The 57,671-nt window shown below is 70.2% G+C and carries 52 protein-coding genes (2 of these 52 cut by a window edge); 21 read left to right on the top strand and 31 right to left on the bottom strand.

Annotation, left to right across the window (positions count from 1 at the left end; translation table 11 throughout):
• A protein-coding gene (locus ACQPWU_RS07400; protein ID WP_433437898.1) for a phosphomannomutase/phosphoglucomutase crosses the window boundary here: on the bottom strand, positions 1–546 show its start. 804 nt of this gene lie to the left of the window's left edge; 546 of the gene's 1,350 nt are visible here — the first part of the coding sequence; it begins with the start codon at positions 544–546; its stop codon lies beyond the left edge, outside the window.
• Positions 547–750: 204 nt separating this feature from the next.
• Positions 751–1,119, bottom strand: coding sequence for a DUF3499 domain-containing protein (locus ACQPWU_RS07395; RefSeq protein ID WP_106236645.1), 369 nt, complete (start codon positions 1,117–1,119; stop codon positions 751–753).
• Between the two features lie 327 nt (positions 1,120–1,446).
• Here ACQPWU_RS07395 and ACQPWU_RS07390 point away from each other — a divergent pair, with 327 nt between their 5' ends.
• A complete protein-coding gene (locus ACQPWU_RS07390; RefSeq protein WP_360690203.1) occupies positions 1,447–1,887 on the top strand; it encodes a metallopeptidase family protein in 441 nt (146 codons plus the stop codon).
• 586 nt (positions 1,888–2,473) lie between these two features.
• Here the strand turns inward: ACQPWU_RS07390 and ACQPWU_RS07385 are convergent.
• Positions 2,474–3,046 carry a TetR/AcrR family transcriptional regulator gene (locus ACQPWU_RS07385; protein ID WP_433437895.1) on the bottom strand — a complete coding sequence of 191 codons (573 nt, stop codon included), beginning with the start codon at positions 3,044–3,046 and terminating at the stop codon, positions 2,474–2,476.
• Positions 3,047–3,161: 115 nt separating this feature from the next.
• Between ACQPWU_RS07385 and ACQPWU_RS07380 the strand changes: the two genes are divergently transcribed.
• A complete protein-coding gene (locus ACQPWU_RS07380) occupies positions 3,162–4,049 on the top strand; it encodes an SDR family oxidoreductase (RefSeq protein WP_433437893.1) in 888 nt (295 codons plus the stop codon).
• Here the strand turns inward: ACQPWU_RS07380 and ACQPWU_RS07375 are convergent.
• Positions 4,046–5,191 carry an FAD-dependent monooxygenase gene (locus tag ACQPWU_RS07375; protein WP_433437891.1) on the bottom strand — a complete coding sequence of 382 codons (1,146 nt, stop codon included), beginning with the start codon at positions 5,189–5,191 and terminating at the stop codon, positions 4,046–4,048. The two genes, ACQPWU_RS07380 and ACQPWU_RS07375, sit on opposite strands and share 4 nt — an antisense overlap.
• Positions 5,192–5,249: 58 nt before the next feature.
• Here ACQPWU_RS07375 and ACQPWU_RS07370 point away from each other — a divergent pair, with 58 nt between their 5' ends.
• Entirely contained in the window at positions 5,250–5,828 is a 579-nt protein-coding gene (locus ACQPWU_RS07370) for a TetR/AcrR family transcriptional regulator (protein WP_433437889.1), read from the top strand.
• A gap of 65 nt (positions 5,829–5,893) precedes the next feature.
• Here the strand turns inward: ACQPWU_RS07370 and ACQPWU_RS07365 are convergent, their stop codons facing one another.
• The 7 genes from ACQPWU_RS07365 to ACQPWU_RS07335 all read right to left on the bottom strand — a co-directional run bounded on the left by ACQPWU_RS07365 (position 5,894) and on the right by ACQPWU_RS07335 (position 13,781).
• Positions 5,894–6,199, bottom strand: a complete 306-nt coding sequence (locus ACQPWU_RS07365) for a DUF1905 domain-containing protein (protein WP_433437888.1) — start codon at positions 6,197–6,199, stop codon at positions 5,894–5,896.
• Positions 6,199–6,597 carry a VOC family protein gene (locus ACQPWU_RS07360; protein WP_433437886.1) on the bottom strand — a complete coding sequence of 133 codons (399 nt, stop codon included), beginning with the start codon at positions 6,595–6,597 and terminating at the stop codon, positions 6,199–6,201. Before ACQPWU_RS07360 ends, ACQPWU_RS07365 begins: the two co-directional genes overlap by 1 nt.
• A 155-nt stretch (positions 6,598–6,752) precedes the next feature.
• Entirely contained in the window at positions 6,753–6,977 is a 225-nt protein-coding gene (locus tag ACQPWU_RS07355) for a hypothetical protein (RefSeq protein ID WP_433437884.1), read from the bottom strand.
• A gap of 195 nt (positions 6,978–7,172) precedes the next feature.
• Positions 7,173–8,483, bottom strand: coding sequence for a DUF5719 family protein (locus ACQPWU_RS07350; protein WP_433437882.1), 1,311 nt, complete (start codon positions 8,481–8,483; stop codon positions 7,173–7,175).
• Positions 8,484–8,517: 34 nt separating this feature from the next.
• Entirely contained in the window at positions 8,518–11,313 is a 2,796-nt protein-coding gene (locus ACQPWU_RS07345) for a glycosyltransferase (RefSeq protein WP_433437881.1), read from the bottom strand.
• Positions 11,314–11,427: 114 nt separating this feature from the next.
• Positions 11,428–11,688: a WhiB family transcriptional regulator gene (locus ACQPWU_RS07340; RefSeq protein ID WP_020546325.1), complete on the bottom strand. Its 261-nt coding sequence runs from the start codon at positions 11,686–11,688 to the stop codon at positions 11,428–11,430.
• Between the two features lie 317 nt (positions 11,689–12,005).
• Positions 12,006–13,781: a hypothetical protein gene (locus tag ACQPWU_RS07335; protein ID WP_433437878.1), complete on the bottom strand. Its 1,776-nt coding sequence runs from the start codon at positions 13,779–13,781 to the stop codon at positions 12,006–12,008.
• A gap of 182 nt (positions 13,782–13,963) precedes the next feature.
• On the opposite strand from ACQPWU_RS07335, the gene cofD reads away from it, so the two are divergent.
• The 3 genes from cofD (at position 13,964) to ACQPWU_RS07320 (ending at position 17,011) form a co-directional block, all read left to right on the top strand.
• Complete coding sequence (gene cofD, locus ACQPWU_RS07330) at positions 13,964–14,902, top strand: 2-phospho-L-lactate transferase (RefSeq protein ID WP_433437877.1); 939 nt, start codon at positions 13,964–13,966, stop codon at positions 14,900–14,902.
• The gene (locus ACQPWU_RS07325) at positions 14,899–16,182 is read left to right on the top strand and encodes a coenzyme F420-0:L-glutamate ligase (protein WP_433437875.1); all 1,284 of its coding nucleotides are present in this window, start codon (positions 14,899–14,901) and stop codon (positions 16,180–16,182) included. The genes cofD and ACQPWU_RS07325 overlap by 4 nt, the downstream gene beginning before the upstream one ends.
• Positions 16,183–16,273: 91 nt before the next feature.
• Positions 16,274–17,011, top strand: a complete 738-nt coding sequence (locus tag ACQPWU_RS07320) for a lytic polysaccharide monooxygenase (protein ID WP_433437873.1) — start codon at positions 16,274–16,276, stop codon at positions 17,009–17,011.
• Between the two features lie 31 nt (positions 17,012–17,042).
• On the opposite strand, the gene ACQPWU_RS07315 is transcribed toward ACQPWU_RS07320, so the two are convergent.
• From ACQPWU_RS07315 to ACQPWU_RS07285, 7 genes are all read right to left on the bottom strand, one after another.
• Complete coding sequence (locus ACQPWU_RS07315) at positions 17,043–18,791, bottom strand: substrate-binding and VWA domain-containing protein (protein WP_433437871.1); 1,749 nt, start codon at positions 18,789–18,791, stop codon at positions 17,043–17,045.
• Between the two features lie 80 nt (positions 18,792–18,871).
• Entirely contained in the window at positions 18,872–21,490 is a 2,619-nt protein-coding gene (locus tag ACQPWU_RS07310) for a bifunctional FO biosynthesis protein CofGH (RefSeq protein ID WP_433437869.1), read from the bottom strand.
• A 51-nt stretch (positions 21,491–21,541) separates the two neighbouring features.
• Positions 21,542–22,438 (bottom strand): DNA-3-methyladenine glycosylase family protein, encoded by an 897-nt coding sequence (locus ACQPWU_RS07305; RefSeq protein ID WP_433437867.1) that lies wholly within the window; start codon positions 22,436–22,438, stop codon positions 21,542–21,544.
• Positions 22,439–22,620: 182 nt separating this feature from the next.
• Positions 22,621–23,700 carry a sugar phosphate nucleotidyltransferase gene (locus ACQPWU_RS07300; protein ID WP_433437865.1) on the bottom strand — a complete coding sequence of 360 codons (1,080 nt, stop codon included), beginning with the start codon at positions 23,698–23,700 and terminating at the stop codon, positions 22,621–22,623.
• Positions 23,701–23,733: 33 nt separating this feature from the next.
• Positions 23,734–24,849 carry a glycosyltransferase family 4 protein gene (locus ACQPWU_RS07295; protein WP_433437863.1) on the bottom strand — a complete coding sequence of 372 codons (1,116 nt, stop codon included), beginning with the start codon at positions 24,847–24,849 and terminating at the stop codon, positions 23,734–23,736.
• A 94-nt stretch (positions 24,850–24,943) separates the two neighbouring features.
• Entirely contained in the window at positions 24,944–25,846 is a 903-nt protein-coding gene (locus ACQPWU_RS07290; protein WP_433437862.1) for a lysylphosphatidylglycerol synthase domain-containing protein, read from the bottom strand.
• Positions 25,847–25,857: 11 nt separating this feature from the next.
• Positions 25,858–26,685, bottom strand: a complete 828-nt coding sequence (locus ACQPWU_RS07285; protein ID WP_433437860.1) for a methyltransferase domain-containing protein — start codon at positions 26,683–26,685, stop codon at positions 25,858–25,860.
• A gap of 72 nt (positions 26,686–26,757) precedes the next feature.
• Between ACQPWU_RS07285 and ACQPWU_RS07280 the strand changes: the two genes are divergently transcribed.
• The 3 genes from ACQPWU_RS07280 to ACQPWU_RS07270 are packed head-to-tail and all read left to right on the top strand — an operon-like array spanning position 26,758 to position 29,869.
• A complete protein-coding gene (locus tag ACQPWU_RS07280) occupies positions 26,758–27,819 on the top strand; it encodes an SPFH domain-containing protein (RefSeq protein ID WP_433437859.1) in 1,062 nt (353 codons plus the stop codon).
• 10 nt (positions 27,820–27,829) lie between these two features.
• Complete coding sequence (locus ACQPWU_RS07275) at positions 27,830–28,900, top strand: hypothetical protein (protein ID WP_433437858.1); 1,071 nt, start codon at positions 27,830–27,832, stop codon at positions 28,898–28,900.
• A gap of 9 nt (positions 28,901–28,909) precedes the next feature.
• On the top strand, positions 28,910–29,869 hold the full coding sequence (locus tag ACQPWU_RS07270; protein WP_433437856.1) for a lysylphosphatidylglycerol synthase transmembrane domain-containing protein: 960 nt from the start codon (positions 28,910–28,912) through the stop codon (positions 29,867–29,869).
• On the opposite strand, the gene ACQPWU_RS07265 is transcribed toward ACQPWU_RS07270, so the two are convergent.
• The 3 genes from ACQPWU_RS07265 to ACQPWU_RS07255 all read right to left on the bottom strand — a co-directional run bounded on the left by ACQPWU_RS07265 (position 29,770) and on the right by ACQPWU_RS07255 (position 34,059).
• Positions 29,770–30,831, bottom strand: a complete 1,062-nt coding sequence (locus ACQPWU_RS07265; protein ID WP_433437854.1) for a glycosyltransferase family 4 protein — start codon at positions 30,829–30,831, stop codon at positions 29,770–29,772. The genes ACQPWU_RS07270 and ACQPWU_RS07265 overlap by 100 nt on opposite strands.
• A 4-nt stretch (positions 30,832–30,835) precedes the next feature.
• Positions 30,836–31,771: a glycosyltransferase family 2 protein gene (locus ACQPWU_RS07260; RefSeq protein ID WP_433437852.1), complete on the bottom strand. Its 936-nt coding sequence runs from the start codon at positions 31,769–31,771 to the stop codon at positions 30,836–30,838.
• A gap of 212 nt (positions 31,772–31,983) precedes the next feature.
• The gene (locus ACQPWU_RS07255; protein ID WP_433437850.1) at positions 31,984–34,059 is read right to left on the bottom strand and encodes a hypothetical protein; all 2,076 of its coding nucleotides are present in this window, start codon (positions 34,057–34,059) and stop codon (positions 31,984–31,986) included.
• A gap of 156 nt (positions 34,060–34,215) precedes the next feature.
• Here ACQPWU_RS07255 and ACQPWU_RS07250 point away from each other — a divergent pair, with 156 nt between their 5' ends.
• The 5 genes from ACQPWU_RS07250 (at position 34,216) to ACQPWU_RS07230 (ending at position 40,901) form a co-directional block, all read left to right on the top strand.
• Positions 34,216–35,643, top strand: a complete 1,428-nt coding sequence (locus ACQPWU_RS07250) for a hypothetical protein (RefSeq protein ID WP_433437849.1) — start codon at positions 34,216–34,218, stop codon at positions 35,641–35,643.
• 144 nt (positions 35,644–35,787) lie between these two features.
• The gene (locus tag ACQPWU_RS07245) at positions 35,788–37,434 is read left to right on the top strand and encodes an LCP family protein (protein WP_433437847.1); all 1,647 of its coding nucleotides are present in this window, start codon (positions 35,788–35,790) and stop codon (positions 37,432–37,434) included.
• A 176-nt stretch (positions 37,435–37,610) separates the two neighbouring features.
• Positions 37,611–38,930 carry an acyltransferase family protein gene (locus tag ACQPWU_RS07240; RefSeq protein ID WP_433437845.1) on the top strand — a complete coding sequence of 440 codons (1,320 nt, stop codon included), beginning with the start codon at positions 37,611–37,613 and terminating at the stop codon, positions 38,928–38,930.
• 56 nt (positions 38,931–38,986) lie between these two features.
• Positions 38,987–39,949, top strand: a complete 963-nt coding sequence (locus ACQPWU_RS07235) for a glycosyltransferase (RefSeq protein ID WP_433437844.1) — start codon at positions 38,987–38,989, stop codon at positions 39,947–39,949.
• Positions 39,950–40,187: 238 nt separating this feature from the next.
• Positions 40,188–40,901, top strand: coding sequence for an acetoacetate decarboxylase family protein (locus ACQPWU_RS07230; RefSeq protein ID WP_433437843.1), 714 nt, complete (start codon positions 40,188–40,190; stop codon positions 40,899–40,901).
• Position 40,902: 1 nt separating this feature from the next.
• Here the strand turns inward: ACQPWU_RS07230 and ACQPWU_RS07225 are convergent, their stop codons facing one another.
• From ACQPWU_RS07225 to ACQPWU_RS07195, 7 genes are all read right to left on the bottom strand, one after another.
• Positions 40,903–41,787 carry a glycosyltransferase family 2 protein gene (locus ACQPWU_RS07225; RefSeq protein WP_433437841.1) on the bottom strand — a complete coding sequence of 295 codons (885 nt, stop codon included), beginning with the start codon at positions 41,785–41,787 and terminating at the stop codon, positions 40,903–40,905.
• A 185-nt stretch (positions 41,788–41,972) separates the two neighbouring features.
• On the bottom strand, positions 41,973–42,740 hold the full coding sequence (locus ACQPWU_RS07220) for a CDP-alcohol phosphatidyltransferase family protein (RefSeq protein ID WP_433437839.1): 768 nt from the start codon (positions 42,738–42,740) through the stop codon (positions 41,973–41,975).
• A complete protein-coding gene (locus ACQPWU_RS07215) occupies positions 42,718–43,758 on the bottom strand; it encodes an iron-containing alcohol dehydrogenase family protein (RefSeq protein ID WP_433445171.1) in 1,041 nt (346 codons plus the stop codon). The genes ACQPWU_RS07220 and ACQPWU_RS07215 overlap by 23 nt, the downstream gene beginning before the upstream one ends.
• Before the next feature lie 28 nt (positions 43,759–43,786).
• Positions 43,787–44,521, bottom strand: coding sequence for a phosphocholine cytidylyltransferase family protein (locus ACQPWU_RS07210; RefSeq protein WP_360699717.1), 735 nt, complete (start codon positions 44,519–44,521; stop codon positions 43,787–43,789).
• A 77-nt stretch (positions 44,522–44,598) separates the two neighbouring features.
• Positions 44,599–45,222, bottom strand: coding sequence for a DUF5941 domain-containing protein (locus tag ACQPWU_RS07205; RefSeq protein ID WP_433437838.1), 624 nt, complete (start codon positions 45,220–45,222; stop codon positions 44,599–44,601).
• Positions 45,219–46,634 carry a CDP-alcohol phosphatidyltransferase family protein gene (locus tag ACQPWU_RS07200; protein ID WP_433437836.1) on the bottom strand — a complete coding sequence of 472 codons (1,416 nt, stop codon included), beginning with the start codon at positions 46,632–46,634 and terminating at the stop codon, positions 45,219–45,221. The genes ACQPWU_RS07205 and ACQPWU_RS07200 overlap by 4 nt, the downstream gene beginning before the upstream one ends.
• Positions 46,635–46,845: 211 nt before the next feature.
• Positions 46,846–47,649, bottom strand: a complete 804-nt coding sequence (locus tag ACQPWU_RS07195; RefSeq protein WP_433437834.1) for an SAM-dependent methyltransferase — start codon at positions 47,647–47,649, stop codon at positions 46,846–46,848.
• Between the two features lie 99 nt (positions 47,650–47,748).
• On the opposite strand from ACQPWU_RS07195, the gene ACQPWU_RS07190 reads away from it, so the two are divergent.
• Positions 47,749–48,498 carry an IspD/TarI family cytidylyltransferase gene (locus ACQPWU_RS07190; protein ID WP_433437832.1) on the top strand — a complete coding sequence of 250 codons (750 nt, stop codon included), beginning with the start codon at positions 47,749–47,751 and terminating at the stop codon, positions 48,496–48,498.
• 59 nt (positions 48,499–48,557) lie between these two features.
• Complete coding sequence (locus ACQPWU_RS07185) at positions 48,558–50,294, top strand: CDP-glycerol glycerophosphotransferase family protein (protein WP_433437831.1); 1,737 nt, start codon at positions 48,558–48,560, stop codon at positions 50,292–50,294.
• 7 nt (positions 50,295–50,301) lie between these two features.
• Here ACQPWU_RS07185 and ACQPWU_RS07180 read toward each other — a convergent pair whose 3' ends face one another.
• Entirely contained in the window at positions 50,302–51,321 is a 1,020-nt protein-coding gene (locus tag ACQPWU_RS07180) for a glycosyltransferase family 2 protein (RefSeq protein WP_433437829.1), read from the bottom strand.
• Between the two features lie 82 nt (positions 51,322–51,403).
• Between ACQPWU_RS07180 and ACQPWU_RS07175 the strand changes: the two genes are divergently transcribed.
• The 5 genes from ACQPWU_RS07175 (at position 51,404) to ACQPWU_RS07155 (ending at position 55,870) form a co-directional block, all read left to right on the top strand.
• Positions 51,404–52,855, top strand: coding sequence for an LCP family protein (locus ACQPWU_RS07175; protein ID WP_433437827.1), 1,452 nt, complete (start codon positions 51,404–51,406; stop codon positions 52,853–52,855).
• A 34-nt stretch (positions 52,856–52,889) separates the two neighbouring features.
• Entirely contained in the window at positions 52,890–53,237 is a 348-nt protein-coding gene (locus ACQPWU_RS07170; RefSeq protein ID WP_433437826.1) for an STAS domain-containing protein, read from the top strand.
• A 122-nt stretch (positions 53,238–53,359) separates the two neighbouring features.
• Positions 53,360–54,190 (top strand): GNAT family N-acetyltransferase, encoded by an 831-nt coding sequence (locus tag ACQPWU_RS07165; RefSeq protein ID WP_433437824.1) that lies wholly within the window; start codon positions 53,360–53,362, stop codon positions 54,188–54,190.
• Entirely contained in the window at positions 54,187–55,026 is an 840-nt protein-coding gene (locus tag ACQPWU_RS07160; protein ID WP_433437823.1) for an LLM class flavin-dependent oxidoreductase, read from the top strand. Before ACQPWU_RS07165 ends, ACQPWU_RS07160 begins: the two co-directional genes overlap by 4 nt.
• Positions 55,027–55,147: 121 nt before the next feature.
• Positions 55,148–55,870 carry a hypothetical protein gene (locus tag ACQPWU_RS07155; protein ID WP_433437821.1) on the top strand — a complete coding sequence of 241 codons (723 nt, stop codon included), beginning with the start codon at positions 55,148–55,150 and terminating at the stop codon, positions 55,868–55,870.
• 11 nt (positions 55,871–55,881) lie between these two features.
• Here ACQPWU_RS07155 and ACQPWU_RS07150 read toward each other — a convergent pair whose 3' ends face one another.
• Entirely contained in the window at positions 55,882–56,697 is an 816-nt protein-coding gene (locus ACQPWU_RS07150) for a hypothetical protein (RefSeq protein WP_433437820.1), read from the bottom strand.
• Between the two features lie 184 nt (positions 56,698–56,881).
• A protein-coding gene (locus ACQPWU_RS07145) for a hypothetical protein (protein ID WP_433437818.1) crosses the window boundary here: on the bottom strand, positions 56,882–57,671 show its 3' portion. 344 nt of this gene lie beyond the right edge of the window; the window shows 790 of its 1,134 coding nt (coding positions 345–1,134); its start codon lies beyond the right edge, outside the window; it ends in the stop codon at positions 56,882–56,884.

The following is a 57,671-nucleotide window of genomic DNA, read 5'->3' as shown; positions in this document are numbered from 1 at the left end:
GTGCCCGCCCATGCCGTTGCCCGCGTCCACGACGACCTTGAGCGGCCTGATGCGCGTGAGGTCGACGAGCGTGCGCAGGTGGTCGGCGTAGCCCTGCAGCAGGTCCTTCTCGATCAACGACCCGCTGGGCGTGGCGGTGACCCCCACCAGCTCGGCGGCCCTGTCGCGGATCTCGCGCAACCCCGTGTCGCCGCCGATCGGCACCGCGCCGGACCGGCACATCTTCATGCCGTTGTAGCGCGCGGGGTTGTGGCTGGCGGTGAACATCACGCCGGGCAGCCCAAGGCTCCCGCTGGCGTAGTAGAGGAGATCGGTGGAGCCGAGCCCCGCGTGCACCACATCGGCGTCGCGCGAACGGGCGCCCCGGATGAACGCGTCGGCCAGCGGCACGGACGACTCGCGCATGTCGTGCGCGACGACGACGGACTCGGCCCCCGTGACTTCGACGAAGGCCGCCCCTACGGCCTCGGCGGTCGGCTCGTCGAGCTCATCGGGCACCACCCCGCGAACGTCGTACGCTTTGAAGATCTTGGCGAGGTCGCCCACTCTCCAGCTCCGCCCCTAGGTCGTTTCTCCGTGCTCATCGAGCGTCTTTCGTCAGCTTAGCGATCCTGGGCAGGACATAGGGTCCCCGAACGTTTCCCATCGTCGCGGGAGGGCATGGGCGCGCGGCCGGGATCGCTCTCTGATCAGCGGCACGTGTTCGGCCTCAGTCGCGTGACGACCGAGGCACGCCTGGAGTCGCGCGGCCTACCGGTCGCGGTGCTGCTGGGCCGACCGCAGAACGCGCAGATGGCCCCTGCGGCCGACTTCGACGCCCTGGCCGACCGGCTCACCGCCACCGGACGGCGTGGGCCGCGCGGCCTCTCTGACCGCGTTGGCCAGCGCCTCGAGATCGTCGGAACTCGGGGAGGCACCGTCCGTGGGCAGCCGTACCACCTCCCAGCCGCGGGGAGCGGTCAACCGCTCGGCGTGTTCGGCGCACAGGTCGTAACAGTGTGGCTCCGCGTACGTCGCCAGAGGGCCCAGAACAGCGGTCGAGTCGGCGTATACGTACGTGAGCGTGAAGACGGCAGGCTGACTGCAGGCGGTGCGGGAACAGCGGCGGACGGGGCTCACGGAGGGACCGTATCTGGTAAGAGTGCGAGGCGCCACTATCTGAGCGCTCTTAACGAGCGTGTCGCCACAATTCGGACACCTGTCGCAGCCTTTCCACCCACATGCCCCGAAGACTCCAGACCCGGAAACCCCGAAATCAACGGGCGATCACGTCTCCTCGGCACCGCGCGCGAGCCCTATTCCGGGCATGCGTTCCACATCATCTCCACTGCCCGCAATCCACCTCCTTGCGACCCCGTCACAGACGACCGCTGACACACGGAAACATGCATTTCGGGATGACACCACTCCCCAGAGCCACCGGCCGAGACCCTTAGACTTGCTGTCGTGACTCAGAAGCGCGGTCCCAGACGGCGCGATCGCCACGGTCGCGGCCTCCGCGGCCCGCTCGCCCCCTCCCACGTGCCCATGGCCAAGTCCCGCAGCGAACGCTTCGACGATCTCGTGCTCGACGCGGTGGACCGGCTCCGCCCCCGCTGGGAGCGCCAGTTGTCGGCCGTGGAGTTCGCGGTGGAGGAGGTCCCACCGCTCAGCGAGCTGGGCGACGGGCCCAGTCTGAGCTCGGACCCGATCCCGTTCGGCCGCGCGGACGCGGCAAGCGGCCAGAAACCGGCGTCGATCGTGGTGTACAGGCGACCACTGGAGGCCAGGGCGAGAGACCGGGACACCCTGGGCGCCATGGTCCACGACACGGTGGTGGAGCAGGTGGCCACCCTCCTGGGCCTCTCCCCAGAAACCGTCGACCCCGGCTACGACGACCGCGGCTGACCCCAGCCCCAGAGACATCATCCTCCGCCAGGCGAGGTCCTCGCCCGCGCTTCGCGCGACGGCAGCTCGGGCTGCGTCCTGCGGGGGCGAGCCCCCGCACCCCTCGGACGCAACCCCGATCACCACACGGCAAAGATGCCCGACCATGCAGCTCATGAGTTGAACATGCTCTGGAAGCTGAATGGCGCTCCTGCGTCCGGTAGTCAGGCAGAGCGGGAACGTGCTACCGGGTACGAAGCGTAGATTGCCAGTGATCAAGAACCATTGGTGGCGTCCGTCCGCACGTGCAGGTGCCCCTCGGTTGGTAAGGCGGGGAGCTGGGCTGGAAGTACGGAGCACAGGACGTATCGGCATTTCTCTGCCACGCGGCAGGAGCCATGGTTGGCCGAGGCATGAAGCAGGTCGAGGCGGCCACCGCTTTGATCAGGCCGATCGCGGCGATGTGGGACGGCTCGAGAGGGTCGTTGAGATACAGGCCGCAGGCCGGTCCGGTGCCTCTGCCGGGCTTCCGGCGTGGAATCCGGAGAACTGGTAGACGTCCCGGCCGGCCGGCCAGATGGCGAAACCCCAGGTGTGCAGGGCGTCCTTAGTCGAGCGTGGCTATCGCGGCCCGTAGTTCGTCGAGCGTCTGGCGCGTGAGGTCAGCGAGCGTCTGCTGATTGGTGCGATCGGACCAGAGGTCGAAGGCATCGTCGAAGGCGCGGGTGCCGAGTTCGGCAGCAAGGCTCGCGGTCGGATCCGGCACGCCGCGCTTGCGGAGTGCGTCGGTCATGGCTCCAGCGAGGCGCGTGCGCTTCAACGCGGCGCGCTCCCGCAGTTCGCTGTTGTCGGCGATGACTGTGAGGAGCCGGGCGGCGAACTCGCGGCGGTCGTCGGTGAAGGTGGCCGTGAGGGCGTCGAGGGCCGCGGCGACCGCCTGCAGCGGCGTGGCTGAGCCAGGCGACGCCGCGATCGCCTCGGCCAGGAGCCGGCTGTGCGTCTCCTGGCCTGCGAACAGCACCTCCCGCTTGTCGGGGAAGTGCCGGAAGAAGGTGGTCTTGGTCAGCCCGGCTCGCTCGGCGATCCCGTTGACGGTGGTGGTGTCGTAGCCCTGCTCGGTGAACAGGTCGATGGCGGCGCGCACCAACCGCTCCCGCGCATTCGGTTCCCATCGAGCCATGGGGGACAGCATAGGCGATGTGACTTGGTGCCGTCACGCCTGCTACCGTGACGGTACCAAGTCACATCACCTCGTCTTGTCCGGACGGGGCGAGTCATCCCCAAGGGAGCTCTTCATGCGCGTCTTCGTCACCGGTGCCAGCGGCCACATCGGATCGGCCGTGGTGCCCGAACTGCTCCAGGCCGGACACCAGGTCGTCGGCCTGGCCCGATCCGATGCCTCGGCCGCCGCCGTCCAGGCCATGGGCGCCCAGGTCCGCCGCGGCGACCTCGGTGACCTGAACGGGCTGCGCGAAGCCGCGGCCGACGCAGACGGCGTCGTCCACCTCGCGTTCGACCACGACACCATGACCGCAGGGGGCTTCGCCGGCGCGGCCGCCGCCGACCACGCCGTGGTCCAGGCACTCGGCGACGCACTGGCCGGCACGGGCAAGACCCTCATCGGCGTCGGCTTGACGCGCACAGGCGACGCCAAGCGCGACGCGGCGATCGACGCCAACCCCCGCTCCGCCACCGCACGCACGATCGCCGGACTCGCCGACCGCGGCGTCCGATCCATACTCGTCGCGATTCCGCCAGTCACACACAGCGCAAGGGACCGGCACGGCTTCATCCCCACGCTGATCAAGATCGCCCGTGACACGGGCGTGTCCGGCTACATCGGAGACGGCGCCAACCGCTGGCCGGCCGCTCACACCCTCGACGTCGCACCCCTCTACCGGCTGGCGCTGGAAAAGGCGCCGGCCGGAGCGCAACTGTACGCCGCGACCGAACAGGGCATCACGGTGCGCGAGATCGCCGAGACCATCGGACGCCACCTGGACATCCCGGCCGTGAGCATCCCCGCCGAGCAGGCCGCCGACCACTTCAAGAACTTCCCGTTCGTCACGCTCGACATCACGATGTCGAATGCGGAAACCCGGCGACTACTGGGCTGGGAGCCGGTCCACCCCGGCCTGATCGCCGACGTTGAGCAAGGCCACTACTTCACACCGCTGCACTAGGCATGCCAGAGGGCGGCAAGCTGCCGGGTGGCCAGCCGGGACGGTATGGCGCGTAGCAACGTGTCGCGTAGCCACGCGGCGATGCCGGTCTGGGAGGTCAGCCGCGATTGCCGGGACGCCGCCAGCATGATGCGGTTGGCGCTGGGCCTGCGCTCGGCGTCGTAGCGCAGGAGCCGCTGGGCGACGTCCGCCGGCTCGGCGCCGGTCAGGTGGCGGGTCAGTACGGCCGCGTCTTCGAAGGCCTGGCTGGCGCCCTGGCCGAGGTCTGGTGGCATCGCGTGCGCGGCGTCACCGAGGAGCGCGATCCTGCCGGCCGCGAACGAGGGCAGGGGTTCGGCCAGGCGGGTGATCGGGTCGACGTAGATGTCGGCGGGCGGGGTGGCCTCGATCAGTGCTGTGACGAGGGGGTGCCAGTCGGCCATCAGGGACAACATCTGCCGGCGTGCCTCGTCCGCGCCGGGCGGCGTGCCGTGCAGGACGGAGTCGGTGAACCAGTACAGGCGGTCCTCACCGACGGGGAAGAGGCCGAACATCGCCCCGCTGCGGCGGTCGACCAACTGGCTGGCGAGCAGGTCCGGTGCCAGGCCGGGAGGACGGGACAGCATGCCGCGCAGGTCCATCCGGCCGGTCCGCCGCAGCCCGGGGTGGCCGGGAAAGAGCTGTGCGCGCAGCTTGCCGGCGATGCCGTCGGCCGCGATCACGGCGTCCGCTCTCGCGACGGGATTTCCACCGCTGATCACGGTCACCCCGGTGGGGTCAGGCTCCAGACGCTCGACCGGGGTCGCGGTTCGCACCAGGTCGGGGGGCAGCGGGGCGCGTAGTGCCCGGTGCAGTTCCGCTCGGTCGATGATGGCGGGCGTCCCGACCTCCTGCTGCGCCTGGACCGGATCGGTGATCAGCAGCGGCCGTCCGCGCCAGTCCCGCAACCCCGCGCGGGTCGCATGCATGACGTGCCCGCGAACGTCTCCGGCCAGCCCCAGCGCGTCCAGCGCGCGGAGCCCGTTGGGCATGACCACGATCCCGGTGCCCGCTTCCCGGAGCTCGGCGCCCCGTTCGAAGAGTGTCACCTCGTGGCCCAGGCGATGCAGCCCCACCGCGGCCGCCACTCCTCCGAGTCCGGCGCCGACCACCACGATCCTCATGAGACCTCCTCGCCGTTTACTACGATCGTACTAGTACGGCTATTGGTAGCGTGGTCGTATGCCGCCCACCAATCCGGCCCGTCGCCGAGCCCTCGCCGATGCCGCCATCGAACTGCTGGCGTCCTCAGGCGTGCACGGACTGACCCATCGCGCGGTGGAGAAGGCAGCGGACCTCCCGACGGGAACGGCCTCGAACTACTTCCGCAGCCGGGAAGCGCTGCTGGTGGCCGCCGCCGAGCGCATCGCCGAGCTGCATCACGCCGGCACCGACCGGGCCACCGAGCAGCCCGCGACGCTGGTCGACCTGCTGACGGAATCGCTGCTCACAGCGGCGACCACCCTGCGCAACCGCTATCTGGCGATCTTCGAGCTGCGACTGGAGGCCGCGCGCCGTCCGGCGCTCGCCTCGGCGCTCGCGGGCCTGCAGGACACGGCGCTGCAAGTCACCGCCGGGCACCACGACAAACTCGGCCTCACCATCCCACGCGAGAAGATCCCCGCCCTGATCGCGCTCTACGGGGGCGCGCTGTTCACCCTGGTCAGCGCGCCGCCGGGGAGCGTCAGCAGGGACGTCGTCCAGAACGTGGTTCAGGTCATCGTGTACGGCTGTGCGGACGCGTCCAGAGATGCGTCGTGAGGTGTCGGCACGCAGGCGCTGAGGCCAGTGGCAGCGCTACCAGTCGAGTCCGTCGGCTTCCAGGGCTACTTGATCCGTTCGAGCAGCTGAACGGTCACGCTGTCCCCCGCCTCCTTACCGATCAGCTTCCGGATGTCCTCCTTCACCGGCAGCTTGTGCGTGCCGTCACCAAGTGCCATGAAGGAGCTCCGGAACGGTCGGCCGTCAATGGTCCCGCGGACCTTCACCAGTCCCCGAGTCCCGAAGAACTCGGCTGAACCGGGCATCACCACGTATGTCCATCCGCCCTTGTCCGGGCTCTTCAGCAACGTCGCCGTGAACTGCTTGTCGAGCTCCTGAACCACGTCGTTCTGACGCGCTGTAACAGCCATCACAGTTCTCCCTTCCGCTCTTCGACGATCTCGAGGCCGTTGCCGTCCGGGTCGCGCAGGGCGAACATCGGCGGGACGCCCTCCCACTGCAGCAGCTCGCCCACGTCGACCCCGCGTGCCACGAGCTCCTTGTGGAGGGAGGTCGCGTCCGCCGTGGTGAGCCGGATGCCCGTCTCGACGCCGGCGGTCTTCCCCGGGGCTGCCGGGAGGAGCGCGATCGAGGTCGCTCCCGGCGGCGCGACCTCGATCCACCGCCCACCCAGCTGCTCGACGGGCGCGTCCAGCCGCTTCTCCAGCCCCAGCGTGCCCACGTAGAACTCGACCGCGCGATCCTGGTCGGTGACGGGGACACCGATGGTCCTGACGCCGGTGATCGCGGTGCTCACTTGCTCGCCCACTTCGGGCCTCCTGTCGTTCGGCTCACTTTGTTGGACTCGCGAACCTCCCGAAACTCATCGCGGGGCCGAGGTGCTATCTCGGCCCCGCGGATCGTCCTCAAAGAAAGCCCATCACGATGGCCGCCGGTTCGTGGGTAGCCGGGCCTTACCGGCGGTCATGACGCGTCCCTCTCCGCGTGCTGGTGGCGGATGGTGAGCGTGTTCCATAGCTGTACGGCTTTGGCGTAGACGCCTCTGCCGGTCTCCTCGTAGCCGTCGCCCGCTCGTCGCAGGATGAAGTACTGGCCGGCTTCGGAACACAGCTGATACTTGTCGCAGCAGGACACTGCGACCACCCGCAGGCGCGGGCCATGTGGGATGTGCGGTTCCCAACGGTGCATTCAGCTCACTCTCGGGGCGCGGCGGCGGGACCGATCGGTATGGGGCGCCGCCGCGCCTGCTCAGGAAGCGGTCGTTTTAAGCCTCTGGTGGATGGGATTCGGTCCTCCGGGATGAGACGGGATATGGGATGTTCCCAGGCACGACGTTGCATCCGTGTGCGTTGAGCCAGTCCGCTGGGCGCACGACTCGCGCTGTTAGGGCGCGACGACGCGGGCGGTATCGGTCAAGGGTGGGAGGAGTGTCCACATTCGGGCTGGGGCCAGGGGTTGGGCCGTGATCAGGAGGCCGGTCTTCAGGCGGTCCTCCACCACCCTCGCCCCGTACACCTCCCCGGACACCGGAGTGACCGCCAGCGCGAAATCACCCTTCGCCTTGAGCTTGACGTTCTTGGTCCGGCCATCCCGCAGCTCCACCTCGAACGGCTTGTCCGGCGTCCCCTTCCCCGGCATCACCTGGACCCGTACCTTGCCCGGTCCTCCGAGCGCGGTGAGCACCAGGCAGGTGCCCGCGCCGTTGCGGGCCACCGTGCTGCCCAGGTCCAGGGGTGGGGTGCCGGCGGTGAAGGCGACGTCGGAGCGCTCGCCCGTGCCGGTGATAATCAGACCGGCCACGATCGGGGTCGAGGACGTCAGCACCAGGGCCGCCGAGGAGCCGCCCACGCCCGTGGTGACGTCCAGGGAGACCACGCTTCCCGCGGGCACGTCCAGCGACTCGCGGCCCTTCATGGCGTACTGGGCGTCCTCGCTCACCGCTTTGATCCGCACCAGAGCGTCGGCCTCGCCGGGCGCCGCGACCAGGAGCTCGCGGCGGCCGCCGCCTCCGGGGATTCCGGGTACGACGACGCGGGTGGCGGGCGGGGCGGCAGCGGGGAGCCAGTCGACGCCTCCGGTCTCCAGGGTGGTCCTGGCGGCCACCGCGAGCCGGCCGAAGACGGTGGTGACGCTCACCGCCATGATGTCCGCTGACGGGGCGAGGGTCTTGAGGTCGATCTCCCGGTGTTCACCTGGCGCGATCTCCAGCCCCGTGCCCTTGTCGCCCGAGATCGGCCCCTCGGCCGCGTAGACCTGCACGTCCGCGAGAGCCGGCGCCTTGTCGGCGTTCGTGAGGTGCAGGCGCACGTCGGCGTCGGCGGGCCCGGGGCCCACCAGCCAGGTCGCGGGAGCGGGCTCCGTGCAGCGGACTCCCGAGAGGCCGCGCTCCGCGCCTTCGGTGACGCGGGTGAGGTAGCCGGCCTCGAGCCCGGCGGGACCGTTGGTCACGTACGGCTTGGTGTTCGTCACCTTCTCCTGGGTCAGCGTGCCGGGCAGGTAGAGGCTGACCTGCTCGCCCTTAAGGCCTGGGCATACGGCGGTGACCGACTCGACGGGCACCTTCCGAGGTCCCTGCTGCGACGGCGCGTGCGCCGGAGGGGCCGGTCTGGTGACGAACGCGACGCCGTACAGGGCCGCCAGAGCGACGACGACCAGCGCCAGCAGTCCGAACCGGTTCTCCACGAATGCCTTCATGATCCATCACCGGCCCGAACCACGCCGAACACCTTCACGACGCACCCACCGGCACAGCGACTGGTGACTCGACGCCCTCGGGGGCGTTCTCGCGCCGCCCGGGCGCCGCCAGCACCGCCACAGCCAGCACCAGGGCTCCCTGCGCCCACAGCCAGGGCGTGTGCAGGGCGCTCGCCGGCTGGGAGGGCACGCGGGTGACAGGCTCGACCAGGCGCCACAGCCCGCCTGCCGCCGACAGGCTCATGCGTTCCAGCGACGGCTGCGAGTCGAGTGTCCTGGTCACCTCGGGTGAGACGGGCGGCGCCACGGCCACCATCAACACGCCGAGCCGGGCCAGCGTGGCCGCGTCCCCGCCGCGCCCGCCGATCAGGCCCTCCGCCGCCGTCGCCAGGCGGGTGCGGGCCTCGGACGCGGTAGGAAGCTCGGATTCGCCGATCAGCGGCGTGCGGCCGTGCAGCACGGTGAACGAGGACCCCTTGATCACCAGCGTCCGTTCCCCATGAGCGGTAAGGGTCGTCGCCAGCACGGGCAGCGTGTCCGGCGCGTCGCCCACGAGCGGCCCCCGCACACCGTTCACGACCCAGTAGCCGGCGGCCAGCAGCGGCGTGCTGAACGCCACCGCCGTCACCACGACGGCCCCCAGCCGCCGCAGCCCGCCCCCGGCACGTAGTTCGGCGAGCCGGTGGGCGGTCAGGCCCACGAGAACCACGAGCCCGGTGCCCGCGAACGCCAGCGGCACCCCCGGCCAGGCCGGGGAGCCCTCGACGGTGACGCGGCTGACCAGGATCGCGGCCAGCACCCCGTACAGGGTGACGCCCCAGCCGATGGCGACGATCATGCGCTGGCGGCGCATGAGGAGCGCGGCCAGGGCCGTGACCACCAGGCCCCCGCTCACCCAGAACGGCGGCAGCCCCGGCCCTCCGGGGTTGAGCGCCAGCAGCGACTCGGGCGCCGCCCCCGCGTCCACCAGCGCGGGATCGTGCAGGCCCGCTTCCAGCAGGATCCTGCCAGGGGAGGCCACCAGATCCGCCAGCCACGGGAACAGCAGCGCCACAGGCACCACGAGTGCGATGGCCATCGAGGTCACCACGCCGCGGAACGCCACGGCCGCCAGCACCCCCAGCACGGCGAGGAGCGGGTAGACCAGCGGCACGAACGCCGTCCCCACGGCCAGCAGCAGCCCGAGCCCCCATGCGGCGCGGCGGGCGCGGCGCCGGTCGCGGGACAACATCACCGTCCCGAGCCAGGCGTAGACCGGCACCAGCACGAACACCACGGCCGTGCCCAGCCGTCCCGCCGCGATCGCTCCCGTCGCGACCGGGAGCAGCGCGTACGTCCCAGCCGCCCACGCCCGCGCGGGCACCGCCGGGATGATGTGCCTGGTGGCCAGGTAGGCGGTCGCACCCGCCAGCGGCACCGAGCCGAGCAGCAGCACGGACACGGCCAGCCAGGTCTTGCCGAACGCGAGCGTGGACAGGGCCGCCAGCACGGCGACGTACGGGGGCGCCCAGGCGGTCGAGCCGAGCCCGATGTCGTGGAAGCCCTCGGTGTAGAAGGCCCACAGGTCGCCGGCGCCGCCCGTCACGGGGACGAGTGCGCCGCCGCCGAGCCGTTCGCCGCCGAGCAGGGACCGTTCGGCGACCAGCGCGACCACGGTCAGGGCCAGCATGAGGACGACGCCGGGGCGGCTGAGGAAGCGCTTGACCGCGCCGGTGTCCGACGGCACGACCTCGTACTCCTCCTCCGTGGTGGAGGAGGCGTGGTGGTGACGGCCGGCCGACTCCACGGGCGCCTCGCCGGCGAGGAAGCTCTGCACCATGTCGGTGAGCCGCCGCCAGGCCGCACCGCGAGGGGTCATAAACCGCTTGATGCGGTTATATCCCTTCTTGCGGCCGTGCCGGCGGGCCCGGCGCGCCCTCAGCAGCCGGAACGGGTGCAGCAGGACCGACCCCATGGCGACCATCTCGTCCAGCGCGTTCGCGGGCTGCTTGCTCACCACGAACAGCACCGTGCGGAAGGCCGAGCCGAGCACGTTCCGCAGCAGCGCCCAGAGCATGGCGCCGAACGGCATGTTCGCCATCACCACGAAGATCGCGTTGCGCCTGTCCAGCCTGCGCGGATGGTCGCCGCTGACCGTGATCCTGCGCCGCCTGCGGGCGGCCGCCTCGGCGTGCCAGGCGACGGCGGAGGTCACGTTCAGGACCTTGTGCCCGGCGTTGCGCACCCGCCAGCACAGGTCGAGGTCGTCGCGGAACAGCGGGAAGAACGGGTCCAGCCCGCCGACCTTCTCCCACACGTCGCGCCGGATCAGCATCCCGGCCGTGGACACCGACAGCACGTCCCACGTCCCGTCGTGCTGCCCCTGGTCGAACTCGCGCGGCTCCAGCCCCGTGTCCCTGCGCCCGGTGCGGCCCACGGTCACGCCCACCTCGAGCAACCGCCGGCGGTCGAGCCAGTCACGTAGCTTCGGGCCGAGCACGGCGGCCTTCGGATCCAGCGACGCCGCCGTGAGCAGCGCCTCCAGCGCGTGTCTGTCAGGGGCGCAGTCGTCGTGCAGCAGCCAGATCCACTCGTCGGACCCCGCGGGCGGCAGCTTGGTGAGCACCTCGGCGACGGACTCGCCGAAACCGGTGGAGCGTGGCAGGGAGATCAGGTTGCCGCGGCCGAACGCCTGGGCGAGCAGGTCGGCCGAGCCGTCCCTGCTGCCGTTGTCGACGCCGGCCACGCGGTCGGGCCTGCGACTCTGGCCGACCAGAGCGCGCAGCGTCTCCCCCAGCCAGCGCGCGCCGTCATGGGCGACGACGATCGCGGTGACATAGGGACGTGACATGGGTGGTGCTCCTGAGGGGGGTTGATCAGGCGCGCCCACCATATCGGTGAAAGAGGGGCAGGAGATGTGAAGGGGGTCACACGGTCGCCCGCCTGACCCCCTTCAGCCATATACCTAAACGGCCTGGCGCTTGATCCGTCTGCGCTCTCGTTCGGAAAGCCCTCCCCAGATGCCGAACCGCTCATCGTGCTCGAGTGCGTATTCGAGACACTCGGCACGGACCTCGCACGATCGGCAGACCTTCTTGGCCTCTCTGGTGGAGCCGCCCTTCTCCGGGAAGAACGCCTCCGGATCCGTCTGCGCGCACAACGCGCGCTCCTGCCAGCCGAGTTCTTCAGCGTCAAGCTGATCCTGTGCGATGACCGGATCGGTCACTGCACACCTCCCTGCCGCCCGCCCGCAATGGAGCCCCCCATGGACGCCTTCCTTATTACCCACCCACTGGAAGGCGTAACAACATGGTTGTAATTACACGCGTGCGCCGTAGCTGACGTCAAGCGGCATGCAGCTATCCGGGGAAAGACCAGACCTCGCCCCGGTGTGCTTGGCATGTGATGTTCACACCTGGCCGACACCCTTTGCGCTCGGCGTCGGCAAGGCTCGTTCAACGTGTCAGCGGTCCGAACCGTACCAGGGCGGTATAGACACCCGCCCGTGGCCCACCTTCTCTCTAGCCGTTCATTGCCGGTCCGTTACCTGCGGGGCTCGTTGGGGGTGTATATGGCTGTCGGGTCGATCGGGTCGTCTCCCGGGCGGGTGCCGTAAGCCGAGGAGTCGAGCCGCATCGTCGACTCTCCGACGCCCTCCGTCTGGGGCCAGCCCGGCTGCGGCGCCTGGTGAGTGGGCTGGTACTGGCCCTGCTGGGGCTCGTATCCGCCGTGCGGGGGCTGCTGCGGGTGGCCGAACGGGTCGTCGTAGGGCCTGGGCGCCTGGTTGGAGTAGTCGGGCACGCGCAGCTCGGGCTGGGTGCCGACCGTGGAGTGCTGGTACGTCTCGGCCTGCTGGTAGGCGTCCATGAGCTGCTGCGACCGCGGGTCCACGGGCGGGTCCGGCTCCTGGTACGGCGCGGCGTACTCGTGGCCGGAGTACCCGGTGAACGGCTGGCCGCCCTGCGAGTCGAAGGCGGTCTGTCCGAAGTGCTGCTGCTCGGCGGCCGGGGGGTACGGGACGTTCGGAGCAGTGTCGGCCGGCGGCGTCTGGAACGCCTGGCCGGCGAAGGCGTTGGGCGTGGTGTCCGGCGGGGCGTACGGGTTCTGGTGGTCCGCGGGCGGGGCATAGGGGTTGGGCTGATCCGCGGGCGGGGCGTACGGATTGGGCTGGTCGGCCACGGGGGGCGCGTAGGGGTTCGGGCTCGGCTGGCCGTAGACGTTCGGCGAACTGTCGGCGGGCAGGTACGGGGCGGGCTGGTAGTCGGCCGGCGGCGTGGCGTAGTCCTGGACCGAGGGAGCCGTGTCGGCGGGGGCATAGGCCGACTGGCCGAAGCTCTGCGGCGAGTAGGCCTGGTCCGGCTGGCCCTGGTCCGAGGGGGCGGCGGGCAGGGCGCCTCTGATCTGCTGCGGCTGGTACGGCGCGGGCTGCTGCGCTGGTGGGGCGACCTGCGGCTCGGGCTGCTGGTGCTGGGCCGCCTGGGGCTCGGGCTGGCCGCCGAAGCTCGGGGGCTGCTGGCCGTACTGACCCGACTGGGGCTGCGAACCGTACTGGCCGGACTCGGGCTGCGAACCGTACTGGCCGGACTCGGGCTGCTGACCGTACTGGCCGGACTCGGGCTGCTGGCCGTAACCGGGCTGCGGGGCCGGCTGAGGCTGGCCGTACGCGCCGGTGGGCGGCTGCGCGCCAGGCTGCTGGCCCGACTGGGGCTGCTGGGCGTAGGGGGGCTGGCCGTAGGCGGAGCCAGGCTGGGGCTGCTCGGGCTGGCCGTAGGCGGGACCCGTCTGGGGCTGCTCCGGCTGGCCGAACTGCTGCTCCGGCTGGCCGAACTGCTGCTGCTGCCCGAAATATGGGGGCTGCTGGCCGAACTGCGGCTGCTGGTAGACCTGCGCGGGCCGTTCAGGAAGGATCTGCGGGAGCAGATAGACGAGCGCGACGGCGGCCAATGCGATGTAGGGCACACCCAGGAGCACCATCTGCACCGTCACCCAGCCGCCGATCCCGGCGAAAAGGCCGAGCAGCAGCGAGAGCACGCCGAACACCGCGGCCAGCACCAGCCCGGCCGCCGACCCGTACATAATGGGCTTGGCCTTGGGCGACGGCTCGCCGACCTTGGTGACCAGCACCACGGCGCCCAGCAGCAGGGCCGTCACGACGGGGTTCGTCAGGTTCAGGACGTTCCTGGCTGCGCGCACGGTCAGGGCCAACCCGGACGAACCGATGAAGACGTCACCGATCGTCAGCACCACGGTCAGCAATCCGGCGACGAGCATGATCCAGGCGGCCGGCTCTCTCAGCCGCGCAACGTCAAATTTGCTCACAACTACCCCCAACCGGGCCTTTTGGTCCGAAGGGAGTTTGCCACATCACTGACACATGCGGCGGGAGTCCCAGGAACCTCCCACATCCCAATTCGGTCTACACCTGGCATTTCTCTCATAACAGGTTGGGTAAAACGACTCCCGGGAAGGGCCTGTCAGGGGCCGATGGAAGACTGGGCGGCATGCACATCGTGTCACTCGCGGGCGGTATCGGCGGCGCCCGCTTCCTGCGTGGCCTGCGCGCGGCCGCACCAGACGCCTCGATCACGGTCATCGGCAACACGGGCGACGACATCACCCTGTTCGGTCTGCGGGTCTGCCCAGATCTCGACACCGTGATGTACACCCTGGGCAACGGCATCGACGAGCAGCAGGGCTGGGGACGGGCCAAGGAGTCCCACGTCGTCAAGGAGGAGCTGGCCGCGTACGGCGTCGAACCGCAGTGGTTCGGGCTCGGCGACCGCGACTTCGCCACCCACATCGTGCGCTCGCAGATGCTGGAGGCCGGCTACCCGCTTTCGCAGATCACGCAGGCGCTGTGCGCCCGCTGGCAGCCGGGCGTGCGGCTGCTGCCGATGACCGACGACCGCTGCGAGACCCACGTGGTGGTCGAGGACGAGCACGGCAAGCGCGCCGTCCACTTCCAGGAGTGGTGGGTACGCCTGCGCGCCTCGATCCCGGCGCAGTCGTTCGCGCTGGTGGGAGTCGACACGGCCAAGCCCGCGCCGGGCGTGCTCGAGGCGATCGAGCAGGCCGACGTGGTGATCCTGCCGCCGTCCAACCCGGTCGTGAGCATCGGCACGATCCTGCAGATCCCGGGCATCCGCGACGCCCTGCTCCCCAAGACCGTGGTCGGCGTCTCGCCGATCATCGGCGGCGCGCCGGTCAGGGGCATGGCCGACGCCTGCCTGACGGCCATCGGGGTGGAGACGACAGCGCAGGCCGTCCTCGAGCTGTACGGCTCGGAGCTGATCGACGGGTGGCTCGTGGCGGAGGAGGACGAAGGGGTCGCGCTCGACGGTGTCCGGGTGGTCGCCCGGCCGATCCTCATGCACGACGCCGACGCCGCGGCCGACATCGCCCTCACCGCCCTCGACCTCGCCCAGGAGCTCCACCGATGACCGGCTCCACCCAGGCGCCGCGGCTTGAAGTGATCGCCGTGGCGGGCATCGGCGAGGTGCGGCCGGGGGATGACGTGGCGGCCCTGCTGCGGCACGCCGACGTGCGCGACGGTGACATCGTGGTCGTCACCTCCAAGATCGTGAGCAAGGCCGAGGGCCGGATCCGTCAGGCGCCCGACCGCGTCCAGGCGATCGAGGACGAGACCGAGCGCGTGGTGGCCAGGCGTGGCGACACTGTGATCTCGCAGACCCGCCACGGGTTCGTCATGGCCGCCGCCGGGGTCGACGCCTCCAACACCGAGCCGGGCACCGTGCTGCTGCTGCCCGAGGACCCCGACGCCTCGGCCAGGCGCATCAGGAAGGGCCTGCCCGTGCGCGCGGGCGTGATCGTCTCCGACACGTTCGGCCGCCCGTGGCGCAACGGGCTCACCGACGTGGCCATCGGGGTGGCGGGCGTGCGCCCGCTCGATGACTTCCGCGGCACGTCCGACGGCTACGGCAACGAGCTCAACGCCACCGTCACAGCGCTGGCCGACGAGATCGCGGCCGCGGCCGAGCTGGTCAAGGGGAAGCTCGGCGGGGTGCCGGTGGCGATCGTACGCGGGCTGTCCCACCTGGTCACCGATGACGACGGGCCCGGCGTGCGGCCGCTGGTGCGGGCGGCCGACGACGACATGTTCCGCTACGGGTCGCGGGATGTCGTGTTCGCCCGCCGTACCATCAGGGAGTTCTCCGACCGGCCCGTCGATCCCGACAAGGTGCGCAGGGCGGTGGCGGCGGGCATCGCGGCGCCCGCGCCGCACCACACGACGCCGTGGCGGTTCGTGCTGGTCGAGTCGCCGGAGACCCGGACCAAGCTGCTCGACGCCATGCGTGAGGCCTGGATCGAGGACCTGCGCGGCGACGGGTTCAGCGAGCAGTCGATCGCCAAGCGGATCAAGCGGGGCGACGTGCTGCGTAACGCGCCTTACCTGATCGTGCCCTGCCTGGTGATGGAGGGCTCCCACACGTACCGGGACGATCGGCGCAACGCGTCCGAGCGGGAGATGTTCGTGGTGGCGACCGGCGCGGGGGTCGAGAACCTCCTCATCCAGCTCGCCGTGGAGGGGCTCGGCTCGGCGTGGGTGTCATCCACGATGTTCTGCCGCCCGGTCGTCCGCGAGGTGCTCGATCTGCCTGGCTCGTGGGATCCGATGGGCTGCGTGGCCGTCGGTCACGCGGCCGCACCGCCACGTGACCGCGCGCCCCGCGACCCGGACGACTTCATCGTCACGCGCTGACCACATCGGAAAGCCCCAGTAAGCCGCCCGTTTACTCTTAGGAAAGTTTCCTTTACATTCGAGGCATCCCCCCATGTAAAGGAGCTCTTCAATGAGAAGGACTCTCACGTTAGCCGCCGTGGTGGTGATCGCCGTCGCCACCACGGTGTTCAACACCGCGCCCGCGTTCGCGCACGGCTATGTGAACTCCCCACCCAGCCGGCAGGCCAACTGCGCCCAGGGCAAGGTGCCCGACTGCGGCAACATCATCTACGAGCCGCAGAGCGTGGAGGGCCCGAAGGGGCTGCGGAGCTGCAACGCCAACCTGCCGCAGTTCGCGCAGCTCAGCGACGAGAGCAAGCCGTGGCCCGTCACCCAGGTGGGCACCACGGTGACCTTCACCTGGACGTTCACCGCCAGGCACGCCACGCTCAACTACGAGTACTACATCGGCAACACGCGGGTGGCCGTCTTCAACGGCAACGGCCAGCAACCGCCCGCCACGGTCTCGCACCCGGTCAACCTGTCCGGCTACTCGGGCCGGCAGAAGGTGCTGGCGATCTGGAACATCTCCGACACCGCCAACGCCTTCTACTCCTGCATCGACCTGCAGATCGGCGGAGGTGGCGGCAACCCGACGCCCACCCCCACCCCGACCGTCACTCCGACGCCCACCCCGACGCCCACTCCCACGCCCACGACGCCCTCGGGCACGTGGAAGGCCGGCACCGCGTACGCGGTCGGCAACATCGTGACCTACAACGGCGTCACGTACCGCTGCATCCAGGCCCACACCGCGCTGGCCGGCTGGGAGCCGCCCAACGTCCCGGCGCTCTGGCAGCGCGTCTGACGGAAAGGGGGGCGCCGGTGCGCCCCCCTTCTCATGTGGTCGGCTTGCAGGTGGGATGGCAGAGCCGGCGGGCCAGAGCGGCGAGGAAGACGTCGATGATCTCCCCCGGCTCCTGGGCCTCGTGCAGGGAGCCGTTCGTGGCGGCCGCGATCTGCGACAGGCTGCCGCGATCGACGCCCTTGCCGAAGGCGATGATGACGATCTGTACGGGCTTGTCCGGGTTCCATTCGCGCCGCAGCGTGTCGAGGAGCTCCGGCAGCGTGGTGCCCTTGCCGTCGTCCTTGCCCGCCGTGATCACCAGGAGCGAGTTGTTCATCTCCTCGCGGTACTCGCCGGTGACCTTACGGAAGCCCCTGAGTATCGCGTCGTAGAGCGAGCTGTCGAGGTCGGGATGGGCGGTGATGTCGCCGGTCGCCTCGGCGAGGCGGCTCTTGCGGATCACCTGCCCCGTCTCGGGCTCGTTGATCGGGCCCAGCCCGACCCGCTCCCGGTAGTTCCTGATGCCGCCCACCCGATCCGCGAACTCCCACAGGCCCATGTGCGTCGAGTCGGGGAAGAGCTGCAGCCCGATCTTGGCCGCGTCCAGCGCGATCCTGATCCTGGTGCTGCCGTTCAGCGGCTCCGCCATGTGCTTGGAGGTGTCGGCCAGGACGAGGATGTTCGTCGGCGGGGCCAGCCGGCTCCAGGCGCGCAACGCCTCGTCGATGTCCTGCGGCGACACCGACGACCTGGTCTTCGGCGCAGCCGAGGGGATCTGCGGCCCCGGTGAGATCGGCCCCTGGGCGCCGTCGCCCGACCTGAACCCCGCCCGCCGCACGATCTCCTGCGCCTGCGGGCCCTTCAGCCAGTCGGCGAAGACCGTGGACGCCTCGGCCACCGCGGGGTCGCCGGCGGTGACGACATACGGGTAGTCGAGGTTGATCGTGCCCTCGCGCGGATGCAGCGCGACGACCGGGTCGGAGGAGGGACGCAGGTTGTGGTTCCACACCGACTGCTCGGGGACGATGACGACCGGGCGCTGCCAGAACGTGTGGTCGTCCACGGCCGCCAGCATGCTGCGGTAATCGGGGGCGGAGCCGGCCTGCGCCCACCGTACGAACGCGGTCAGCGCCTTGTCCGCCTCAGGTCCTGTGCCGACGACGTCCCTGGCGGCGGCCACGGTCGCGATGCCCGCCCCGGCCAGTGACGGGTCCGGTACGCGTACGACGTCCGGCTCGTTCGCGTTGGGCCGCAGCCGCCCGCGCACGGTCGGGGGGAAGACCATCCGCCAGTTCATCTCGGTCTTGCCCACGGAGAAGCGCTGGGCCAGCGACGAGCGGGTCGCGAACACCAGCGGCGACGTCGCCACCACGCTCTCACCGGCGGGCAGCGCGTTCGCGCCCTGCTGGCGGGCCAGCCTGATCCAGGCCGACGAGTCCGCGATCCACCCGTCCGGCCGCTCGCGCAGCACGCCCGCGCGGTCGCCGATCAGCGTGCGCAGGACGGTGGCCGGCGGCTGCTCGGTCACCTGGACCAGAACGCACCGGCCGCCCACCGCCGTCTTCGTCTCGTTGAACCGCCCGGCGGCCTCCATGACCGCCGGCGCCACGTCGTCCGCGGCCGCCACGCTGACCAGAACAGGCTCTCGCGTGCTGCACAGCACGCCACCGCCGCCGAACACCACGACGAGGCCGCCGACGACGATGGCCACGGCCGTGAGGCCCGCCAGCATGCCACGCTGGAACGCCTTCCTGCGGCGTTGCTCGGGGGCCAGCGCGGCGCGGTGTCGACCCAAGCGCACGGTGAACCTCTCTCCAGGGGAGTGACGATTCTCGCAGTGCCTCCCACAGCGGGCGCAAGTGTTGCTAGAACATGTTATAGCTACGCCATCGGCAGCACTCTCCTGACGCTCTTGCACACGCCGTCGCTCGCCCGGGAGGCTTCCAGCCGCTCCTGCGTGGGGGTGCCGTACTCGGTGGTGCGCTGCCTGACCGGCCTGCCGGTGACCTCGACCATCTCCCGTAGCTCACTGATGGTCTTGTACGAGCCGTTCTCCGAGCCCGCCATCCGGCTGATGGTCTCCTCCATGAGGGTGCCGCCGAGGTCGTTCACGCCGCCCTGGAGCACCTGGCGGCACAGGTCGTCGCGGAGCTTCACCCAGGAGCACTGGATGTTCTTGATCGCGCCGTGCAGGAGGATCCTGGCCAGCGCGTGCACTGCCCGGTTCTCCTCCGCCGTGGGGCCCGGCCTGGCGATGCCCGCCAGGTAGATGGGGGCGCTGGTGTGCACGAACGGCAGCAGCACGAACTCGGAGAAGCCGCCGGTCTCCTCCTGGATGCGGCGGATCAGCTTGATGTGCCGCACCCAGTGCAGGTGGTTGTCCACGTGCCCGTACATCATGGTGGACGTCGTCGGAATGCCTACCTTGTGGGCCGTCGTGATGACCTCGACCCACTCCTTGGCGGGCAGCTTCCCCTTGGTCAGCACCCACCGCACGTCGTCGTCCAGGATCTCCGCCGCCGTCCCGGGAAGCGAGTCGACGCCCGCCTCCCTGGCCGCCTCCAGCCAGGCCTGGATGGACATGTCCGTACGGCTCGCCCCGTTGATGACCTCCATGGGGGAGAACGCGTGCACGTGCATGCCGGGGGTCCTGGCCTTGACCGCCCTGGCCAGGTCGAAGTACGCGGCGCCGGGCAGGTCGGGGTGGATGCCGCCCTGCATGCAGACCTCGGTCGCCCCCGCCTCCCATGCCTCCTGGGCCCTGTCCGCCACCTGGTCGAGGCTCAGGGTGTACGCGTCGGCGTCCGTCCTGCGCTGGGCGAAGGCGCAGAAGCGGCAGCCGGTGTAGCAGACGTTGGTGAAGTTGATGTTCCTGTTGACGACGTACGTGACGTCGTCGCCCACGGCCTGCCTTCTGAGCTCGTCGGCGATGGCGGCCAGCTCCTCCAGCGCCTCCCCTTGTGCACCGAGCAACGCCACCGCCTCGGCGTCGCTCAACCCCGCCGGGTCCGCCTGGGCCCGCCTGAGCGCCTGCCGCACGTCACTCGGCGTCCCGGCCGCTTGTGCGGCGGGCGCCTCGTCGGCCGGGCTCGGCTCGACGCGTACGGCGGGGGCCGCGGGTGTGGACGTCGGGGTGAGGCGGTCGCGGAGGGCGTCCCAGTCGCCGTAGACGTGGTCGAAGTCGTCCCGCCGGTCGTGGGTGCGCCCCGACGTGTCCACCTCCACGTGCAGGTCGACCCGCCCCGACGACGCGAACCCCCCGTCAGGCTCCTGCCACGGCAACCCACGCAACACCGCGTCCTCACGAGCCAGCCCGGTGGCGGGGTCCGCCAGGGCAGCCACGTGCGCGGACACCCGGGGATCGAGCCACGGCTCCCCAGCCAGCACGTACTCGGGATAGATGGTCAGCCGCTCCCGGAGCACGAACCCGGCCTCGGCGGTGCGGGAAGCCAGGTGGGAGATCTGCGGCCAAGGACGCTCAGGGTTCACGTGGTCGGGGGTGAGGGGCGACACTCCGCCCCAGTCGTCGATCCCCGCCCGGATCATCAGCTCGTACTCCGAGTCCACCAGGTTGGGCGGGGCCTGGATGCGTACCCGTGGGCCGAGCACCAGACGCGCCACCGCGATGGTGGCCGCGAGCTCCTCCAGGTCGGCATCCGGCAATCCCCGCATGGCCGTGTCCGGCTTGGCGCGGAAGTTCTGGACGATGACCTCCTGGATCCCGCCGTACTCGCGCGCCACCCGCCGGATGGCGAACAGCGACTCGGCCCGGTCCTCGACGGTCTCCCCGATGCCGATGAGGATCCCGGTGGTGAAGGGCACGTTCGTCCGGCCCGCGTCCTCCAGGACGCGCAGGCGCACCGCCGGGTCCTTGTCCGGCGACCCGTAATGGGCCTGCCCCTTCTCCTCGAAGAGCCGCCGCGACGTCGTCTCCAGCATCATCCCCATGGACGGCGCGACGGGCTTGAGCCGCTGCAGGTCGCGCCAGGTCAGCACGCCCGGGTTGAGGTGCGGCAGCAGCCCCGTCTCCTCCAGCACCCGGATGGCCATGGCGCGTACATAGGACAACGTGTCGTCATAGCCATGCGAGTCGAGCCACGAGCGGGCCTGGTGCCAGCGGTCCTCCGGCCGGTCCCCCAGCGTGAACAGCGCCTCCTTGCACCCCATGGCCGCCCCCTGCCGGGCGATCTCCAGCACCTCGTCAGGGCTCAGGAACGGCGCCGGCAGCTTGTTCGGCGCGGTCGCAAAGGTGCAGTACCCACAACGGTCCCGGCAGAGCCGGGTCAACGGGATGAACACTTTCTTGCTGTACGTGATGATTCCTTCGCGGCCGGCCGCCCGTAGCCCGGCGTCACGTACGCGGGAGGCGTGTTCGAGCAGGGCGTCGAGGTGCTCGCCCCGGGCGTGCAGGAGGACGGTCGCCTCCGTGACGTCGAGGGCCTTGCCGTCGCGGGCACGCGCGAGCGCCCGGCGGAGCGCGGAATCGCTGACGAGAGTCATACGGGCACAGTACGACGAGCTGGGTTCACCGCCCGCACCCAGGGGCGCGTCTCAGAACGATCTGTAATCCCGCACCGGCATCCGCGGCCCCCGCGCAGGTGGGCGCAGGCCGGTGAGCCAGACCAGGACCGTGGCGCGATGCCGGTGCCCGTGGTACGGCTCCAGCAGCCGCATCATCCCGGGATCGTCGGTCTTCTCCCCGGTCAGGGCATATCCGACGAGCTTGGCCAGATGGAAGTCGCCGACGCTCACAGCGTCCGGGTCGCCGAAGGCACGCTGGCGCACCTCGGCCGACGTCCACACCCCGATCCCCGGCAGCGCGCGCAGCAGCCGATCGAGCTCCTCGGTGGTGGCCGCGGCCTCCAGCTTCTCGGCGTGCCAGGCGGCGTTCGCGATCGTCCTGGCGCGTACGGCCTCGGCGCCCGCGCGGTGCCAGTGCCAGCTGGGGATCTGCCGCCACACCACGGCCTCGGGCACCACCCGCATGCCTTCGGGCGCGGGTCCGGGTGCGGGCTCGCCGTACCGGGTCAGCAGCCACCGCCAGGCCCGCCACGCCTCCCGCCCGACCACCTTCTGCTCGAGCACGGCAGGCACGAGGGCCTCCATGACCCGGCCGGTACGCCCGATCCGCAAGCCCGGATATTTCCTGACAACCTCCGCCAGGACCTCATGCTTGACGATAAATCCGGAAGTGTCGTCGAGCGCGCCCAGCAACGCCGGCAACGCCTCCAGCACCCACTCCGCCCCAGACCCCCACGCCTGCCCGTGCACGCACCCGGCCTTGACGCTCACCCTGAGCGTGCACGGCCCGTCGGGCGTCCTGGACGTGCGCCACACGGACCCGTCACCGGTCTTGCGCCAGGTGGGATCGCCGCCGCCGCGCCTGTGGGGCTGCAACGCCAGCCCCACGTCCAGCGGCCCCTCGGGCACCCATCGACGCTCCCTCACCCATCCAGTCTCGCGCGCCCGGCCCCCTGCTCGAACCCACGAGCCTCGCTCCCCCGCCGTACTCCGGTGGAGGTCCCTGGACCCCGAGTCCTGGCCAAAGACCGTGCCCTCTGCCAGGAGCCGGGAGTTGATCGCTGCTTGTCGTAGTAGGCGCGTCCTTGGAAGGAAGGGCGCGGGGTGTGTCAGACGTCGCTCGAGTAGCGCATCGCGCGCTCGGGCAGCTCGACGCCCGGCCAGATGCGCACGCCGTTCTGCAGCTCGTTGCCCGGCCCCACGATGGCACCGTCGCCGATCACCGCGTCACTCACCACCGTGCCCGCGCAGACCCGCGCTCCCCTGCCCACCACGGAGTCCGTCACGCAGGCGCCCGCCTCGATGACGCAGTCGTCGGTCAGCACCGAGCCCACCACCGTGGCACCCGCCTCGATCACGACTCGCGCGCCGACCGCGGTGCCGCCCTCGACCTTGGCCTCCGGCGAGACCTGAGCCCCCTCCAGCGCCAGGTATTCGCCCGTCGGCCCGGGCAGCGCGGGCGAGGACACCCGGCCCAGCACCAGGTCGCGCGAGCCCTGCACGAACGCCGCCGGCGTGCCGACGTCCAGCCAGTACGTGCGGTCCGCGTACCCCAGCACCAGCTCGCCCGACTCGATCAGCCCGGGGAACGTCTCCCGCTCCACCGACACGACCTCGTCCCGCGGGATCGAGTCGATCACCGACCGGCTGAAGACGTAGCAGCCGGCGTTGATCCGGTTGGTCACCGGGTTGGGGGTCTTCTCCAGGAACGCGGTCACCCGCCCCGTCTCGTCGGTCGGCACGCACCCGAATCGCGAGGGATCGTCGACCTCTGTCAAATGGAGCGTTACAGCGGCCTGTCGTGTGAGGTGAGTGCGCACCTGCTCGCCGATGTCATGGCCGGAGAGGATGTCGCCGTTCAGGATGAGCACCGGGTCGGAGGGCCCGGACGTGAGCGCCTCGGCCGCGTTGCGGATCGCGCCGCCGGTGCCCAGCGGGGTCTCCTCCGTGATGTATTCCAGCGAGAGCCCGAACGCCTCGCCGTCACCGAAGGCCGGCTCGAACATCGACGCCTTGTACGAGGTCGCGAACACGATCCGGCGCACGCCGAAGGAGCGCGCGCGGGCGAGTTGGTGGGCCAGGAACGGAACGCCGGCGGTCGGCAGCAGCGGCTTCGGCGTGCCCAGTGTCAGCGGACGCAGGCGCGTGCCCTGCCCCCCGACCAGGAGGATCGCCTCGAGGTCTGGCAATGAGCTCTCCATCACTCCGTGAAGGTTACCGAACTATTCGATCGCGCGTTGATAAGAGCTGAGATGCGCCTCTGCCGAGGCGTCCCAGGTGAACTCGCGTGCTCTTGCCAGCCCCGCCTCCCGCAGTTGCAGCCTCCGGGCGGAGGAGCCCAGCAGGTCTCCGAGAGCCGTGGCGATGCTGTCGACATCGGGCTCAGTGTAGGCCACCGCATCGCCGCCGACCTCGGGTAGCGAGGTGCTGTGTGTCGTCAGGACGGGAGCGCCGCAGGCCATGGCCTCCAGCACCGGCAGCCCGAACCCCTCGCCCCGCGATGGGAAGGCGACCACGAGCGCTCCGCCCAGGAACCCGGGCAGGTCGGGCGCGCGCAGGTAGCCGGGCCGGATGACCCTGACCGTGGCCCCGACCTCGCGGCAGGCGGCGTCGACGTCGTCCTCGTGCACGCCGCCGCCGATCACCAGCGCGGGCGGCTCGCCCAACTGCTTCACGGCGGTGGCGAAGCCGCGGATGAGGTTGGGAACGTTCTTACGGGGGTCGAGCGCGCCCAGGAACGCCACATAAGGCTGGCCGTGCAGCCCACACCGCAAGGCGACCCGGCGGATCTCCTCCTCGGTCGGCGGGTGGAACTGCGCCAGATCGACCCCGTGGTAGGCGACGTCGATGCGCGTGGGATCGGCGGAGAGCACGCGGACGAGCTCGTCCCTGGTCGCCTTGGACGGCACGATCACCCGCTTGGCGTGGCGCACGGCCGTACGCGTGGCGGAGCGGAAGAACGACGACCGCGAGCCGTGCTGGTCGGGCTCGGTGAACCAGGTGACGTCGTGAATCGTCACCACGGTCGGCAGGCCCGAGCCGAGCGGGATGGAGTAGTAGGGGGCGTGGATCACGTCCACCCCCGCCTGACGGGCGAGCAGCGGCAGACCGGTCTGCTCCCAGGCGAGCCTGACGGCCCTGTTGGAGATCGCGACGGGCCCTGGGATGACCAGAGCCGAGGGCGCGAGGCTCCGATACCGTTCAGCTTCGGAGCGCTGGCAGACCACGGCCAGGTCTGCGCCGGCCCGGTCGAGCGCGGCCACGAGCCCATCCACATATCTGATCAGCGCGCCGCGGTCAGCGGGGACCGCTGCCGCGTCGACGAGCACTCGAGGCATTACGAAGATCTTCTCCCCTCAAGATCAACGTGGGACTGGTCGTCCCCCTCTTAGGTTCAGCCTATGACCAGCCTCCCCTAAATCGTGGGTCAAATCACACCGAGTCGCGACGGGCCGCGATTCCCGCCAGACCGGCGCAGATCAGATCCCCCACGACGATGACGATGCGCGACGAAAGCGCCACGGCGATCGCTGCGCCGCGGTCCAATTGGGGCGCCAGCACCGCGACCATCGCGATCTCCCGCACGCCCGCGCCCGCCGGGACGACGAAGGTCATGATGCCCAGGCACCACGACAGCGCGAAGGCGCCGACCGCGAAGAGCACGCCGCCCTGGGGGGCGACGAAGTAGAGGTGCACGCCGTAGAAGAGCCAGCCGGCCAGGGCCCAGCCGAGCGCGGTGAGCATGCCGCGCCGGGTGAGCGGGCGTTCGAGCGGCTCCCGCTTGAGCCTGCGCAGGGCGTACCCGATCACGCCGTTGATGACCTTGGGCTCGAGCAGGACCAGGAGCAGCGGGATGATCAGCAGTAGCCAGCCGTACTGGTCCCAGCCGAGCGTGACCAGGGAGACGAGCAGTCCGGTGGCGAGCTGGATGGGCATCATCAGGAAGAACGCCGCCGCGCTGCGCGAGCGCGGCACGCCGAGGTCGCGGCCCATCTCCATCTGGGCGAGCATCGGCCAGACGGCGCCGGGGATGTACTTCCCGAGCTGGCCCACGAAGAAGACCTTGGCCGCGGGCCTCAGCGGCAGCGGGGAGCCGAGGTCGGCCAGGAGGGTGCGCCAGGTGAGCATGGCCCCGAGCAGGGCGAAGACCACCGCGGCCAGCGAACCGGCCAGCGCGGCCGGCGACAGCCGGGCGAACCCGGCCACCACGGCGTCCCACTGCTTGGCCACGGCGTACGCGCCGAACCCCAGAGCGACCGCCAGGAACACGTACCGGACCACCCTGCGGAGGAGCGACCGCGACGGCGCGGCCTCCGTGTTGTCACGTTGTTCCACGGTGTCCTGACTCATAGCGGGCGGACCCGCTCGGGGGGTTGCGGCAGCGCGGCGCCCGCGGGCCGTCGCGGGGTCTTGGTGGCCACCCACAGGTACGTCGGCACGAGCGGCAGCATCAGCCTAAGCACCTCGCGAGGCGTGCGAGCCAGCACGCCCTGCGCGATCCGCCCGAGAGCGCCCGGGAACAACTCGCCACCCGCGAACCGGCCGGGCGTGGCGAGCACGGGGAAGGTGTAGTCCCACACGTGGAAGGCCCTCAGCATCCTGCGCAGCCCGCGCCGCGTCCTGAACCGCTCGTAGTAGTGGTCGGCCCGCCCGAACGCCCGCACGTAGCGGTCGGCCAGCGCGGGCGGCAGGTAGGACAGGAACGGCAGCTTGTAGTGGGGCTCCATGACGCCGAGCCGGTTGCCGAGCCCCAGGTAGAGCACCCCGTCGTCGGACAGCACGCGGCGCATCTCGGCCACCACCGAGTCGGGGTCGACCACGTGCTCGTAGATGTGGTTGAACACCAGCACGTCGATCGATCCGTCGGGGAAGGGCAGCGCCGTGCCGTCGCCGCAGACGAAGGCCACCCGCTCGCCGAACCGGTCGGCGGCCTTGCGCAGCCCCGGCACGTCGATGTCGATGCCCAGCGTGTGCTTGGCCCCGGCCTGCGCGAGCTCGTCGGCGATGAACCCCGCGGAGCAGCCCACGTCGCCCACCGTCAGCCCGCCGAGCGGCCCGCGGAAGTGCTCGAGCACCGCGATGATCTTCGCAGCCTTCCGTCTCCGCTTGCCCTCGTCGAGCATGGCGGACTGGAACTCCGAGTATTCGAGCTGCGCGACCCGTTGCTTACCCACGAGGACCCACAGTACCTAAACGGGCTTTGGTACGGTGGCCGACCTGGCAAGACCCAGACGGACGGGGGCGAAGTGGCAATTTTCGACAAGATCCGCGGTCAGTTCATCGACATCGTCGAATGGCTGGACGACAGCCGGGACACCATCGTCTGGCGCTTCCCCCGCCACGACAACGAGATCAAGATGGGCGCCCGGCTGATCGTCCGCGAGTCGCAGGTCGCGGTCTTCGTCAACGAGGGGCAGATCGCCGACGCGTTCGGGCCGGGGACGTACACGCTGGAGACCCGGAACCTGCCGATCCTGTCCACGTTGATGGGCTGGAAGTACGGGTTCGAGTCGCCGTTCAAGGCGGAGGTGTACTTCGTCAGCACGCGCCAGTTCGCCGACTTCAAGTGGGGCACCCAGAACCCGGTCATGGTGCGCGACCCGGAGTTCGGGCCGGTGCGGCTGCGGGCGTTCGGCGCGTACTCGGCCAGGGTGACCGACGCCCCCGCCCTGCTGCGGGAGCTGGCCGGGACGGACCCGCAGTTCCGTACCGAGGAGGTGGAGGGCTACCTGCGGCAGATGGTCGTGGGCCGGCTCGCCCACGCGCTCGGGACGACCGGGCTGCCCGTGCTCGACCTGGCCGCCAACCAGCACCAGATGGGGCGGCAACTGGCGGAGGTGCTGACGGCCGACCTGGCGGGGGTGGGCATCGCGCTCCCGAACTTCACCATCGAGAACATCTCGCTGCCGCCCGAGGTGGAGCAGGCGGTGGACAAGCGGTCGCAGATGGGGATCGTGGGCGATCTCGGGGAGTACGCGCGGTTCCAGGCAGCCGACGCGCTGGAGAACGCGGGCGGAGCCGCCGAGGGCATGGGCCTGGGCGTGGGCATCGCGGCGGGCCATCAGATGGCCGCCGCCCTGAGCCAGAACCAGAGTGGACCGCCGCCGCTACCTCAGCCCGAGCGGTGGTTTGTCGGCGTGAACGGCGAGCGGCGCGGCCCGTTCGACGCGGCGGAGCTGCCGGCCTCCGGGCTCACCCCGGACGCGCTGGTGTGGAAGTCCGGAATGCCGCAGTGGGCGCCCGCCCGCGACGTCCCGGAGCTACAGGCACTCCTGCGCGACACGCCACCGCCCTTCCCGCCCGCCTGAAGGACCTCACGTGACCTCCCCCACCCACGCCCCCGCCCATCCGTGCGCGGGGTGCGGCGCGAGCGTGGCGTTCGCCCCCGGCACCACCGCCATGCGCTGCCCGTACTGCGGCCTCGAGCAGCAGATCGCCCCGCCCACCCGCCAGGTGCGCGAGTTCTCCTACGAGGCGTTCCTGGCCAAACCCCGCGTCCAGACCCTCGCCCCGCACCAGTTCACCTGCCCGGGCTGCGCCGCCCGCACGGAGAGCGACGCGATCTCCAAGGCGTGCCAGTTCTGCGGCACGGTCCTGGTCGCCGACACCGCGAACGACAGCCAGATCGCCCCCGAGGCCGTGCTCCCCTTCACGCTCGACCGCGACGGCGCCAGGACCGCGCTCCGCTCCTGGGTGCGGACCCGCTGGTTCGCCCCCAATCGCCTCAAGAAGGTCACCGAGGCGGAGTCGATGAAGAGCACGTACCTGCCGCACTGGACGTTCGACGCGGGCACGGTCTCCGACTATGTGGGCCAGCGCGGCGAGCACTACTGGGTCACCACCTCGTACACCGACGGCAGCGGCCAGAGACGCACCCGCAGGGAGAGGCGGACCCGCTGGTACCCGGCCGCCGGCCGGGTGGCGCGTGACTTCGACGACGTCCTGGTCCCCGCCACCACCCAGGTGGAGGACCTGGACAAGCTCCAGCCCTGGCCGTTGAAGCAGGCGGTGCCGTTCCACCCGGACTACGTGGCCGGGCACCACAGCCTGCGCTACGACACCGAGCCACCGGTCGGCCTGGAGCAGGCCAAGCTCCACATGCGCGACGTCATCCACGGCGACTGCCGCAGGCACATCGGCGGCGACGTGCAGCGCGTCTTCTCGGTCGACACGAACTACTCGAACGTCATGTTCAAGCTGGTCCTGCTGCCGGTCTGGGCCGGAAACTATCTGTTCGGCGGCAGGACGTATCAGGTGCTGATCAACGGCGCGAACGGTGCGGTCCAGGGCGACCGGCCGTACAGCGCGGTCAAGATCACGCTTGCGGTTCTCGCCGCCCTGGCGGTGGTCGGCGTGGTCGTCTGGCTTTACCTGGCGAACCGCGCGTAGCCTGAGCCAATGCTCCGTCGCCTGCTGCGCGTCGTCCTTGCCCTGGTCGCAATCGGTTTTCTGGGGTACGGGCTGGCGAAGAACTGGGACGAGACCACCGGCGCCGTCGCCGCGATGTCGCCCTGGGCGGTGCTGGGGGCGTTCGCCGCGGTGCTGCTCGGCCAGTTCCTCATGCTGGTGGCCTGGCGGGAGATCCTGGCGGGACTCGGCACGCGGGTGCCGCTGCGGATCGCCGCCCGGATCATGTTCGTGGGCCAGCTCGGGAAGTACATTCCTGGCGGCGTCTGGGCGTACGCGGCGATGATGGACCTCGGGCGCGACCACGGCAGCCCACCCCGGCGCACGTTCGCGACGGTCTCGCTGGGGCTGGTGATCAACCTCGGTGTCGGCATCTCGATCGCCGCCGCGACGCTGGGTTCCCAGGAGGCGGTCCGCAAGGCCTGGTATCTCGTGCTGCTGGTGCCGGTGATCATCGTCTGCCTGCATCCCAAGGTGCTCACCTGGGGTCTCAACCTGGCGCTGCGCATCGCGCGCAAGGAGCCGCTGGACAGCGTGCTGCCCGGCCGTACCGTGGTCATCGCGGTGGCGTGGACCGCGCTCGGGTGGTTCGTGTACGGGCTGCACATCTGGCTGCTCTCCGGCCGCCCCGACCTCTACATCGTCGCGACCGGCGCGTATGCGTTCGCGTGGGCCACCGGCATCCTCACCGTCGTGGTCCCGGCCGGGGTCGGGGTCAGGGAGGGCGCGCTGGTGCTCGTGCTCGGTCCCGTCATCGGCGCCCCGGCGGCGCTGGCGGTGGCGATCGTGTCACGGCTGGCGTTCACGCTGGCCGACGCGACCGCCGCGGCCATCTCGTTCGTGCTCGGCCGTCAGACGGCGAGCAGCACCCCCGTGTACGCCGACCAGAACGGCTCGGGATCGACCGCCTTGACGCCCGACCGCAACCTCTCCGGCTCCCCCGAGGCGTAGAACCGCTCGATCGCCGCGCGGAGCGCCCCGACGTCGCCCGGCTCGACCAGCAGCCCGTCCACGCCGTCGGTGACGTGGTCGGCGAGCGCGCCTACGCGAGTGGCGATCACGGGCACGCCGTGCTCGTGGCCGAGCCAGACGTTCTGGCTGGCGGTCGCGTTCCGGTACGGGAGCACGAGCGCGTCCGCCTGGGCGAACAGCTTCGGCACGTCGGCGGCGGCCACGTAGCCGGGGCGCAGCTCGACCCGGTCGCCGATGCCCAGCTCGGCGATCAGCGCCTCCGTCTCGTCCAGCCCGCCCCAGAACTCACCCGCGACCGTGAGCCCGATCCCTTCGGGCAGTGCCTTGAGGAGCAGATCCAGCCCCTTGTACGGCCGCACCATGCCGAAGAAGAGCAACCGGCGATGGACCTGGGTGGATTTTTCGGCATTCGTCGAGGGCAGGTGCGGTGGCAGCGCCGCCACGCCGATCGGCTTGCCCGTCAGCCCCCTGGCCAGCTCCGCCTGCTGATCGGAGTGGGTCAGCACACCGTCGACCCGCTTGAGCAGCGCCTTCATGAGCGGCTCGTCGTATGGCTTGCGCTCGTGGGGCAGCACGTTGTGGCAGAGGGCAATGGTCCGGACTTTTCGCCTTATCCCGTACAAAATCCCCAAATATGCGGGGACCTGCACCGGGCTCAGCACGGCCAGCACCACGAGATCAGCCGACCGCAGCCGCTTGCCGGCGGAGACCCACCCGTCGGGCCGCCGCCAGTCGAGCCTGCGCACGGTCTTCGGAAAGGGCGTGCCCTCGGGCTCGGAGATCGTCTGCTGCCCCGGATAGAGGAACGACGGATACTGCGCCCGCCACGACTCGATCACCACGTCATGCCCCTGGGCCGCGAGCCGGTGCGCCAACTCGGTGGTGTGCTGAGCCCCGCCCCCCTTGTACGGGTAGCTCGGGCCGACGATCGCGATCCGCACGTGCCTACTCTCCCCGCGACCGCACGATCAGGTCGGCCAGCAGCGCCACGGCCCCGATCAGCAACCCGGACAGGAAGATCATCAAGGTGTTGACCGGGAAGTAGAACGGATGCAGGACCATGTCCCACACCACTCCCTTGACGAACCCGATGCCCACCAGCCACAGCGCGGGCGGCATGAGCACCTTGAGCGGGTTGAAGTACATGATCATCCGCAGCACCTGCAGGATGTAGCGGTACGCGTCGGACACGAAGCTGAACTTCGACTTCCCGGCCCGCTTGGCGTAGTCGATCGGCAGGTAGTAGATGTCGTGCTGGTTGGACAGGAACGACAACGTGATCGTCGTCACACACGAGAACCCGGGCGGGAGCAGCCGCAGGTAGGGCTTGGCCACCGTCCTGCGGAAGGCCCGCAGCCCGGAGTTGAGGTCGGGGATCTTCTGCCCGGCCAGTACCTCCGCCACCTTGCGGATCACCCACTTGGCCGGGACCCGCAGGAACTTGTGCGAGCCCTCCTCGCTCGTGCGCGCGCCCACCACCTGGTCGATCGTGCGGTCCTTCTCCAGGATCTGCACCAGCTCGGGGATGCGCTCGTTGGGGTAGGTCATGTCGGCGTCGGTCCAGACGACGATCTCGCCCCGGGCCTCCTGCGTCCCGATGCGCCGCACGGTCCCGGCGCCGCCGTTGCGGTGGAAGGCGCGGATGCGCAGGTGTGGGTACTGGGGGGCGGCCTCTTCCAGCCTGGCCAGCGTGTCGTCGGTCGAGCAGTCGTCCACGGCCACGAGCTCATAGGTGTAGCCGCTGGAGTCCATGGCCGTCGTGATGCGCTCTACTTCGTCGATGACGTGATCCTGCTCGTTGTAGCAGGGCAGGACGATGGTGACGTACGGCGCTTCTTCCACGGCAGGTCCACTACTCTTGGGGGTCTCAAGCGAGCTCACGAGGTTTGAGGTTACCGGAGGTCCGCACAAAAGCCTTGGCCTTCAGGCCGAGGACGAATGCGGTTCCCCTCAGGCGGACGCAGATCCGGGACGGGGATCCTCCCCGTTCACGGCGAGGTGCGGGTCGATCCGCCCAACTCAAAGCCGAGTCGGGTTGAGTCCGCACAGGCCTTGGTGGGAGCCCTCACTTCCGAGATCCATATCGTGGGAGGTCAGGGCAGGGCCATCCAGGCGTTGATCCGGAGGGACCAGGTGCCGTCCGGGGGGTCCACGAGCGAGCGCTCGTCCTGGCGGCTCACCAGCGCCATCACCTGGGACGCCGGTCCGTACGGCGAGACCTGGCCGGCCTCGGCGGCCAGCACGACGGGGACGCGGCCCGTGGCGCGCACGCGCTCGATCAGGCGGCGCACCTCCGCCTCAGGGGCGACGTCCGGGTCCTTGTCCTTGTCCAGAGCCACCTTCGCAGCCGGGCGGTCGCACATGCCGCGCACGAGCTGGGTGAACCGGTCGCCGGTGACCCGCTCCACGATCAGCACCGACGCGTTGGGCGGGATCTTCGCGCACATCGCCGCCACGGCCGCCGCCTCCCCCCGCTCGACCGGGGTGAACGCGGTCCCGATCGAGGTGACGGCCGGTGGCACGAGCACTGCCAGCACCGCGAGCGCCATCCCCCAGCGCCGGAGCCGGGGGCCGGACAACCAGGCGGGGCCGCGCCGTACGGCGAGGTCGCGTAGCCAGGCCTGATCGCGTAGCCAGGCCAGCCCGTACGAGGCCAGCAGGATCAGCCCGGGGATCACGATGGGGACGAGGCGGCGGGCGGCCCACGGATGGTCGGGGGTGATCTCGGGGCGCACCAGCGTGGTGACGGTGGTCCAGCCGACGACCGCGAGCGGCAGCAGCCACTCGAACGGCCTGCCGTTCCGCAGCAGCCTCCGCACCAGCACCGCCGCCGCGAGCGTGGCCAGCACCACGACGGGCAGGCCGACGTACCAGATCACCCAGTGCAGGGAGTTCTCGAAGTAGAGCCGCGTGCCGTCGACGGGCAGGTGGTTGACCTGCTGGGTCTGCTGGATCATCAGCTCCGTGCGGCGGTCCTCCATCGTCGTGGGGATCCGGGTGACGGTCTGCAGCCACGGGCGGACGTACAGGCCGATCATGAGGAGCACCACCAGCCCGGCACCGGCCGTGGGGGCCCACTTCGGCAGGCGGATCCTGGCGAGCACCGGGGCGGCGGCCGTGCCGACCACGGTGAGCAGGAGGACGGCGGCGCAGATGAGCAACAGCGGCTTGACCGAGGTCGCCAGGTAGGACAGGTAGGGCCGGGCCAGCACGTACGCGGCCAGCATCCCGGCACCGGCCCCCACGACGAGCCCGGCCAGCAGCGGTAGCCCCAGCGCCCCTTGCGGCTTGGCGAAGCGCCGCATCGCGATCAGCAGCCCCGCGAACGCCAGCACCGGCAGCACGTCGCGCAGCCCGTCCACCCTGACCAGCACGGCCAGCCCGAACGCCAACCCGGCCAGGAGCCCCCGCCCCCAGCCGGACCCGCCCTTCGATGACCCACCCGGCACGCCCGGCCGGCCGAGCGCGTCGTGCGCCAGCGCCAGCCCGCCGAACAGCAGAACCAACGACGGGATCTCGCTGAACGTGCTGCGTGAGGTGTAGAGGACCGGCAGGCTCACCGCGAGGACGGCCGACGCCGGCACCGCCCAGCGCGCCCCCGCCAGCCGCGCCACCACCCCGCCCATCGTGAGCACGGCCAGCCCGCCCAGGACAGCCGGAATCGCGAACGGGATCCCCAGCCAGTCGCCCACCGCGAACAACATCGGCGGCCCGGGCATGAACTGCGGCACCATCGCCCCGTCCATCGGGTAGAACCCGACGCTGTCGAAGACCAGCGAAGGATCGGCGCCCCCGAAGGCCGCGGCCTGCGTCGGGATGGGCAGCGAGCCGTGGCCCGCGATCCAGGCCGCGTACTGTGCGTACGTCGCCGGGTCCCGCCGGACGATGACCTGCTCGGCGTGCATGACCACGTTGAACACGCCCGACGCCACGGCCACCGCCACGACGCCGGCGACCTGCCGCCACGTGGCTTCGACCACCTTGCCCAGGCGCCGCGTGCCGGCCCAGCACAGCAGGGCGGCGGCGGACAGCCCGAGCAGCCCGGCCGGCAGCGGCGCGAACCAGCCGAGCATGAGCAGCGGGAGTCCTGCCAGCAGCCAGCCCGCCACGGCGAGCGCCGGTATCACTGAGAGCGCGGCGAGAACCCGCCCGGGTCGATCGAGTCCCATCGGAGAGCGAGCGTATCCAACCAGAGAGGCGACTTCGACGAGCGCGCGGGCGTGCCGCCGATGGCACGGGCTCCGCGTAATCACGGGTAGCGTATTTCGGGCCGCCGCCGGTAGCGGATTCGCGGCGCGACGTGGAAGCGGGAGGACGTGCGGGTGATGGCGGAGGCTCGCGCCGATCCGTCCTGGTGGAAGCGGCACCGCTGGTTCCTGGTCGTCCTCGCCCTCGGCACGGTCCTGCGCGCCGTGGCGATGCTGGGCTACCGGCCGGCCCTGTGGTTCCCCGACTCCTACACCTACATCGTCACCGTCTTCAGACCGCGCCCCGACCTTGTCAGGCCCGCCGGCTACTCGATGTTCATCAAGCTGCTGGAGCCGTTCCACGGCTTCGGGATGGTCACCGCCGTGCAGCATCTGCTCGGCCTGGCCACCGGCGTGCTGATCTACCGGGTGGCGAGAAGGGCGCCCAGGTGGGTGGCGACGCTGGCCACGGTGCCGGTGCTGCTCGACGCGTACCAGGTCCAGCTGGAGCACCTGCTCGTCTCCGACACGCTGTTCATGTTCCTGGTCGTGGCGGCGGTGGCGCTGTGCATGACGGAGCGGCGGGCCACGGTGGTCGCCATCGGGCTGCTGCTGGCCGCCGCCACCCTCACCAGGACCATAGGCCAGCCGCTCATCGTGCTGTTCGCCGCGTGGTTCGTGCTGCGCAGGCGGGTGGGGATGGCCGGGGTGCTGCTGGCGGCCGCGCTCGTGCCGGTCATCGCGTACGGCGGCTGGTTCTACGCCACGTACCACCGCGTCGGCCTCGTGGGCGCGAACGGCGCCTTCCTGTACGCCCGGACGATGTCGTTCGCCGACTGCGCCAAGATGGACCCGCCCGCCGACCTGAGGGTCCTGTGCGACCCGCGCCCGCCGGAGCGGCGCCCGCCATCCCAGGAGTACATCTGGGCGAAGGACTCCCCCCTCGTGCGGCTGCCCGGGATCACGTTCACGAAGGAGACCGACGACCTGGCGGGCAGGTTCGCGACGCAGGCGATCACCAGTCAGCCGCTCGACTACGCCGCCTCGGTGCTGACCGAGCTGGGCCGCACCTTCACGTGGGGCCGCCCGGTCTATCCCGACCCGGAGGTCTACGGCTACTACCAGTTCCCGGTGACGGAGCCCGGACCACCTGGCCGCTATCCCGCACAGGTCGGCGCCGATTATGCCAAGCTCTACGAACAGGGTGCGATCGGTACGAAGATCGTAGAGCCCTTCGCCGGATGGCTGAGGGCCTACCAGAGCGTGGCGCGGCTGCCCGGCCTGGTGCTCCTGGGGGCCCTGCTGGTCCCCCCGGTGGCGGCTTTCGCGCGCAGGCGCCGGGGACGGCGCCTCGCCGGCCCTCCGGCCTGGCTGGTGCCCTGGTCAGCGGCCGTCGTGCTGCTGGTCACACCGGCCGCGGTGGCGGAGTTCGACTACCGGTACGTGTTGCCGGCCGTACCCCTGGCCTGTTTGGCGGCGGCTCTGAGCATCAAGCCTGACGTGCTAAGACAGTCCGGAGGCGATAATGAGTTTGGCCATGATATTCCACCCAATGTCCGGCTCTGAGTATGCTTTGCCGCGGAAACATCACGCCCGGGTCACGGTCGTTCCCCACGGTCATGACACCTGGCACGCCGTACGTGACCTCGTCTCGTGGCTCGAGGCGACGCAGCCAGCGCGTCAGGCGCAAGAAGTGAGGCTAGGGGACGTATGACTGACTACAGGAGCGTGCCCGTAGTCGAATCCGGGCAGGACTACAGGGCTGCCCCCACCCAGCCTGGCAGCAGGATGGCACGCAGAGCGGCGGCCGCCGCACCGCCGCCCCCGCCCGACGACCGGCCGCCACGCAGCCACCGCGGTGACGGTGGCGGCGGTGGCCAGAACAAGATGCGTGTCCTGGCCTGGGTCAGCATCGGCGTCACCACGGTCATGGTGGCCGGCGCGCTGACGGGCTACACGGTCTATCGCGACGCGTTCAGCAACATCAAGCAGAAGAGCGTCAACAACGACATCATCAACCCGCGGCCCCCGGACACCGGCGCGCTCAACGTGCTGCTCGTGGGCTCCGACACCCGCGCGGGCACGGGCAACGCCAAATACGGCCAGAAGATGGCCAGGGAGGCCGACGCGGGCGGCAAGCGCACCGACACGATCATCCTCCTGCACCTCTCGCCAGACCGGAACCAAGCGCGCCTGATCAGCTTCCCGCGCGACTCGATGGTGCAGATCCCCAAGTGCAAGAACGAGACCACCAAGCAGGAGATGCCCACGCACCGCGGCATGATCAACTCGGCGTACAGCGACGGCGGCATCGCCTGCACGATGTCCACGATCGAGACCCTCACCGGCATCCGCGTCAACCACTTCGTCGAGGTCGACTTCAGCGGCTTCAAGAACATCGTCGACGCGCTCGGCGGCATCGAGATCTGCCTGCAGTCCGGCGTCAACGACAAGGCCACCCATCTCGTGCTGCCGCCCGGCAAGAGCCTGCTCAACGGCGAGAAAGCCCTGGGCTACGTGCGCCTGCGCCACTACGGCGACGGCAGCGACATCCAGCGCATCAAGCGGCAGCAGATCTTCCTCAGCAAGGTCGTCGCCAAGGCCACGAGCAGCGATCTGCTCACCGACGTGGGCAAGCTCAGGGACTTCATCGCCGCCGCGGCCGGGTCCGTCACCATGGACCCGGAGCTGGCCAACGACACCGAGCAGCTCATCAACATCGCGATGAGCGCCAAGCAGCTGACGGCCGGGGGCGTCAAGTTCACGACGATCCCGTGGGGGCCCGATCCCGAGGACAAGAACCGCGTGGTCTGGAAGCAGCCCGACGCCAACGAGCTGTTCAACTCGATCAAGACCGACACCGTGGCCGCCACGCCGGCGCCGTCCGCGAGCGCCGGCACCGGCACCAAGCCCAAGGCCACGGTCAAGCCCGAGCAGGTGAAGGTCCAGGTACTCAACGGCACCAAGACCGTGGGCAAGGCGCGCGAGGTCGCCGACCAGCTGGCCAAGGAGGGCTTCGACGTCGTCGGCCTGGGCAACTTCGAGGCCGCGGGCGGTCAGAGCCTGGCCAAGACCGAGATCCACTACGCCAAGACCATCGACACGGCCCCCGACTACGCGAGCACGCTGGCCGGAGCCGTCGTGCCCAAGCCCGCTCCGGCGGCGGGCAAGGTCACGGTCACCAACCCGCAGCCGTACACCGCGCCGACCCCCACCACGGGCGCCTCGCCCAAGGGCACTCCGGTGATGCAGCTGGTCGTCGGTGAGGACTTCGACTCGGTCAAGGTGACCAAGCTGCCCGACAGCGTCAACAACAGCACCATCACCGCGTCCGAGCAGAAGAACGCCTGCACCTGAGGCTCCAAGTTCCCTGTGGAAACGGGCGTTCTCCGTCCACGCGAGCGACAGGAGCCGCCGGGCGGGATAGTGTGTTGCGGGTCGGCGACGCAGCGCGACACGGAGCCGAGAGGCCAACCGTTGCTCGTGCTGCCGTCGTGTTCCCCGGCCCCGAGCGAAGCTGAGCGACTCCCCCTGTGTCTGACACCAGATTCTCCCCACCGGTCAAGACTCCGCGGAGCCCCGAGGAGGACGCCGGCGGCCCCGCCCAGACGGGAGCCCGCTGGCCGCTGCCGGAGGAGGCGTTCTGGAGCGAGGAGGCCGACCCGCACGGGGTCGCGCCAGGGGAGCTCACCGAGCCTCAGCCCGCGGTGAGGGTCGACGATCCGCAGACGACGACCGACGAGCGCCCCCAGCAGCAGCCGCAGGCGGCGGCCGAGCGCTCCCGGCCGCAGCCGCGGACGACGACGGACGACCGGCCCCAGCAGCAGCCGGAGCCGCAGCAGGAGCCACAGCCGCCCAAGCGCAAGCGCGACCCGTTCCTCGACAACGTCAAGTTCGTCCTGATCGCGCTGGTGCCGATCGGCCACTCGCTGGTGCCGACGCTCGCGGCCGACTCCAACAGGGCCCTCTACATCTTCATCTACACGTTCCACATGCCGCTGTTCGTGCTGATCAGCGGTTACCTGTCGAGAAACTTCTGGAACTCCAACGCGAAGACCAACAAGCTGGTCGACACGTTCCTCGTGCCCTATGTGATCGTCGAGGTCGGCTACGCCCTGCTCCGCGTCTCGGTGGGCCAGAAGTGGAGCCTGACGATCATCGACCCGGCGTGGCTCAACTGGTACCTGCTGGCGCTGCTGTTCTGGCGGCTGTCCACGCCGGTGTGGAAGCGGATGAAATATCCCGTGCCGGTGGCGATCGCGATCTACCTGTTCGCCGGGTTCTCGCAGATCTCGGGCGACTTCAGCATGGACCGCTTCTTCGGCCTCATGCCGTTCTTCGTGATCGGCCTGGTGATGCAGCCCGAGCACTTCGAGATGCTCAACCGGCGCTGGATCAAGATCCTGGGGGTCCTCACGATCCTCGGCGCGGCGGCAGTGGCTATCTACCTCGCACCGAAGGCGCCGCTCGACCCGTTCTACTTCAAGGCGAGCTACCAGGACCTCCACCTGTCGTGGTACATGGGCCTCGGCCTGCGCGTCGGGCTGCTGGTGTGCTCGCTGGCCATGTGCTTCGCCGTGCTGGCGCTGGTGCCCAGGGGCGAGACGTGGTTCTCCGACCTCGGCACCCGCACGCTCTACTGTTACCTGCTGCACGGCATCCCGGTGCTGATCGCCAAGGAGATGGGCTGGCTCGAGTTCCCGTGGCTGTTCGGGCCGCTCGGCGCACTGGCGATCGCCTCGAGCTGTTTCGCGCTGGCCATCGTGCTGTGCCTGCCGGAGACCCGCACAATCTTCAAGTGGGTGCTCGAGCCCCGGCTGGTCTGGCTCTATCGCCGCCCCTCCCGAAGTTAAGCGACCGTTTCACCCGTATTTACGCCTTTGACCTGGTAGGCGCGGAGCATCGACACATGCGCGCATGTGTCGCCACGACCGTCCACCATCCCGAGGACGCCCGGATCATGCATCGGCAGATCAGGGCGCTGCTCGACGCGGGCCACGAGGTCACCTACGTCGCGCCGTTCACGTACTTCAACGTGACCCCCATCATGGGGCTCACCGCGATAGACGTGGCGCGGCACGCCTCGTACGGCAGGGCGCGTGCGGCGCTCAAACGCGGCGTGAAGGACGCGGACCTGCTGATCGTGCACGAGCAGCGGCTGCTGCGCGCGCTGCCCTACCGTCGCCCTCCGGTCGTCTGGGACGTACGCGAGCAGGCCACCCCCAAGCAGCTCGCCCGGGCCGGGAGACGCCACCAGGTGATCACGGCCGCGGAGGTGCCCGAGGCGACCCTGGTCTCGCCCAGCCCGCCTCCCCCCGGCGACACCAGGGTCGTGCACATCGGCCGCCTCTCGGCCGAGCGTGGCGTGTCGGAGCTGATCGGGCTGGCCGAGCGGCTGATCCCGCACGGCGTCAGGCTCGACCTCATCGGCGCCGCCGACCGCGACGTCCGCCCTCTTCTGCGTGACGCGCAGCGGGTGGGGCTGCTCGACTGGTTCGGGTACGTGCCCAGCCGGCACGCGCTGCGGATGGCCGAGGGGGCGCTGGCCGGTCTCTCGCTGGCCGACGACACGGTGCGGAATTCGCCCACCAAGATCATGGATTACATGGGGCGCGGGCTGCCGGTGATCACGACGCCCCAGGGGGCCGCGCTGGTCGAACCCATCGGGTGCGGGCTCGTGGTGCCGCAGGACGTGGACGCGGTGCTGAACGCCGTACTGGACCTGAAGGAGGACCCGGAACGGCGGGCCCGGCTGGGCGCGCTGGGCCACAAGGAGGCCCGCCTGCGCCACCACTGGCCGGACCACGCGGCCGCCTTCGTCCGCCGCGCCGAGTCCTGGGCCGGCCTCCCCGCCCACGCCCTGGCGGTCTGACCCACCCGCCCGCTGTCACGGACGCCGGGGCACACATCGCACGCTCGGCGCGAAGGCGCGGCCCCATCGGCGGCGCTCCAGAGGACGCGGCCGCTCGGACGGGTGGACGGTGGGCGGCCGCGGCGAAGGGCACCGGCGCGACGGCCAAGCATCCCAGAGGGACGCCGGCCGGCCCACCACGGAAGGACATCGGGGGCGGCAATGGCACCAGGACCGAGGGGTTGATGTACTGGGAACCATGGCAACGCATCTCATCCAGGGCCGGACGGTGGCCATGCCGGTGCGGGTGCGGGACGCGGAGGTCTGCAGCGCCTTCTACGCGGTACGCGCCGACGCCGCCAGGGCGGTGATCGCGTACTCCGGACTCGACGTGACCGAGGTCCTGCCCGGCAAGGCCGTCTGCATGCTGCTGTTCGTGGACTACCGCGACGGCGACCTCGACCCCTACCACGAGTTCGGCATGGCGTTCCTGGTGCGCCCTCCTGGCGTTTCAGGGACCGGGGGGCTGTGGGACCTGCGGCAGGCCGGGGTGTTCGTGCACTGGCTGCCCGTGGACCGGCCCTTCACGCTGGAGGCCGGGCGGACGCTGTGGGGGTTCCCGAAGGAGCTGGCGGACATCGAGCTGCGGCTCGGCTCGCCGTACAAACGGTGCATCCTGCGCAAGGACGGCAGGCTCGTACTGGATCTGCTGATCAAGCCGGGCGTGCCCGCGCCGGGCGCCACGGTCATGGCGCCGCTCGACGCCTACACGCACCGTGACGGGATCACGCGGCGCGTCCCCTGGTCCGTACGTGCCCGCGGCGCCGGGGTCCGACCCGGCGGCGCGCTGATCCGCCTGGGCAACCATCCCATCGCCAAGGAGCTGAGCGAGCTGGGGCTGCCCAAGCGGGCGATGTTCACCAGCACGATCGCGCGGGCCGCGATGTCCTTCGGGGAAGCGACCGAGGTCTGAGTCAGACGATCGGCGGGCGGCCGAGCTTGACCATGCGCCAGGCCGTACGCCATGCCATGGGCCGCCGCTCCCCCGCGGGAGTGCGCAGCCCCTCCAAGAACCCGGCGAACCACGACTTGAGCGGCTCGCCCGAGCCGCGCTCGCGCACGACGGTGAGCACGACCCAGTTGGTCAGGTAGAGGAACGCCAGGGGCCACGGCAGGTTGCGCCGCGCCAGCCAGACCCGGTTGCGCGCGTTGAGCCGGTAGAACTCGGTGTGCCGCGTCGGCGGGACCTGCGGGTGGTACATCACCGTCTCGGCGTCGTACTCGATGCGGTAGCCCTCACCCAGCAGCCGCCAGGCCAGGTCGGTCTCCTCGTGGGCGTAGAAGAACCGCTCGGGCAGCCCGCCGACCTGGAGGAACGCCGACCGCCTGATGGCCGAGGCGCCGCCGAGGAACGTCGTGACGGGCGAGGAGCGCTGCGGGTCGCCCGCCCGCAGACGCGGGACGTGACGCCGCTGGCCGATGCCGCCGTCGGGGTCCATCACCCGGAAGGAGATCACCGCGAGGTCCGGCTCGGTGGCGAAGCGGTCGCGAACGTGCGCGACGACCTTCTGGCTGGCATACCAGCCGTCGTCGTCGAGGAAGAGCACGACGTCTCCCGAGCACTCCTCCACACCCCGGTTACGGCCTGCGGGGATGCCCGTGTTCCGGTCGAGCCGGATCGATTTCACGACCGCGGCCGACCCCTCGGGTGGCGTCGCCGACAGTTCGGGCACGTCAGCGCCGTTGCCCACGATCACCACCTCGACGTCGCCGTCGACCTGGTTGAGCGCTGACTCGACTGCCCGATTCAGCTCCGCGACCCGGTTGCCCATGGTGAGGATGACGCACGAGATCTTCAACGAATCACTGTCCTGACGCGTTGAGAACACGGGCGGAGCATTCTTTCATGATCACCGAGTCTGCTGGTCTGCATGTAATGGAAAGGCTGGGGCTAAGCGTATCGGAACCGGCAGTGAACCCCCACCGAACGGCGGACGTCCGATCAATACGACGGACGGGGAGCTTCTCCGGTTCCGACATGAGATCACGCCAGCCGCTTCGACGCGAGGATGCTTACCAAATGCAGGACAACCTGTAGGCATGCCGCGACGAAACAGGCGACGACCAGCACCCGCGACGCCGTCAGCCCGTCGGTGAACGGATCGATGACCGCGGCCGCCAGCGCGAGCAGGGACAGCTCGATCGGCTGCACGATCCGGTGGAACTTCGTCGCGGACAGCACCCGCCTGCCCAGCCCCAGCAGCCCGGAGCGGAACTGCGCCACGGACGCCTCGGTGGCGGCCGCCAGACCTCCCTTGGCCCGCGCCACCTCCACCAGGTCGGTCTCGGCCTTGATGAGGATCGCGCCGAGCGCGCCGGCGAAGCCCAGCACGGTGTACCAGTCGGGCAGGACGGCCGACGCCCGCCAGCCCAGGCCGACGAGCACCGCCGCCTCGGCGAAGTAGGCGCCGACACGGTCGAGGTAGACGCCGGCCAGCGAGGTCTGCCCCGTCCAGCGGGCCAGCTCGCCGTCGGAGCAGTCGAGCAGCAGGTAGATCTGTATCAGCAGCGCGGCGGCCACGGCGGCCCACAGCCCCGGCAGCGCGAGCACGACCCCGCCCGCGATGCCGGCCACCGTCATCACCCAAGTGAGCTGGTTGGGGGTGACGGACGTCTTGGTCAGCGCCCAGGTGACGTAGATGGACAGCCGGCGCATGTAGAGCACGCCTGCCCAGTGCTCGCCGTTCTTGCGCTCGAGGTGGCCGGCGGGCTGGGCGACCCGCCGCAGCTCATCTACCGAAGGCGCGGACATAGTCCCCCACCCGATCGTGGATCTCGGAGTCCTGCATGCGCAGATGCTCAAGGATCGTGTAGCGGCCCGGACGGGTGGCCGGCGCCAAGGCGACGGCCTCGGCGAACTGCTCGCCGCTCAACCCGATGTCGGCGGGCACGACGGGGAGCTCGTGCCTGCGCAGGCAGTCGACGACCTGCGTGACGCGGGCCTCGTCCTCCCTGAGGAAGAAACAGAAGGCGGCACCGATCCCGGCGAGCTCGCCGTGGTTGGAGGTGCCGGGGAAGAGCTGATCCACGGCATGAAGGATCTCATGATCTCCGCCACTCGCGGGCCGGGAAGAACCCGCGATCACCATGGACATGCCGGAAAGGATCAGGGATTCGGCCAGAACGGTCAGGAACGCGTCGGACTCGATGGAGTCCGTACGGCCGATGAGCGCCTCGGCGGCGGTGCGGGCCATCGAGCAGGCCAGCCCGTCGATGGGCTCGCCACGCTCGATGTTGCCGAGCTGCCAGTCCTCGATGGCCGACAGGTTGCTCACCACGTCGCCCACGCCCGCCCTGACCAGCGACTCCGGCGCGTTGTGCACGAAGTCGAGGTCGACCAGGATCGCCAGCGGCATCGGCACCCCGAACGTGCCCTTGCCTCCGTCGTAGACCAGGGAGGCCGTGGGCGAGCAGATGCCGTCGTGGGAGAGGTTGGTGGCCACCGCGACCATCGGGATGCCGGCCAGCGAGGCCGCGTATTTGGTCGCGTCGATCGTCTTGCCGCCCCCGACGCCGACCACGACCTCGTAGGCGCCCTTGCGCAGGTCGGCGCCGAGCGAGACGGCCGCGTCGACCGAGCCGTCGGCCACCCTGAACACCTCGGCCTCGTCCAGCTGGGGCGCGATCAGGCTCTCGATGTGGTCGCCCTGCCCGGGGCCGACTGCCACCGCGACCCTTCCGGAGGTGGCCACGCGGCTGTCGGCCAGCAGTGCGCCGAGCTCCGCCACCGCGCCGCGCCTGACCTGCATGGTCAGGGGTGCCGGCAACATCCTCGCTAGAAGCGGCATCCGCGCCCCCTCAGTAGCGAACGGCTATGGTGCGGGCCTTCGCCAGGTCGTCGTGGTTGTCCACCTCGACCCAGTCGACCTCGCCGATGGGCGCGGTGTGGATCACCTCGCCGCGCTCGACCATCTCCTGGTAGCCGTCCTCGTAGTAGAGCTGGGGGTCGCGCTCGAAGGTGGCCTTGAGCGCGTCGGCCAGCCGCTCGGCGGCGCCGGGCCTGATGAGGGTGGCGCCGATGTACTCGCCGTACGCCTCGGACGGGTCCATCAGCTTGGTGATGCGCCGCAGCGCGCCCTCGGGCGAGAGCGTGACCTTCATCTCCTCGTCGGCGAGCTTCTTCACGTTGTCGACGGCCAGCAGGATGTCGCTCGTCTCGGGAGCGGACAGCAGCGTCTTCTCGATCGAGACCGGGTGCACGGTGTCACCGTTGACCAGCAGCGCGCCCTGGGAGAAGTAGTCGCGGGCGCACCACAGGGAGTAGGCGTTGTTCCACTCCTCGGCCTTGTCGTTGTGGACGAGGGTGAGCTTGACGCCGTGCCGCCGCTCCAGGGCCTCCTTGCGCTCGTGGACGGCCTGCGCCGCGTAACCGACGACGACCACGACCTCCCGTAGGTCCACCTCGGCGAGGTTGCGCAGCGAGATGTCCATGATCGTGGTTTCGCCGTCGACCGGCACGAGCGCCTTGGGCAGCGTGTCGGTGTACGGCCGCAGGCGTCGTCCGGCTCCAGCGGCCAGAACCATTCCCAGCAACGTGCACTCCTAGGTCGAGCATGACTTCGTGGGTCCAAAGAGTATTCGTCTTTGGGACCTCCGCGGGTAATCCGGGGTTAGTCTTGCGTTCCCGCATCGGCCGCTTCCACCCCGGATCGGGGCGCGGCCAGCCAGCATGTCAGGCTCTCCCAGCCGAAAAGCGCCCACAGGTAGAGCGCGAGCAGCACGTAGCCGGCGGTCAGCCAGCCGGAGAGGGCGATCAGCGAGATCGCCATCATCCGCCCGTCCCAGCCGAGGCCGAACGTGGCCAGCCACGGCGGCGGGTATACGCGCTGCCGCAGCCGATAAACAAGATCATAGTGGTGGAACGCCAGCGCGCCGAGCAGCAGGAAGATCAGCACGGGGTGCAGCCCGTGCGCGAACCCGCACGCCGCGACGAAGCTGTACTCGATGAGCCGCAGGATCGGCGGCACGAGCCAGTCGAACCTGCCGTCGTGCGCGTGCGTGCTCCCCGGCCCGGCCAGCAGCAGCGTCACCGCGGGCGCGAACACCGCGAGCCCGTCCGTGCCCGCCACGCCCAGCAGCAGCAGCACCCCGGTGACGAACGTGCCCGCGATCACCGGCGGGAGCGGCGGGAGCTGGCCGGCCACGAGCAGGCCCATGGCACGCGAGAGGGGGCCGTCGTCGCGGTAGACCGCGACCGTGCCGCGGGGGACGGGTGTCATGTGGGTCGATGTCATCGTGCCGACCTCGCGATCCGCCCGCCGAGCTGGTAGAGGGCCGCCACGCCGCCCCAGCAGAGCAGGGACAGGAACGTGACCCTGGCGTTCCAGATGGTGGCGGTGATCGCGATCAGCGCCGTCCGCTCGCCGATGGGCAGCACGATTATCTTCTTGAGCCAGCGGGCGACCGTGTCACGCTCCATCCGCTGGGCGAACCGGAGCACGCCCTTGGCGCGCCCGCCGTCGGCCGACTCCAGCAGGGAGCGCGCGGGACGCCCCCACAGCCCGCCGACGCGGGCCACGTCGGCGACGGCCCCCGCGTACGCGAAGTCGACGGAGTGCCGGACGACCTGGAGGATCATGGCGGCCACGGCGAGGTGCCAGATTTCGTCGCCGCCGAAGCCGAAGGCCAGGCCGACGTAGACGGCGTATTCCTTCAGCCTGTCGGCCATGCCGTCGGCCCAGGCACCGAGCGGCGAGAACGTGCGTGTGTAGCGGGCGAGCTGCCCGTCGAGGCAGTCGAGCGCGAACGACAGGTAGAGCAGCAGCGCCCCCACCAGCCGGCCGCCCTGCGTGCCCGCCGAGAACCAGACGGCGGCCAGCCCGGCCAGGCCGATCGAGGCGCCGGTGACGGTGTTGGGGGCGACCTTGAGCAGGACTGCGGGCCTGATCAGGTGGCGCGTCCAGGTGGAGACGAGGAAGGTGGCGAAGAAGCCGTCATCCTCCTTGATCGAGAGGTCGAGCCTGACCCTGGCCTCGTCCACCTCGGCCAGCCTGGTGACGGCGGTGTCGGCGGCGTTCTGGCCGGCCACCCGGTCGGCGTGCAGCGGCCCGAGCGCGGCCGCCCGCACCTCCACCCCGGACCTGACCAGTCCGACCAGCAGCAGGTCGACCGCCTCGACGGGGGTGACCGGCCCCAGCTTGCCCGTGTCGGCCAGCTCGGCCAGCTCCTCCGCGATGTCGGCCAGCGAGGCCAGGTCGGCCTCGCCCGCCTGCAGCACGCCCCTGAAGGTGGCGTTCGCCTCGGGGACGACGTGGAACGAGCTGCCCGCGGCGACGATCTTGTGGCCTTCCACGCGTACGGGCGGCCGCATGGGCGCCGAGGTCGCGTCGTAGGAGACCAGGGCCGCGGTGTCGCCGGCGGGGTGGTCGAGCAGCAGCGCCAGCGCCTCGGTGTGCGCCACCAGGTCGGCGGGGAGAACCGCCACGACGCCCGCGGAGATGCGGGCGATCTTGGCGATGCCCCGGAGGTCGGCACCGAGGCCGCCACCCGGGCTCACCACCTGGATCTCGCGGACGGGCAGCGTGGCGAGCTGGTCCGTGACGCGGTCGAGCAGTGTGCCGTCGGCACAGGAGAGCTTGCATGCCGGGGTCGTGGCGAGCAGGACGACCGATGTGGCCGTGGTCTCGCGGGTCAATGAGTCGGGCAAAGCGCAGGTCTCCTCCCGGTCGCACGGGAGCCGCGTGGCTTGGGGGTGCGTAGCCACAGCGTAGCGACCGGTCAAGGCGATATCACGGAACGAGACCGTTACTCTGCCGGTAAAAGTGGCGCCCGGCGGGAAGGCGTGACGGCGAGGGGCGCGGGCTTGTCCGGGGTCAAGGCTTTCCGGGTGTTAACGCCTCCCTTCGGGGGCTGGAGCCTCAGAAGGGCCGCGCGACTCGGCCGACGCCGCCGAACAGTGAAGTGGTGCGGGGCGAGCCGTCATCCTCCGGGCGCCAGTCGCACGGGCGCACCAGACCGGGTTCGACGAGCTCGTAGCCGTCGAATATGTGGTGGATTTCCTTCTCGTTCCTGAGCACGAGGGGCACCGTCGCACCGGCGAACCCGGCATACCACCCCTCCTGCTCCTTCTCCGACATCCCGTCGGTGGTCAGGTGGGAGATCGCCACGTACGACCCCGGGGCCTGCCGTTCGCGGAAGGCCGCCACGATCCGGGCGGGGTCCTCGGCCGGGGTGACGAAGTGGAACACCGCGACGAACAGCACCGCCATCGGCCGGCTGAAGTCGAGGAACCCGTTGACCTCGGCATTGTCCAGGATGGTCTCGGGCCGGCGCATGTCCGCGGTGACGATCCTGGTGGAGTCGTCGGCCAGCAACGCCCTGCCGTGCACGGCGACGATCGGATCGATGTCGACGTAGACGACCCGCGAATGGGGGTCGGCCTCCTTGGCGATCTGGTGGGTGTTACGGGCGGTCGGCAGCCCCGAGCCGACATCGAGGAACTGGCGGATGCCGCACTCCCTCGACAGGTATCGCACCGCGCGTCCGAGAAACCGGCGATTCTCCAGAGCGGTGGAGCGCACCCGGTGTTCGCCGATCATGTCGTACAGCTTCGCGTTGGCCGCCCTGTCGACCTCGAAGTGATCCTTGCCGCCCAGCGCCTCGTCGTACATGCGCGCGGCTGTGGGTACACCGAGCGGGATGTTCGGGCTGCTTTCGGTCATGCGATCTCCTTGGCGCGTCCGCACAGATCCAAGATCACGATAGCAAACCGGGCGGCCCGCGCTGGGCCTTCTCCGGCCGGCCTGGCTTACGCTGCCGATATGGATTCACGGTTGCGGTCGGTCGGGGTGCTGCTCGCGGGCGGCGTGGGGCAGCGGATCGGGCTGAGCAAGCCCAAGCAGCTCATCGAGATCGCGGGAAAGACGATCATCGAGCACTCGCTGGCGGTGTTCCAGGACGCGCCGGAGATCGACGAGATCGTGGTGCTGATGACGCCCGGCTACGCCGACCGGATACGCGAGATCGTGGCCAAGGGCGGATACGACAAGGTCAGCAAGGTCGTGGACGGGGGCGCGAGCCGTACCGAGAGCACGTGGCTGGCTCTCCAGGCGCTGGGCACCGAGGAGTGCGACGTGCTGCTGCACGACGCCGTACGCCCCCTCCTGGAGCCCCGGATCATCACCGAGTGCGTCAAGGCGCTGGAGACACATCGGGCTGTCAACGTGGCCATCCCCAGCTCCGACACGGTCCTGGTCGCCGTTCCCGGGCCCGGGGGCGAGGTGATCGGCGAGGTGCTGGACAGGTCGGTGCTGCGGCGCAGCCAGACGCCGCAGTGCTTCCGGCTCTCGGTGATCCGCGAGGCGTACGAGCGGGCACTCGCCGACCCCGGCTTCGCCGCCCGCCCGGCCACCGACGACTGCGGCGTGGTGCTGCGTTACCTGCCCGACGTGCCGATCCACCTCGTGCCGGGCAGCGAGCACAATATCAAGGTCACGCATCCCACCGACCTGCGGATCGCCGAGCTGCTCTTCCAGCTCGCCTCAACTCCGTCAATCTCCGACTTGCCCTGATACGTCGCAGACGTTCGCGTGGACGGCGCTTGACCCGCGGATTGTTACCGTGCGATCACATGAGGAGACTCATCGCGATCGCGACCCTGCTCGCCAGCTACCCCGCGCTGCTGGTGTCGGCCCTCTGGCCGGCGCCGGCGGTGTTCGGAGCGGTCGCCGTGCTCTCCTACGTCCTGGAGTACGTCGCCCCACGCGCCACCAGGCCCCTGCCCGAGCTGCTCGCCAGGGTGCACCTGGGCGTCACGCTGCGCTTCGTGGCCAGGGAGACCATGGCGCTGCTGCTGGTGGCGCGGACCGCGGGAGTGGACTCGCCGTGGTTCGTGGCGCTGGCGGCCGGGATGTTCGTGATTCACGTGGTGCGCGCCGGGCACACCGGGCTGGCCCTGCGGCTCAAGGGGACGCTCAGCAGGATGCCGGTGACCACCCGCAACCTCGACGTCTCGGCGCTGCGCATCCCGAAGATGCCGCCCCCGTCCCTGCGCGACAGCCGCAGCGTCCGCTTCCTCTACCTGGACGCTCTCCCGGTGCTCGGCGCCGCCGCCGGCGCCGAGCCCGCCGCGATCGGGGCCGCCCTGGCGCTCGTACTGGGCGCCGCGGGGGCGCTCACGCTCATCCCGTACGTGCGGCGCGCCACCCCGCTCACCGACAAGGCCAAGGTCCTGGCGGTCGTCGGCGAGCAGGTCGAGAGGTACCGTCCCGAGGTCATCCTGTACTTCTCCGGCGCCACCGCGGCCGCCTACCAGGCCAGGATGTGGCTGCCCACGCTCGAGCGCATCAGCCGGCGCGCCATCGTCGTGCTGCGCGAGCGCGGCATGGCCAGCCACCTCGACCCCACCACGCTGCCGATCCTGTGCATCCCGTCGTCGGCCGACCTGATGAGCTTCCGCGCCCTGTCCAGCGCCAAGCTCTGCCTGTACGTCTCCAACGTCGGCAGGAACGTCCACATGCTGCGCATCCCGAACCTGCGCAGCGCGTTCCTCAACCACGGCGACAGCGACAAGGAGGCCTCGTTCAACCCGTTCTCCCGGGTGTACGACGAGGTGTGGGTGGCCGGGCCCGCGGGCCGCGACCGCTACCGCCGGGCCAGGGTGGGCGTCAGGGACGAGAACGTCCACGAGGTCGGCCGGCCGCAGCTGGAAGGCATCTCGACGCGGGGACCGGGGCTGCCGTACCGCACCGTCCTGTACGCCCCCACCTGGGAGGGCTGGAACGACGACCTGTTCCACACGTCGCTGATCACCATGGGCCCGCGCATCGTACGGGCGCTGCTCGACCACCGGCCACGGCTGCGCGTGATCTACAAGCCGCACCCGCTGACCGGCCATCGCGACAGGAGCGCGACCCGCGCGCACAAGAAGATCGTTGCCATGGTCGAGGCGGCCGAGCTGGCGAAGTCGAAGGCCAGGCACCCGTCGCAGGCGTCCGGGGAGACACCGCGGATCGAGCATCTCATCGTCACGGGACCCGAGCCGCACCTGTACGACTGCTTCAACCAGTGCGACCTGATGATCACCGACATCTCCAGCGTCGTGGCCGACTTCCTGGCCAGCGAGAAGCCGTACGCGGTGACGAACGTCGCGGGCCTGCCCGAGCAGGCCTTCCACGAGCGCTATCCGAGCACCGAGGCGGGCGTGCTGCTCGGGACGGACCTGGCCGGGCTCGCGGACTTCCTCGACGGGGAGGACACGCTGGCCCGGGCCAGAGTCAAACTGAGGAGCTATCTGCTCGGGCCGGAGTATCCGGACGCCCTGGCCCGTTTCGACGCCGCCGTGGAGCGCGTGTTCGCGCAGTCATGAGCCCATGTCATGAGCCCGGGGGCCTGGCCAGCTTCTTCGGGCTCGTGAGGAAGCCCCAGCCCCAGGAGCAGTGCATGGTGGCGTACACGATGGGCAGCCGCAGCCGCGCTCCCGCCGGCAGCCCGCCGCCGGTCAGCGCCGAGCCCGCCGCTATGGCGACCACGTAGCCCCCCGGAACGATGAGCGACCAGGGGAAGAACGGCGAGACGATCAGACCCAGCAGCATGGCCAGCACCGCGGCGGGCGGCGCGAGGTAGCGCAGGTTGATCGTGCCCTCGTGGGTACGTGAGACCACCCGCCGCCACCGGCCGTAGTGGAAGTACTGCTTGGCCAGCGCCTTGACGTTGGGCCGGGGCCGGTAGGAGACCCGCATGCGGGGCTGGAACCAGACCAGGCCGCCGCTCTGGCGGATGCGGTGGTTCATCTCCCAGTCCTGGGCGCGCTGGAAGTGCTCGTCGTAGCCGCCCACCCGGTCGAGCGCCGAGCGGCGGAAGACGCCGAGGTAGACGGTGTCGGCGGGGCCGGCGGTGCCGCCCACGTGGAAGGCGGCGGCGCCCACGCCGATCTTGGAGGTCATGGCGCAGGCGACGGCCTGCTCGAACGGCGTGATGCCCTCGGCCGCCATGATGCCGCCGACGTTGTCGGCGCCCGTCTCCTCCAGCGTCTCGACCGCGACGCGCAGGTAGTCGGATGGCAGCATGGCGTGGCCGTCGACCCTGGCGATGATGCCGTTACGCGAGGCGCCGATGGCGGCGTTGAGCGCGTTGGGGGTGCGGCCGGTCGGGTTGGGCACCACGGTCACCCGGGGATCGGCCGCCGCGATGGAGTCGGCGACCTCCTGGGTGCGGTCATGGGACGGACCCACGGCGAGCACGACTTCGATCTCACCTGGGTAGCTCTGGGCGAGGACCTGGTCAACGGCCTCGCGAAGGTGCCGCTCCTCGTTGAGGACCGGCATGACGACGGAAATGGGGGGCCAGGCGCGCGTTTCCGCGGGGGCCTGCGGCGAGTCGGGGAACTGCTTCATGGCGGGGCTCACGCTACTGTACGACCAGGGGAGGAGGGCAATCGAAAGCCCGATCCTCCGGGTGACCAGAGGGGGGCGCGGCATGCGCGAAGGGGGAGGGCAGGTAACGGGCGAGGAGGACGCCGGGGTGCTCGTGGGCGGCGACGCCTACGGCGGCGTCAAACTCCCGCCCACCCGCCCCCGCAGGCCGATCAAGAGCGCCAAGGCCCGCCGGCGCAACGTGCTCGTGGCCGGTTTTCTGTCCTCCGGGATCCTGGTCACCACCGGTGTGGTGTGGGCGACCCCGCGGCAGATCGGCACCGTCGACGCGGGCGTGTCCCCGCCGTCGGCCCACGGCGCCGAGAACATCCTGATGGTCGGCATCGACAAGCGCGACGACCTCACCCGCCAGCAGCAGAACCAGCTCAAGCTGGGCCGCGAGGCCGGCCAGCGCACCGACACCATGATGGTCATCCACCTGTCGGAGGACCACAAGCGGGTCACCGTGGTCAGCCTGCCGCGCGACACCTGGACGACGATCCCCGGCAAGGGCGACCACAAGATCAATTCGGCGTACCAGTTCGGCGGGCCCAAGCTCACCAAGCAGACCGTCGAGGCCGCCACCGGGCTCCAGATCAACCGCTACATCGAGGTGAACATCCTCGGCTTCATCGACGTCGTCGACTCCCTCGGCGGTGTCACCGTCTGCACGCCGGTGCCGATCAACGACCCCAAGACCGGGCTCAACCTGCCCGCGGGCACCCACCAGCTTCAAGGCGTGCAGGCCCTCGGCTACGCCCGCACCCGCGCCACCGCACGCTCCGACCTCGACCGCATCGACCGGCAGCAGCAGGTCATCTCCGCCCTGCTCAACCGGGCGCTCAGCGCCGACACGCTGGCCAACCCGGGCAAGCTGGCCGCGTTCGTCAACTCCACGCTGAGCACGGTCAAGGTCGATCCCGACGACGGGCTGCTCGGCCTGGCGACACAGCTCAGAGACGTCTCGCTCGCAGACGTGAAGTTCGCCGACGTGCCGCTGTCCAACGTCGACTTCAGGGCGCCCACGGGCGAGTCGGCGGTGCTGTGGGACAAGCAGGCCGCCCGCGACATGTTCTCCAGGATCAACGCGGACCAGGATCTGGCCAAGCCCGCCGCCCCTTCGCCGTCCCCGAAGCCGACGAACACCGGCATCCCGCCGCAGCGCATCACGCTCAAGGTCAAGAACGGCACGCTCATCACGGGCCTCGGCGCCCGTAGCAAGGCGGCGCTGGTCGCGTACGGGTTCAAGGTCCCCGGCGCGCCGGGTAACACGACCAAGAAGGACTACAAGAAGACGATCATCCGTTACAGCGCGGACCGCGAGGACTGGGCGAAGGTCGTTGCCGCCGCCATCCCGGGGGCGGAGCTGAACAAGGCGGACGTCCAGGGCGTCGAGGTGATCCTCGGCAGCGACCAGCCAAAAATCGCGAAACCGAAGGCGACTTCCATACCATCCCCCAAGCCGAGTGTTACAAGTACGACAAAGACGGCAATGGAAAACATATGTAAGCAATAACTATAACGATCGGCGTTTCGGGCAGGTGAGGCCCATGGTGGTCAGATCGTGGCGCGAGGACCCCTGTACGGTGCTACACGTAGTCGGCGACCTCGATGTGGCAGGGGCGCCCCGGTTGCGAGCAGAGCTCGAACTGGCCATCGCGGCCACCGATCCGCTCAACCTCGTCGTCGACCTGACCGAGGTCCCTTTCTGCGACTCCGTGGGCCTCGGCGTACTGGTCGCCACGCTCAACCACGTCCACCGCGTGAAGGGCCGCCTGATCCTCGTGCTCGCCCCCGGAATGATCCGCCACCTGCTGACGATCACCAACCTCGACCGGCACTTCGAGACGCGCGATTCCCTCGGAGAGGCCCGCTCGGCCTTCGGCAGCGCGGCCTGACCTTCAGCGGGGCGGCCCGGCCGATCCGATCTGTGCGAGAACATGGTCATGTCATCGTGGGCACACCTCGCACGGCCGCGTGAAGTCGTGGGAGCGCCCCCTCAGGTGCGGAGGCTTTCACGTTGTTCGACCAGTTCCCCGAGCCAGGGCGCTCTCAGCTCGCGGCCGCCTTCGACGAGGGCAGGACCCGTCCTGAGTGGTGCTTTGTGGAAGGGCAGGCGCGCCTCGCGTTCTGGGCGCCCTTCGCCGGCTCTGAGCCGGTGATCATCTGGCAGTTCGATCCGGGCCCCGACCCGGCCGCCGCGGCCGAGCTGCTGCGCAGCAGCCTGCGGACGATGAGGCTGAGCAAGATAATCCACGACATCTCACTCAAGCCGGGCCTCAACCCTGTCGTCGATCGCGCCGTCGAGCACGAGGCCCTGAGCCTGGCCGGGTTCGCCATGGAGGTCGAGCGGCTCGTGCTCGAATGGGTGGCGGGCAGCGACATCCCGACCGATCCCGGCCGCCTGACGTACCGCCCTGCGCGCCGCATGGACCAGGCCGAGGTGATCGACATCCTCATCCGCATCTCGGACGGCTCGCTCGACTACGACACGCAGATCGAGGTGGCCACGGCGGGCGCCGAGCGGGAAGCCCGATGGATGTACGACGACCTGATGAACCGGAAGGCCAAGCCTGACTGGTTCGTCATCGGCTACCTGGGCGACTCCCCCGTCGGCCTGGTGGCCCCCGACGACCACTCGATCGCCTACATCGGCGTCGTGCCCGAGCACCGTGGCCACGGCTACGTCAACGACCTCCTGGCCAGGGGCACCCGCACGCTCGCCGAGGCCGGTCTGCAGCGCATCGTCGCGGCCACGGACGTCGCCAACGTTCCCACGGCCGACGCGTTCCTGCGTGCTGAATACGCGGAGGTCGGCCGGTTGTTCCGCTACTACTGGAGGGCATCGTGAGACTTGGAGTCATGTTCGACCGGGATCTGCCACCCGAGCAGCTGATCCCGTTCGCCAGGGCGCTCGACGGGACGTCCGTCGACGATCTCTGGGTGGTGGAGGACCTCGGATGGACCGGCGGCATCTCGGCGGCCGCCACCGCGCTCGCCGTCACCTCCCGGCTGCGCGTCGGCATCGGCATCACGCCCGCTCCCCTGCGTAACCCGATGCTGCTGGCCATGGAGCTGGCCAACCTGGCCAGGGTGCATCCCGGGCGGCTGGCCGCCGGGATCGGGCACGGCGTGGGCGACTGGATGCGCCAGGTGGGCGCCGCTCCACCGTCGCCCCTGGCCCTCCTGGAGGAGACCATCACGGCCGTACGCGCGCTGCTGCGCGGCGAGACGGTCACCCTGCACGGGAAGTCCGTCCATCTGGACGGGGTGTCTCTGGTGCATCCGCCGGCCGTGCCGCCGCCCGTGCTGGCGGGGGTGAAGGGGCCACGCTCGCTTGGGCTGTCGGGCCGGGTCGCCCAGGGCACGATCGTGCCGGAGGGCGTCGGGCCCGCGCAACTGCCCGGGATCCTGGACCAGATCGGGAGTGAATCCGATCACGAGCTCGTGGTCTTCACGTTCCTGCACACTGGGGCCGACTTCGAGGAGGTCACGCGTCCGATGGTGGAGGGGCAGGCGGGCTTCCTCGGGGTCGCGCCCGAGGAGGTGGTGATGGCCGTGGGCTCTCCTGAGGCGGCGGCCGAGCAGGTCAAGGCGCTGTGGGCGGCCGGGGCCGGCACGGTGGCGGTCCGGCCGCTCGGCTCTGACCCACTCCAGCACGTCACGGCGCTGCTCTCGGCCCTCTGAGCTCGTTCGCCCGGACAAACCGCCTGCGGCCCGCCAATGGCCGAATGGTCGATGGCGGGCGACCGGTGTTCGGTCGGATGGTCGATGGCGAGCCGCGGGTGCTCGGCCACGATCTTCCCCCATGAGACGAATCGTGGCAGCACTCGCGGTCGCGCTGGCGGCGACGGGATGCGGAGTGGACCTGGAGGCGGAGGAGGTCCGCTCCGCCCGGTCGTTCCCCTTGAGCGGCACCACCCTGAAGATCAGCTCCTCGCTGGGCGGCGTGCGCGTCCTCCCGGGCACCGCCGGCCGGGTCGAGGTCGAGCGGTGGGTGCGCGGCAAGGCCGCCGACGACGGCAACGCCACCTGGTCCCTGCGCGACGGCACCCTCCGCCTGAGCGCCGACTGCAACATGATCCTCGGCGACTGCGGCGCCCGCTACCACGTCAAGGTCCCGCCCGGCGTGCGGTTGTCGATCGACGCGGCGGACGGTGTCATCCTGAACGGCCTCACCCAGGACGTGGACGTGTCCAGCCGGGACCGCATCCAGGTGACGGGCACGACGGGAAGGCTGCGGCTGCTGAGCGAGGGCCCGATCACCGGCGACGGGCTGAAGTCGCCGGACGTCAGGTGCCGGACGTCGGACGGCGCGATCGACGTGTCGTTCGCCAGTCCGCCCACCGCCCTCGACCTGCGCTCACAAGAGGGCAGGGTGACCGCCACCGTGCCCAGGGCCGCCTACGCGATAAGTGCCCACAGCAAGGAGGGCACCGAACGTTCCGAGCTCAAGCACGACGCCAAGAGCGCCAGCACCATCACCGCGCGCAGCACCTCGGGAGACGTCCGGATCCTGCTGGCCAAGTAGCGCCGGCCGCCCTACTGCCAGATCGCGGCGTAACGTCCGTTCTCGGCGTTCACCTGAACGGGGGCCAGCCCCTTCCTCTTGAGGTCGTCGAACCGCTTCTGGTAGCCGGAGGAGGTCATGTCGATGTAGTGGGCCCAGGATTTGACGCCGTCGTCGCGCCACACCGCCGTGTACGTGCCGTCGGGCGCCACGGCCACCTTGACCGGCCGGAACCCCTGCTTCTTCTTGGCGTAGAAGGCGGCCTCGTGCTGCTCCCTGGTCTTGCCGTAGGTGTAGTACCAGGCCCCGCCCGTGTTGACCGTCCACACGCCCACGTACCGCAGGTCGTCCGGGGTGCCGTACACGTCGACGGAGGTCAGCGCGAGCCCCTGGCCGGCGGCCTGCTTGTTGGCGGCGCCGAACTGGTCGGGGGTGAGGTCGGACTTGGCGAGGAACTTCCCGCGCCTCTTCTCGAAGACGGCGGTGAACACCGGCGAGTCGCCCGGCCCGGTGGCGGAGACGGAAATCGGCTGCGCCCCCTCCCGCGACTCCTGGTCGAACCGCTGCTGGAACGCCTCGGCCGACATGTCCTGCCAGATGCCCCAGTTGGACGGCGACCCGCCCTTAACCCAAACGGCCGCATATCGCTCACCGTCGGAAACGTTTACCGTAATCGGGCGAAAGCCCTGATCCTTGAGCTGACGGACCCGCTCCACGCTCTGGGCGGCCGTGAGGCCGTGATAGGCGACCCAGGCCGGACGCGCCTGCGCGTCGGCCGCGGGCGCCACCACCGCCATCGGAGCGGCTACTCCGATCAGCAAGGCGACGGTCTTCGTCGTGGCCCGCATGACCCTCCCATACAGAATCGCTTTGCTCGTTCGTGAGGATGAGGATCGACCCTAACAGCCGTGGCCGCTCGTTCGCTGGGAGCTCATCGAGCGTGCGGCAAGTGTCCTTTCTGCGGCAAATACGAGGTCACTCAGGCACAAGAGCCGGGGGCGGCTCGCCGTCCCCGGCTCTTGTGCCTCAGCCTCAGCCCACCTTCTCGAACGGCGTCGGGGTCTGGCCCGTCCAGCGGTAGAGCTGCGCGTGGCTGGTGTACTTGCTGACGCCGTTCTCCGTGACCGTCCCCGACTTGGAGACGTAGTAGCGGCCTCCGCCCAGCGAGATCAGGCCGTACTCACCGGTGAACTCCCATCCCCTGACGCCGGAGGCGTCGTGCTGGAGCCCGCCGGGCGCCAGCGTGAGCAGCCGGCCCCGCTCGGGCTGCGGCTGCCCGACGATGTCCCCCTCGCTCGGCCGCGCGCCACCGTCCACCATGAAGAAGGAGTAGTTGGGGAACTGCGGCTTCTTGCCCTTGTAGACGGCCATCATCCAGTTGCCGGTGTGCTCGTCCCACTCGAGGTTCTGCACGCCGTACGTGGTGTTGCCGGTATAGGCGAAGTACTTGCCGTCCGTGTGCTCGGGGCCGCTCTTGTGCGGGTCGCTCTCGGTGAGCGGCTTCTCGTACTTCTTCCATTGCTGGATGTCGTACTGGAGGACGACCTGGTAGTCGTTGTCCTGCCTGCCGACGTTCGAGTAGATGCCGTACGCGACGGTGAGCAGCTGCTTGCCGTGCTTCTTGCCGAACTCCGGGCCGAAGGACACACCGTCGATGCCGCTGCACCCGTACCGGTGATCGGCCGTCTCGGCGACGTTCCCGTCGAACTTGCCGTCCCCGTTCATGTCAGCGGTGTAGTCGGCGACGACCTCCTTGAGGTAGACCGTCTTGACCACGTCGGTGGTCTGGGCGTCCATGTTCGGGCTGGTGATGCGGTCGACG

The sequence above is a fragment of the Nonomuraea sp. CA-141351 genome (assembly GCF_050944675.1).
Classification (GTDB): domain Bacteria; phylum Actinomycetota; class Actinomycetes; order Streptosporangiales; family Streptosporangiaceae; genus Nonomuraea.
The sequence above is the reverse complement of the archived record's forward strand: the minus strand, read 5'-3'. Positions and strand labels throughout refer to the sequence as shown.

Coding starts and splice junctions, on each gene's coding strand:
- ACQPWU_RS07385 (WP_433437895.1), bottom strand. CDS start 3,046: ATGGCTCGATGGGAACCGAATGCGCGGGAGCGGTTGGTGCGCGCCGCC.
- ACQPWU_RS07380 (WP_433437893.1), top strand. CDS start 3,162: ATGCGCGTCTTCGTCACCGGTGCCAGCGGCCACATCGGATCGGCCGTG.
- ACQPWU_RS07375 (WP_433437891.1), bottom strand. CDS start 5,191: ATGAGGATCGTGGTGGTCGGCGCCGGACTCGGAGGAGTGGCGGCCGCG.
- ACQPWU_RS07370 (WP_433437889.1), top strand. CDS start 5,250: ATGCCGCCCACCAATCCGGCCCGTCGCCGAGCCCTCGCCGATGCCGCC.
- ACQPWU_RS07365 (WP_433437888.1), bottom strand. CDS start 6,199: ATGGCTGTTACAGCGCGTCAGAACGACGTGGTTCAGGAGCTCGACAAG.
- ACQPWU_RS07355 (WP_433437884.1), bottom strand. CDS start 6,977: ATGCACCGTTGGGAACCGCACATCCCACATGGCCCGCGCCTGCGGGTG.
- ACQPWU_RS07350 (WP_433437882.1), bottom strand. CDS start 8,483: ATGAAGGCATTCGTGGAGAACCGGTTCGGACTGCTGGCGCTGGTCGTC.
- ACQPWU_RS07345 (WP_433437881.1), bottom strand. CDS start 11,313: ATGTCACGTCCCTATGTCACCGCGATCGTCGTCGCCCATGACGGCGCG.
- cofD (WP_433437877.1), top strand. CDS start 13,964: ATGCACATCGTGTCACTCGCGGGCGGTATCGGCGGCGCCCGCTTCCTG.
- ACQPWU_RS07325 (WP_433437875.1), top strand. CDS start 14,899: ATGACCGGCTCCACCCAGGCGCCGCGGCTTGAAGTGATCGCCGTGGCG.
- ACQPWU_RS07320 (WP_433437873.1), top strand. CDS start 16,274: ATGAGAAGGACTCTCACGTTAGCCGCCGTGGTGGTGATCGCCGTCGCC.
- ACQPWU_RS07310 (WP_433437869.1), bottom strand. CDS start 21,490: ATGACTCTCGTCAGCGATTCCGCGCTCCGCCGGGCGCTCGCGCGTGCC.
- ACQPWU_RS07295 (WP_433437863.1), bottom strand. CDS start 24,849: ATGCCTCGAGTGCTCGTCGACGCGGCAGCGGTCCCCGCTGACCGCGGC.
- ACQPWU_RS07270 (WP_433437856.1), top strand. CDS start 28,910: ATGCTCCGTCGCCTGCTGCGCGTCGTCCTTGCCCTGGTCGCAATCGGT.
- ACQPWU_RS07255 (WP_433437850.1), bottom strand. CDS start 34,059: ATGGGACTCGATCGACCCGGGCGGGTTCTCGCCGCGCTCTCAGTGATA.
- ACQPWU_RS07250 (WP_433437849.1), top strand. CDS start 34,216: ATGGCGGAGGCTCGCGCCGATCCGTCCTGGTGGAAGCGGCACCGCTGG.
- ACQPWU_RS07245 (WP_433437847.1), top strand. CDS start 35,788: ATGACTGACTACAGGAGCGTGCCCGTAGTCGAATCCGGGCAGGACTAC.
- ACQPWU_RS07235 (WP_433437844.1), top strand. CDS start 38,987: ATGCGCGCATGTGTCGCCACGACCGTCCACCATCCCGAGGACGCCCGG.
- ACQPWU_RS07230 (WP_433437843.1), top strand. CDS start 40,188: ATGGCAACGCATCTCATCCAGGGCCGGACGGTGGCCATGCCGGTGCGG.
- ACQPWU_RS07220 (WP_433437839.1), bottom strand. CDS start 42,740: ATGTCCGCGCCTTCGGTAGATGAGCTGCGGCGGGTCGCCCAGCCCGCC.
- ACQPWU_RS07215 (WP_433445171.1), bottom strand. CDS start 43,758: ATGTTGCCGGCACCCCTGACCATGCAGGTCAGGCGCGGCGCGGTGGCG.
- ACQPWU_RS07205 (WP_433437838.1), bottom strand. CDS start 45,222: ATGACATCGACCCACATGACACCCGTCCCCCGCGGCACGGTCGCGGTC.
- ACQPWU_RS07195 (WP_433437834.1), bottom strand. CDS start 47,649: ATGACCGAAAGCAGCCCGAACATCCCGCTCGGTGTACCCACAGCCGCG.
- ACQPWU_RS07190 (WP_433437832.1), top strand. CDS start 47,749: ATGGATTCACGGTTGCGGTCGGTCGGGGTGCTGCTCGCGGGCGGCGTG.
- ACQPWU_RS07185 (WP_433437831.1), top strand. CDS start 48,558: ATGAGGAGACTCATCGCGATCGCGACCCTGCTCGCCAGCTACCCCGCG.
- ACQPWU_RS07180 (WP_433437829.1), bottom strand. CDS start 51,321: ATGAAGCAGTTCCCCGACTCGCCGCAGGCCCCCGCGGAAACGCGCGCC.
- ACQPWU_RS07175 (WP_433437827.1), top strand. CDS start 51,404: ATGCGCGAAGGGGGAGGGCAGGTAACGGGCGAGGAGGACGCCGGGGTG.
- ACQPWU_RS07170 (WP_433437826.1), top strand. CDS start 52,890: ATGGTGGTCAGATCGTGGCGCGAGGACCCCTGTACGGTGCTACACGTA.
- ACQPWU_RS07155 (WP_433437821.1), top strand. CDS start 55,148: ATGAGACGAATCGTGGCAGCACTCGCGGTCGCGCTGGCGGCGACGGGA.
- ACQPWU_RS07150 (WP_433437820.1), bottom strand. CDS start 56,697: ATGCGGGCCACGACGAAGACCGTCGCCTTGCTGATCGGAGTAGCCGCT.